This is a genomic window from Rhodococcus sp. NPDC003318 (assembly GCF_042879035.1).
Lineage (GTDB): Bacteria > Actinomycetota > Actinomycetes > Mycobacteriales > Mycobacteriaceae > Rhodococcus_G.
Window position 1 is genome coordinate 1 of the sequence record NZ_JBIAOU010000028.1, and the last position, 51,796, is coordinate 51,796.

At 70.3% G+C, this 51,796-nt stretch carries 42 protein-coding genes; 21 read left to right on the forward strand and 21 right to left on the reverse strand.

The genetic code is table 11. The annotated features are described in order from the left end of the window. The first annotated feature begins 245 nt into the window (after nt 1-245). Nucleotides 246-701, forward strand: a complete 456-nt coding sequence (locus ACFYVR_RS25200) for a MarR family winged helix-turn-helix transcriptional regulator (RefSeq protein ID WP_387478525.1) — start codon at nt 246-248, stop codon at nt 699-701. Further along, complete coding sequence (locus ACFYVR_RS25205) at nt 694-2,469, forward strand: AMP-dependent synthetase/ligase (RefSeq protein ID WP_387478528.1); 1,776 nt, start codon at nt 694-696, stop codon at nt 2,467-2,469. The genes ACFYVR_RS25200 and ACFYVR_RS25205 overlap by 8 nt, the downstream gene beginning before the upstream one ends. 3 nt (nt 2,470-2,472) lie before the next feature. Here the strand turns inward: ACFYVR_RS25205 and ACFYVR_RS25210 are convergent, their stop codons facing one another. The 3 genes from ACFYVR_RS25210 to ACFYVR_RS25220 all read right to left on the reverse strand — a co-directional run bounded on the left by ACFYVR_RS25210 (nt 2,473) and on the right by ACFYVR_RS25220 (nt 4,865). After that, complete coding sequence (locus ACFYVR_RS25210) at nt 2,473-3,060, reverse strand: hypothetical protein (RefSeq protein ID WP_387478530.1); 588 nt, start codon at nt 3,058-3,060, stop codon at nt 2,473-2,475. A gap of 85 nt (nt 3,061-3,145) precedes the next feature. After that, complete coding sequence (locus ACFYVR_RS25215; RefSeq protein WP_387478533.1) at nt 3,146-4,051, reverse strand: TIGR03619 family F420-dependent LLM class oxidoreductase; 906 nt, start codon at nt 4,049-4,051, stop codon at nt 3,146-3,148. A gap of 13 nt (nt 4,052-4,064) precedes the next feature. After that, nucleotides 4,065-4,865 carry an SDR family NAD(P)-dependent oxidoreductase gene (locus ACFYVR_RS25220; RefSeq protein ID WP_387478536.1) on the reverse strand — a complete coding sequence of 267 codons (801 nt, stop codon included), beginning with the start codon at nt 4,863-4,865 and terminating at the stop codon, nt 4,065-4,067. Between the two features lie 143 nt (nt 4,866-5,008). On the opposite strand from ACFYVR_RS25220, the gene ACFYVR_RS25225 reads away from it, so the two are divergent. Together ACFYVR_RS25225 and ACFYVR_RS25230 are read left to right on the forward strand one after the other, a co-directional pair. Next, nucleotides 5,009-6,565: a carboxylesterase/lipase family protein gene (locus ACFYVR_RS25225; RefSeq protein ID WP_387478539.1), complete on the forward strand. Its 1,557-nt coding sequence runs from the start codon at nt 5,009-5,011 to the stop codon at nt 6,563-6,565. Nucleotides 6,566-6,587: 22 nt separating this feature from the next. Continuing rightward, a complete protein-coding gene (locus ACFYVR_RS25230; RefSeq protein ID WP_387478542.1) occupies nt 6,588-7,022 on the forward strand; it encodes a hypothetical protein in 435 nt (144 codons plus the stop codon). A gap of 67 nt (nt 7,023-7,089) precedes the next feature. On the opposite strand, the gene ACFYVR_RS25235 is transcribed toward ACFYVR_RS25230, so the two are convergent. After that, entirely contained in the window at nt 7,090-7,530 is a 441-nt protein-coding gene (locus ACFYVR_RS25235) for a MarR family winged helix-turn-helix transcriptional regulator (protein WP_387478545.1), read from the reverse strand. A gap of 136 nt (nt 7,531-7,666) precedes the next feature. On the opposite strand from ACFYVR_RS25235, the gene ACFYVR_RS25240 reads away from it, so the two are divergent. Next, nucleotides 7,667-8,857, forward strand: a complete 1,191-nt coding sequence (locus tag ACFYVR_RS25240) for an MFS transporter (RefSeq protein WP_387478548.1) — start codon at nt 7,667-7,669, stop codon at nt 8,855-8,857. 2 nt (nt 8,858-8,859) lie between these two features. On the opposite strand, the gene ACFYVR_RS25245 is transcribed toward ACFYVR_RS25240, so the two are convergent. Further along, nucleotides 8,860-10,119: an MFS transporter gene (locus tag ACFYVR_RS25245; protein WP_387478551.1), complete on the reverse strand. Its 1,260-nt coding sequence runs from the start codon at nt 10,117-10,119 to the stop codon at nt 8,860-8,862. An 86-nt stretch (nt 10,120-10,205) separates the two neighbouring features. Continuing rightward, nucleotides 10,206-10,502: a DUF2470 domain-containing protein gene (locus ACFYVR_RS25250; RefSeq protein ID WP_387478554.1), complete on the reverse strand. Its 297-nt coding sequence runs from the start codon at nt 10,500-10,502 to the stop codon at nt 10,206-10,208. A 72-nt stretch (nt 10,503-10,574) separates the two neighbouring features. Here ACFYVR_RS25250 and ACFYVR_RS25255 point away from each other — a divergent pair, with 72 nt between their 5' ends. The 7 genes from ACFYVR_RS25255 to ACFYVR_RS25285 all read left to right on the forward strand — a co-directional run bounded on the left by ACFYVR_RS25255 (nt 10,575) and on the right by ACFYVR_RS25285 (nt 16,482). Then, nucleotides 10,575-10,955: a VOC family protein gene (locus ACFYVR_RS25255; protein ID WP_387478557.1), complete on the forward strand. Its 381-nt coding sequence runs from the start codon at nt 10,575-10,577 to the stop codon at nt 10,953-10,955. 70 nt (nt 10,956-11,025) lie between these two features. Further along, nucleotides 11,026-12,174 (forward strand): acyl-CoA dehydrogenase family protein, encoded by a 1,149-nt coding sequence (locus ACFYVR_RS25260; protein ID WP_387478560.1) that lies wholly within the window; start codon nt 11,026-11,028, stop codon nt 12,172-12,174. Next, the gene (locus ACFYVR_RS25265) at nt 12,174-12,671 is read left to right on the forward strand and encodes a MaoC/PaaZ C-terminal domain-containing protein (RefSeq protein ID WP_387478563.1); all 498 of its coding nucleotides are present in this window, start codon (nt 12,174-12,176) and stop codon (nt 12,669-12,671) included. The genes ACFYVR_RS25260 and ACFYVR_RS25265 overlap by 1 nt, the downstream gene beginning before the upstream one ends. A 181-nt stretch (nt 12,672-12,852) precedes the next feature. Next, nucleotides 12,853-13,917, forward strand: coding sequence for an aldo/keto reductase (locus tag ACFYVR_RS25270; protein WP_387478566.1), 1,065 nt, complete (start codon nt 12,853-12,855; stop codon nt 13,915-13,917). A gap of 74 nt (nt 13,918-13,991) precedes the next feature. Further along, a complete protein-coding gene (locus ACFYVR_RS25275) occupies nt 13,992-14,699 on the forward strand; it encodes an NAD(P)H-binding protein (protein ID WP_387478569.1) in 708 nt (235 codons plus the stop codon). Further along, the gene (locus tag ACFYVR_RS25280) at nt 14,696-15,757 is read left to right on the forward strand and encodes a hypothetical protein (RefSeq protein WP_387478572.1); all 1,062 of its coding nucleotides are present in this window, start codon (nt 14,696-14,698) and stop codon (nt 15,755-15,757) included. Before ACFYVR_RS25275 ends, ACFYVR_RS25280 begins: the two co-directional genes overlap by 4 nt. 2 nt (nt 15,758-15,759) lie before the next feature. Then, nucleotides 15,760-16,482 (forward strand): hypothetical protein, encoded by a 723-nt coding sequence (locus tag ACFYVR_RS25285; protein WP_387478575.1) that lies wholly within the window; start codon nt 15,760-15,762, stop codon nt 16,480-16,482. 35 nt (nt 16,483-16,517) lie between these two features. Here the strand turns inward: ACFYVR_RS25285 and ACFYVR_RS25290 are convergent, their stop codons facing one another. The 6 genes from ACFYVR_RS25290 to ACFYVR_RS25315 form a co-directional block, all read right to left on the reverse strand. Beyond that, nucleotides 16,518-17,465, reverse strand: coding sequence for a LysR family transcriptional regulator (locus ACFYVR_RS25290; protein WP_387478578.1), 948 nt, complete (start codon nt 17,463-17,465; stop codon nt 16,518-16,520). A 196-nt stretch (nt 17,466-17,661) separates the two neighbouring features. Continuing rightward, the gene (locus ACFYVR_RS25295) at nt 17,662-18,102 is read right to left on the reverse strand and encodes an OsmC family protein (protein ID WP_387478581.1); all 441 of its coding nucleotides are present in this window, start codon (nt 18,100-18,102) and stop codon (nt 17,662-17,664) included. After that, the gene (locus tag ACFYVR_RS25300) at nt 18,099-19,448 is read right to left on the reverse strand and encodes an LLM class flavin-dependent oxidoreductase (RefSeq protein WP_387478645.1); all 1,350 of its coding nucleotides are present in this window, start codon (nt 19,446-19,448) and stop codon (nt 18,099-18,101) included. The genes ACFYVR_RS25295 and ACFYVR_RS25300 overlap by 4 nt, the downstream gene beginning before the upstream one ends. A 21-nt stretch (nt 19,449-19,469) precedes the next feature. Beyond that, complete coding sequence (locus tag ACFYVR_RS25305) at nt 19,470-20,552, reverse strand: ABC transporter substrate-binding protein (RefSeq protein ID WP_387478584.1); 1,083 nt, start codon at nt 20,550-20,552, stop codon at nt 19,470-19,472. Nucleotides 20,553-20,569: 17 nt separating this feature from the next. Beyond that, the gene (locus ACFYVR_RS25310; RefSeq protein ID WP_387478587.1) at nt 20,570-21,307 is read right to left on the reverse strand and encodes an ABC transporter ATP-binding protein; all 738 of its coding nucleotides are present in this window, start codon (nt 21,305-21,307) and stop codon (nt 20,570-20,572) included. Beyond that, the gene (locus ACFYVR_RS25315; protein WP_387478590.1) at nt 21,307-22,155 is read right to left on the reverse strand and encodes an ABC transporter permease subunit; all 849 of its coding nucleotides are present in this window, start codon (nt 22,153-22,155) and stop codon (nt 21,307-21,309) included. Before ACFYVR_RS25315 ends, ACFYVR_RS25310 begins: the two co-directional genes overlap by 1 nt. Nucleotides 22,156-22,350: 195 nt before the next feature. Between ACFYVR_RS25315 and ACFYVR_RS25320 the strand changes: the two genes are divergently transcribed. After that, nucleotides 22,351-22,974, forward strand: a complete 624-nt coding sequence (locus ACFYVR_RS25320) for a GntR family transcriptional regulator (RefSeq protein WP_387478592.1) — start codon at nt 22,351-22,353, stop codon at nt 22,972-22,974. 43 nt (nt 22,975-23,017) lie between these two features. Here ACFYVR_RS25320 and ACFYVR_RS25325 read toward each other — a convergent pair whose 3' ends face one another. Further along, nucleotides 23,018-23,803, reverse strand: a complete 786-nt coding sequence (locus ACFYVR_RS25325) for an enoyl-CoA hydratase/isomerase family protein (protein WP_387478595.1) — start codon at nt 23,801-23,803, stop codon at nt 23,018-23,020. An 80-nt stretch (nt 23,804-23,883) separates the two neighbouring features. Here ACFYVR_RS25325 and ACFYVR_RS25330 point away from each other — a divergent pair, with 80 nt between their 5' ends. Next, nucleotides 23,884-25,293: a plasmid pRiA4b ORF-3 family protein gene (locus tag ACFYVR_RS25330; RefSeq protein ID WP_387478598.1), complete on the forward strand. Its 1,410-nt coding sequence runs from the start codon at nt 23,884-23,886 to the stop codon at nt 25,291-25,293. Nucleotides 25,294-25,325: 32 nt separating this feature from the next. On the opposite strand, the gene ACFYVR_RS25335 is transcribed toward ACFYVR_RS25330, so the two are convergent. Together ACFYVR_RS25335 and ACFYVR_RS25340 are read right to left on the reverse strand one after the other, a co-directional pair. Then, nucleotides 25,326-26,846 carry an acyl-CoA synthetase gene (locus ACFYVR_RS25335; RefSeq protein WP_387478601.1) on the reverse strand — a complete coding sequence of 507 codons (1,521 nt, stop codon included), beginning with the start codon at nt 26,844-26,846 and terminating at the stop codon, nt 25,326-25,328. 107 nt (nt 26,847-26,953) lie between these two features. After that, nucleotides 26,954-27,955, reverse strand: coding sequence for an MBL fold metallo-hydrolase (locus ACFYVR_RS25340; protein ID WP_387478604.1), 1,002 nt, complete (start codon nt 27,953-27,955; stop codon nt 26,954-26,956). A 362-nt stretch (nt 27,956-28,317) separates the two neighbouring features. Here ACFYVR_RS25340 and recC point away from each other — a divergent pair, with 362 nt between their 5' ends. The 4 genes from recC to ACFYVR_RS25360 all read left to right on the forward strand — a co-directional run bounded on the left by recC (nt 28,318) and on the right by ACFYVR_RS25360 (nt 38,235). After that, nucleotides 28,318-31,578: an exodeoxyribonuclease V subunit gamma gene (gene recC, locus ACFYVR_RS25345; RefSeq protein WP_387478607.1), complete on the forward strand. Its 3,261-nt coding sequence runs from the start codon at nt 28,318-28,320 to the stop codon at nt 31,576-31,578. Continuing rightward, a complete protein-coding gene (locus tag ACFYVR_RS25350; protein ID WP_387478610.1) occupies nt 31,578-34,973 on the forward strand; it encodes a UvrD-helicase domain-containing protein in 3,396 nt (1,131 codons plus the stop codon). Before recC ends, ACFYVR_RS25350 begins: the two co-directional genes overlap by 1 nt. Further along, on the forward strand, nt 34,970-36,808 hold the full coding sequence (recD, locus tag ACFYVR_RS25355) for an exodeoxyribonuclease V subunit alpha (protein WP_387478613.1): 1,839 nt from the start codon (nt 34,970-34,972) through the stop codon (nt 36,806-36,808). The genes ACFYVR_RS25350 and recD overlap by 4 nt, the downstream gene beginning before the upstream one ends. A gap of 170 nt (nt 36,809-36,978) precedes the next feature. Further along, a complete protein-coding gene (locus ACFYVR_RS25360) occupies nt 36,979-38,235 on the forward strand; it encodes an acyl-CoA dehydrogenase family protein (protein WP_387478616.1) in 1,257 nt (418 codons plus the stop codon). On the opposite strand, the gene ACFYVR_RS25365 is transcribed toward ACFYVR_RS25360, so the two are convergent. The 6 genes from ACFYVR_RS25365 to ACFYVR_RS25390 form a co-directional block, all read right to left on the reverse strand. After that, nucleotides 38,232-39,896 carry a dipeptide ABC transporter ATP-binding protein gene (locus ACFYVR_RS25365; protein ID WP_387478619.1) on the reverse strand — a complete coding sequence of 555 codons (1,665 nt, stop codon included), beginning with the start codon at nt 39,894-39,896 and terminating at the stop codon, nt 38,232-38,234. The two genes, ACFYVR_RS25360 and ACFYVR_RS25365, sit on opposite strands and share 4 nt — an antisense overlap. Further along, nucleotides 39,893-40,852, reverse strand: a complete 960-nt coding sequence (locus tag ACFYVR_RS25370; RefSeq protein WP_387478622.1) for an ABC transporter permease — start codon at nt 40,850-40,852, stop codon at nt 39,893-39,895. The genes ACFYVR_RS25365 and ACFYVR_RS25370 overlap by 4 nt, the downstream gene beginning before the upstream one ends. Beyond that, nucleotides 40,849-41,799: an ABC transporter permease gene (locus tag ACFYVR_RS25375; protein ID WP_387478625.1), complete on the reverse strand. Its 951-nt coding sequence runs from the start codon at nt 41,797-41,799 to the stop codon at nt 40,849-40,851. Before ACFYVR_RS25375 ends, ACFYVR_RS25370 begins: the two co-directional genes overlap by 4 nt. A gap of 74 nt (nt 41,800-41,873) precedes the next feature. Continuing rightward, a complete protein-coding gene (locus ACFYVR_RS25380) occupies nt 41,874-43,502 on the reverse strand; it encodes an ABC transporter substrate-binding protein (RefSeq protein ID WP_387478628.1) in 1,629 nt (542 codons plus the stop codon). Nucleotides 43,503-43,686: 184 nt separating this feature from the next. Next, nucleotides 43,687-44,814, reverse strand: a complete 1,128-nt coding sequence (locus ACFYVR_RS25385) for an acyl-CoA dehydrogenase family protein (RefSeq protein ID WP_387478631.1) — start codon at nt 44,812-44,814, stop codon at nt 43,687-43,689. Further along, nucleotides 44,811-45,923 (reverse strand): rhodanese-like domain-containing protein, encoded by a 1,113-nt coding sequence (locus ACFYVR_RS25390; protein WP_387478634.1) that lies wholly within the window; start codon nt 45,921-45,923, stop codon nt 44,811-44,813. Before ACFYVR_RS25390 ends, ACFYVR_RS25385 begins: the two co-directional genes overlap by 4 nt. A 424-nt stretch (nt 45,924-46,347) precedes the next feature. Here ACFYVR_RS25390 and ACFYVR_RS25395 point away from each other — a divergent pair, with 424 nt between their 5' ends. The 3 genes from ACFYVR_RS25395 to ACFYVR_RS25405 all read left to right on the forward strand — a co-directional run bounded on the left by ACFYVR_RS25395 (nt 46,348) and on the right by ACFYVR_RS25405 (nt 51,706). Beyond that, a complete protein-coding gene (locus tag ACFYVR_RS25395; RefSeq protein WP_387478637.1) occupies nt 46,348-47,721 on the forward strand; it encodes an NtaA/DmoA family FMN-dependent monooxygenase in 1,374 nt (457 codons plus the stop codon). Further along, nucleotides 47,718-49,001, forward strand: a complete 1,284-nt coding sequence (locus tag ACFYVR_RS25400; protein WP_387478640.1) for an acyl-CoA dehydrogenase family protein — start codon at nt 47,718-47,720, stop codon at nt 48,999-49,001. Before ACFYVR_RS25395 ends, ACFYVR_RS25400 begins: the two co-directional genes overlap by 4 nt. 182 nt (nt 49,002-49,183) lie before the next feature. Beyond that, nucleotides 49,184-51,706, forward strand: a complete 2,523-nt coding sequence (locus tag ACFYVR_RS25405) for a protein kinase (RefSeq protein WP_387478642.1) — start codon at nt 49,184-49,186, stop codon at nt 51,704-51,706. The last annotated feature ends 90 nt before the right edge of the window (nt 51,707-51,796 follow it).

Here is a 51,796-nt window from a genome sequence, read left to right on the forward strand (position 1 = left end):
AGCTCGACGGCTTGAGCCCGGTCACATACCGGGCCCAAGCCCTCGCCGCCTAGGCTTCCGATTACCCAGTCCAACTTCCGGGGACCAGTTCACGTACGCGTGACCCGCACGAAGGCCACCTTCAGCCGGAAGGGTGAGCGAGGTGGGCCAGGGGGATGCTGGGTCAGGGTCAGCGTTGGCCACGTCACCCGAAGGGGTTGGGTCCGGGGGTTTTCAGCGGGAACCGTCGGCGTTATAGTTGCATGATGCAACACAGTGCGGTCGAGCTGGTTCACGAGGAACTGGTGCACCTGGTTCGGCAACTGATGACCGGTGAGCGGACTGCTGCCGGCGCTCCGAGCTTTGCGCAGCATTCCGTCCTCTCGTTCATCGAACGCCACCAGGGCTGCCGAGCGACCGAGATCGCCGACGCATTCGGGGTCCACCGCTCCACGGTGTCGCGGCAGATCCGTGGCTGTGTCGAGAGTGGATGGGTGCGGGCGGAGCCCGGTCCGGTGCGCACCGGCCACCCGTTGACGCTCACCGATGCGGGGAGGCAGGCGCTCGCCGAGGCGGGTAGGCACCGCCTCGCCGAGGTGGCCCAGCGAGTGCAGGGCTGGACGGACGTCGACGTCGACCAGCTCGGGCAGCTCCTGCGCCGGTTCCGAACCGCCACTTCACATCCCGATTCCGACGACACCGGAGGCGTCCCGAATGCGTGAGTACGCGACATCGCCCACTTTCACCATCGCCGACGACGATGCCATGGTGCGAACGGTGTACCGGCATGCCCGGGAAGCGCCGGATCTGGTGCTCTTCTCCCGCCCGAGGGGTGACGAGTGGGTCGATGTCACTGCCGCCGAGTTCGCCGATCTGGTCACGGGAGTGGCGAAGGGGCTCATACAGGGTGGCGTTGGGCCCCGGGACCGTGTGATCCTTCTCTCCGCCACACGTTTCGAGTGGTCGCTCCTCGACTTCGCGATCTGGGCAGCGGGTGCAGTGTCCGTTCCGGTGTACGACAGTTCGTCCGCGGACCAGGTCCGGTGGATTGCCGAGGATTCCGGCGCCACGGTGGCGATCGTCGAAACACTCACCCATGCCGAATCTTTCGTGGGCACCGGCGTTCGGGTGCTGCAGATCGACGACGCGGCGATCGAGACGTTGCTCGCGGCAGGCGCGGACCTCGACGACAGTGCGGTCGAACAGCGTCTCGCGGCAGTTCGAGCGGACGACGTGGCGTCACTGGTGTACACGTCGGGCACGACGGGCCGCCCGAAGGGGTGCGTCCTGACTCATCGCAACTTCCTCTCGGAGGTGCGGGGCATCCTCACCGCGAGTATCGGCGACGTCGCGCGGCCCGGAAATCGGATGCTGACCTTCCTGCCGCTCGCCCACGTCCTCGCGCGTGCAGTCTCGCTGGCGATGTTCGAAGCCGGCGGAACGCAGGCGCACTGGTCCAACTTCGGCACGATTGTCGGGCAGTTCGAGCGGTTCCGTCCGAATGTCATTCTCGGTGTTCCCCGGGTGTTCGAGAAGGTGCGGGACGCGGCGGCGCAGCAGGCGTCGGCAAGTCCTGTGAGTAAGCGCATCTTCGCGTTCGCCGAGGCCACCGGTGTCGAGTACAGCGATGCACTCGACACCGGTGGTCCGTCGGTGTTGCTGCGCGTCAAGCATGCGGTGGCCGATCGGCTCGTCTACTCGAAGTTGCGGGCGGTGCTCGGCGGCGAGTGCTGGTGGGCGATCTCCGGCGGTGGTGCGTTGATGCCCCGACTGGGGCACTTCTTCCGAGGCGTCGGCGTCCCGATCTACGAGGGCTACGGACTGACCGAGTCCACTGCGGCGCAGTGCGTCAATGTGCCTGGCGCGCAGCGGATCGGCAGCGTCGGACGGCCGCTGGGCGGGAATGCGGTCCGGATCGCGGAGGACGGCGAGATCGAGTTGAGTGGCGGCGTGGTCTTCGGTGGCTACTGGAAGAACGACACTGCGACGGCCGACGTGTTCGACGGTCCCTGGTTCCGCACCGGTGACCTCGGTGAGCTCGACGAGGACGGCTACCTCACCATCACGGGCCGCAAGAAGGACCTCCTCATCACCGCCGGCGGCAAGAACGTGTCCCCGGGCCCACTCGAGGACAGGATGCGGTCACACGAGTTGGTCTCGCAGGCCGTTGTGGTCGGGGACGGTCGCCCGTTCATCGGTGCGTTGGTCACCATCGATCCGGACGTGTTCGCACGCTGGTGTAGCGAGAACGGCAAGGGTGACGACGCCACCATCGCCGACCTGCACGGCGACGCAGACCTTCGTGCCGCAGTTCAGGCGGTGGTCAACGACGCGAATTCCACGGTCTCCCATGCCGAGGCGATCAAACGGTTCGTCGTCCTCGATCGTGACCTGACCGAGGAGAGCGGTGAACTGACCGCCACCCTCAAGATCAAGCGGAACGTCGTGGCAGATCGGTTCGCGTCCGAGATCGAGTCCCTCTACGCCTGACCGTCACCAGAGCCGGTAGGCGCTGTCCGAAACCGTGAAGCCGTGACCCGTTCCGCTCTCGCAGGTCACTCCGCTGCCCTGGTCGACGGTGCAGGTGAAGCCCTGCACTCGCAGCGGTGAGCCGTAGGGGAGGGCCTTCGCCGGACCGTCGAAGCGGTGGAAGGCCGGGTCTCCGGCATTGAAGAACTCGCCTGCCTTTCCGGCGGTCACCCTGATCGCGTTCGCGGAAGCGGTGCCGGAACCGCCGGCCGTTGGCACTGCCGGCGCGTCGGACGGGAACTGACCGTGGCAGCCCGCGACCGGTGCGGGAGCGGTGACGACCGCGCACTCGAACTTCCCGCTCGGGCTGGTGAAGTAGTACGAACCGTTCTCGTTGCCCATGTACTCGGCGGCCTGGGCGGCAGGGGCCGCAGTCGTGGTGACCGCGGTCGTCGTGCGAGTGGTCGGGGACGGTTGCGCCGTAGTGGCCGGCGTCTGCGTGGCCGGGACCGGTGCGGGGCCGGCGTTGCCGTCGACCGAGGACGAACACGCTGTGGTCAGCGCGACGCCGCAGAGCACGGTCAACAGCACGTGGGGTCGAGTGGCACGCATTCGGGCCATCGTACGGCGTCGACCGTGCACCCCCCGTCGGCGGTGCACGCGTGATGCGCCGACGACTGCACGCTCGTCGACCGGCTCAGGCGACCGCGGCGCGGAAGGCGCGCACCAGGGCCGGCAACGCGGCCGCGGCGACGTCGGGATCGGCGTCGAGGGCCTGCAACGCGACCACGACGTCGGTGACTCCGAGTTCGACCTGTGCCAGGGCGTTCGCGACGGTCGCGTCGAGGTCGACCTCGCCGCCGGCCGTCCGCTCCACGGTCAGGCGTCCGCGCACCTGCAGGGCGGCCGGATCGCGCCCGGCATCGGCGAATGCCTTGTGCAACAATTCGATACCGTCCGCGAGGTCGTCGTTCGTGGCTCCCATGATGGGAATCCAGCCGTCACCCCAGGTCACGAGTCGGCGGACGACTGGTCGCGAGAGTGTCCCGGACACCCAGATCGGGATGCGCCCACCGGGTCGTGGCGAGCAGTACACGTCGTCGAACGCGATACCGGGCCTCTGCACGGCGGCCGGCGCGCTGTCCCACAGGGCCCGGCACACGGCGAGCGCGTCGTCGAGCAGTGCACCGCGTCGGTCGAAGTCGAGTCCGAGCGCCTCGTACTCCTTTGCCTGCCAGCCGGTTCCGACGCCGAGGTCGACTCGTCCGCCCGACAACAGGTCGAGGGTGGCGGCGGTCTTCGCAAGTGTCGCTCCGCCGCGCAGCGCCGCGATCACGATGCCGGTCCCGAGCCGGATCCGCTGCGTCCGGCCGGCGATCAGCGCGAGAACGGTCATCGGCTCGAGCCACACCGCGTCGGGGTCGGTCGGGAACGGTCCCCAGGTGTACGCGTCGGTGTCCGGGCCCATGACCACGTGATCGGTCACCAGCAGCCGGTCCACACCGGCCACGTCGGCGGCGACGCACACGTCGATCAGGTGTCCGAAACCGTCTGCCGCGAGGAGGTTTCCGAAGTTGGGAACGTTCAAGCTCAGAGTCGTCACGCGAGGGGTCCTCTCAGGGGTTGCGGGGTCGGTTCGTCCAGCCGCCGGTCGGGCGCGGTACCCAGCCGCCCGAGCCGTGGGTGCCGCCGTCGACGTGCACGGTGGATCCGGTGACGAAGCGGGACAGGTCGGAGGCGAGGAAGAGTGCGGCCCCAGCGACGTCGTCGGGGGTGCCGGGGCCGCCGAGCGGCGACCATCGGGGCCACATCCCACGGTCCTCCTCGGGGACCAGGTCGGCGTACGGCACCTGCGGCGTCTCGATCAGGTCGGGGGCGATCGCGTTGACCCGGACACCGGAGGGCCCGACCTCGGCGGACAGCGACCGGGTGAACTGCATCAGCGCGGCCTTGTAGGCGGAGTAGACGGTGTGGCCGGGGATGGCGCGGTGCGCTTCGACGGTGGTGATGTTGACGACCGTGCCGCCGCCGCGCGCGATCATCCCGGGCACGATCGCCTGCGTCAGCCGCAGGACGTGCCCCAGGTTCACCTCGTGCAGCGTCGACCACTGTGCGTCGACGTCGTCGGTGAACGGTTGCGGGGCGCGCACGAAGTGCCCCACGTTGTTGACCAGGATGTCGGCGCGATGCTCGATCAGGGCCGGGTGCACCGGTTCCGTACACACATCCGTCTCGATCGACTCGACGGCACCGCTGTCGAACGCGACGTCCGGAGTGGGCTCGACGTCGGCGACGAGCACGGTCGCGCCGTGCGCCGCGAACGCCCGCGCGACGGCCGCGCCGATACCGCGCGCACCGCCGGTGACGACGGCACGCCGTCCGGTCAGCAGTGGCCCTGGGGTGAACGCTGCAGTCATGTGGTCGATTGCACCGCACGCGGTCGGTGTGTGGCGGTCTCGATCCCGCCCATCGGGAGGCGGCCGCCACGACCCCGTGCCCGCATCCGGCGCCGCTTGGTACGTTGGCGACAGAGGTGACCGCGGGACGGAGGGACGCAGTCGTGCAGACCGACGAGAACGACACCGGCACGTCGACGGAGGCGCTGACCGTCCGGGTCGAGCAGGGGACGGTGCGGGGATACGCCGCGGGCTCGGTGTTCGCGTGGAAGGGTGTCCCGTACGCGTCGGCGGGGCAGGCGCGGCGTTTCCGCAGCGCGCTGCCCGCTCCCGGTTGGGACGGCGAACTCGATTGCCGGGAATTCGGGCCGATCGCGCCGCAGGCGAAGGCCATGCAGGTGCCGATGGACCCGAGGATGGTGCAGGACGAGGACTGCCTGTCGCTGAACGTGTGGGCGGCGCGTCCCGACGGCGAGCCGCGGCCGGTGATGGTGTGGATCCACGGCGGCGCCTACTGTGTCGGAGCGTCGTCGCAGACCGTCTACGACGGCAGGCGCCTCGCCGAGGCCGGTGACCTGATCGTCGTCACCGTCAATTACCGGCTCGGTGTGTTCGGATTCGTCGACCTGTCCTCCTTCGGGGAGGGGTTCGAGTCCAACATAGGCCTGCGCGACCAGATCGCCGCTCTCGAGTGGGTGCGCGACAACATCGCCGCGTTCGGTGGCGATCCCGGCAACGTGACGGTGTTCGGTGAGTCGTCGGGCGCCGGGTCCGTCACCACGTTGATGACGTCGCCGCGTGCGGAAGGGCTGTTCCACCGGGCGATCGCGCAGAGCGCGCCGGCGACCTCGGTGTACGGCACGGAGCGGGCCGCGGCCGTCGCCGCCCGGTTCCTCGAATTGGCAGGCGTCGGTCCGGGTGGGGCGGCGCAGCTCCTCGACCGGCCCTTCGAGGAGCTCACCCGCATCGGGGACAAGCTCCTCGACGAGGTGGTCACCACTGTCCCGGGCACCCTCGCGATGGCGCCGGTCGTCGATCGTGACCTGGTGCCCCGCTATCCGGTCGCGGCGTTCCAGAAGGGATTCGCGCACCGGATCCCGCTGATCATCGGCACCAACCGGGACGAGGCGTCGATCTTCCGGCTGACCCGCTCGCCGATCATGCCGGTCACGGCGGACACGGTGAACCAGATGTTCACCGCGATCGCGTCCGACCATCCGGATCTGCCGCCGACCAAGATCGCCGACATCATCTCGGCCTACCCGGACTTCGCGAAGTCGACCGGGGCGATGGCCGTCTCCCGCGACGCCGCGTTCCGGATGCCGTGCCTGTGGATCGCGGACGCCCATTCGCGGCACTCGCCCACCTGGGTCTACCGGTTCGACCACGCGACTCCGATGCTCCGGGCTGCACGCGTCGGAGCCGGGCACGCGACCGAATTGCCCTATGTGTTCGGCAATTTCGGCACCCTGAACGTTGATCCGAGTTTCTGGCTCGGTGGACGCAAGACGGCGCTCGAGGTCGCGGGCCGGGTGCAGCGGCGCTGGCTCGCGTTCGCCCGACACGGCGTACCCGCCGCACTGGACGCCTCCAAGCACTGGGCGCGGTACACCGAGGAGACCCGGTCGACACTGCTGATCGACAAGTCGGACACATTGGCGTCCGACCCGGACCGCGGTCTGCGGGCGGCGTGGGGCAACGAGGTGATGGGGTTCAGCTGAGCGGGCGGTAGCGTCATGTCCCATGAGCAAGCTGGACGAGGTCGGGGACCGCGAATCGTGGCGTTGTTGGCTGTGTGACGAGCCGGTGGACCCGGACATGTCCGTCAACGATCCGCGTGGCCCGAGCATCGACAGCATCAATACCGCGAAGAAGGGCAAGGGCGGGCCGGAGCGGCTCGCGCACCGGGCGTGCAACACCAAGAAGGGTGCCGTCAAACCGGTGGTGCCGTGGTCGGATTCGCTGTTCGTGATCGACCCCGCGCCGATCATCGGTGTCGTCGAGCAGCTGACGCGCAAGCCGGGACGGGTCGCCGTCGCGCGGTGCCCTTCGAAATCCGACGCCGAGGACGCGTCCGCGTGGTTGCTGGACCGGCTGTCCCGGCTGGCTCCGGACCTGAGTTTCGACACGAGGATCGAACCCGGCGGGGGCGGATTCCTGCTGGTGCTGACCAGATAGGCGCTGCGCCTGTGCGCGATCTGGTAGCCAGAGCGACCAGGATCACGCACAGGCGGCGCCGCGCGAGTCAGTGCAGGGCGTGCAAGGCGTTCACCAGCGGTGCGAGTTCGGGGGTGGCGCACGCCTTGTCGAGTGCCTGCGCGAGGGTGGCGTCGTGGGTCGGCCGGGCGCGGTCGAGCAGGGCTCGTCCGGCCTCGGTGACCTCGGTGTAGATGCCGCGGCGGTCGTCCTCGCACAGGTACCGGGCGAGCAGTCCACGACCTTCCAGCCGGTTGACGAGGCGCGTCGTCGCGCTGCTGCTCAGTGCGGCGGCGCGGGCGAGTTGCGCCATCCGCATGTGCCATCCGTCCTGGCGTCCGAGGGCGTCGAGGACGGTGTACTCGACGACGGACAGGTCGTGTTCGCGTTGCAGGGCGCGTTCGAGTTCGGTGTCGAGCAGTCCGTGCAGGGCGGCGAGCGTTCGCCAGCCCCTGGCGCGTACCTCGACGGCATCGTCCGCGATCGCCACGTCGACCTCCTTCACGTCCACCCCGAGCATAGCCGCTTGCGCGGATAGTCGGCGCATGCAACTATTTATGACGCGTCTGCAACTAATGCAGACGCGTGATATCTGCTCGAGCAATCGAATGTGGAGGACACCTCGGATGCCTCTCGGTCTACTCGCCCTCGCCGTCGGCGGCTTCGGCATCGGGCTCACCGAATTCGTGATCATGGGACTGCTGCCGGAGGTCGCCGCCGACTTCGGGGTCTCGGAGGCCGTGGCCGGACACCTGATCTCCGGCTACGCGCTGTCCGTCGCCGTGGGCGGTGTCGTGCTCACGGCCGCAGCGGGCCGTTTCGACCGCAAGCGGGTGCTCATGGGCCTGCTCCTGCTGTTCATCGCGGGCAACGCGCTCAGTGCGCTGGCATCCACCTACGACGTCATGCTGGCCGGCCGGATCGTCGCGGCCCTGTGCCACGGCGCGTTCTTCGGGATCGGTGCCGTCGTCGCCGCCGACCTGGTCGCACCCGGCAAGCGGGCCGCTGCGATCGCGATGATGTTCACCGGACTGACCTTCGCCAACGTCCTCGGCGTCCCGGTCGGCACCCTCATCGGTCAGCAGTTCGGCTGGCGGGCGACGTTCTGGGTGATCACCGCGATCGGCGTCGTCGCCCTGGCCGGGATCGCGGCGCTCGTGCCCGCATCCGCAGGCGGACGGTCCGGGGCAGGTCTGCGGGCCGAACTCCGCGCATTCCGGTCGCCGCAGGTGTGGTTCTCGATCGCGATCACCGTCCTCGGATTCGGTGGCATGTTCGGGGCGTTCACCTACATCGCCTACACGCTCACCGAGGTCGGCGGATTCGCGTCCACCACGGTGCCGTGGCTGCTCGTGCTGTTCGGTGCCGGCCTGGTGGTCGGCAACACCCTCGGGGGACGCGCCGCGGACCGCGCGTTGACCCCGACCCTGGTCACCCTCCTGATCGCGCTGACCGCCGTTCTGGTCGTCTTCGCGCTCACCGCGGACAGCAAGCCGGCCACGCTCGCGTCGCTGATCCTGATGGGCGCGTTCGGGTTCGCCACCGTCCCCGGCTTCCAGATGCGGATCATGAACCACGCGGCGTCGGCCCCGACCATGGCGTCCGGCGCGAACATCGCCGCGTTCAACGTCGGCAACGCGCTCGGCGCCTGGCTGGGCGGCCTCGCGATCACGGCCGGGCTCGGGTTCACCGCCCCGATCTGGATCGGTGCCGCGGTGACCGCGGCGGGACTGGTGGTGCTGTTGGTGGCCACCGCCGTCGAGCGCACCGCGCCGGGCCGAACCGGCGCCGACCGCGACGTCCCCGTCGCGGCCTGACGTCAGGCCGCGTCCGACGTCCAGGGGGGTTCCGCCTCGACGTCGAGGTCGCGCAGCGCGGGCAGCAGGAAGCAGACCGCCGCGATCACGCAGACCGGAACCGCGAGGACGAAGAACGTCGTGCTCAGCCCGACCGCGTCGATCAGCGGTCCGGCCAGCATGTAGCCGAGCGGACCGGCCGCGTACGCGGTGGACGTCATCACCCCGACGACCCGACCGCGCATGTGCTCGGGACTGCGGGTCTGCATGGCGTAGTTCGCGATCGGGCCCACCGGGCCGTACACCAGACCGATCGCGGCGGCGAGGAGGAGCATCGACCACAGCGGCGGCAGGAACGCCATCCCGATCATGCACGCGCCCAGCACGGTGACCGCGACCAGCATGACGGTCCGGCGCCGCACCCGGGCCGAGAGCGAACCGTACGCCAACGCACCGACGACACCGCCCGTGCTCATCGCCATCAGCACCCAGCCCAGCTGGGCGGGCTGGCCCAGGTCGGTGAAGTAGACCGGCAGCAGCACACTCTCGACCGGCATGTACAGCGCGACTATGGCCATGTCGACGAGCGCGAGGGTACGCAGCAACCTGTTGCGCCACACGAACTTCAGGCCGTCGAGGGTGCCCGACCAGATCGACGACGGACGCGTCCCGTGATCCGGCACGCCGGCGCCGTCGAGGCGCAGGAAGGCGACCGTCGCGATCGACCCGACGAAACACGCCGCCGTGACCCACAGTGTGTTCACCGGCCCGAGGGTCGCGATCAGCACACCGCCGACGCCTGGGCCGACGAGATACGCGACGTTGTAGTTCGCCTCGTAGAGGCTGTTCACCCGGTCCAGACGCCAGCCGGCGGCGCGGGTCGCTGCGGGCAGCATCGACTCCCGGGCCGACATGCCCGCCGGATCGAACGCCGCACCGAGCGCGGCCAGCGCGGCGATCAGCGGGACCGACAGCCCGATCGTGGCCGCGGACAACGGAATCAGGGCGACCGACAGCGCCGACAGCAGATCCGAGACCAGCGAGGTGGGACGGCGGCCGAACCGGTCGACGACGGTACCGGAGAACAGTGACGACAGCAGCAGGGGCAGCGTCGCCGCGCCGGCGACGACGGCCGCGTCGGTGGCACGCCCGGTCTGCTGCAGCACCAGCCACGGCAGGGCCACGATCGTGATGCCGTTGCCGGTCGAGGACAACAGCGTGGCGAGATTGACCAGCAGCAGCGGCGTGAGACGTCGGGTTTCGGTCGCCGTCGGGGCGGTCATGTCGGGGCTCTTTCAGGACGGGGGAGACATGACTCGACGCTAGCCGCCCGGATGGGGCGACGCGACCGATTTTCGCGAGCGGACCGTCAGTGATCGCCCGGTTCGACACCGAGTCGTTCGCACGCCGCGTGGTACAGCGCCACGACCTCGGTCCGGATCGACATTCGATCGCTGACGGTCCCGAGCCAGGGGACACGCACGACGCGCTCGGCGCCGTCGACGGTCGCCACCCACTCGCCCGACGCGGTGTCGAGGCCGGTCATGCGCGCGGCGGTGGCGTCGGGTTCGGCGAATGCACGCACGATCGCGAGGTTGTCGGCGGCGTGATCGCCGTTCATGTGGCCGGTGACCGCGGCGATGACGGCGGCGTCGAAGCTGCTCATGCGCGTCATCGTAGGTGGATCGGTGTGGGGGATCGGTGGCGGCCGTCGAGGGGTCGGCCTACCCTGCGGTCCATGACGCGTCCCACGATCGGCCGTCCCACGATCGAGGTCGACTACACGGTCCTGGACTGCCCGGACCCCGCCGCGCTGGCCGGGTTCTATCGCGACGTCCTCGGCTGGCGGATCACCCGGTCCGAGGGCGACTGGGCGGTGCTGCAGGGTCCGGGTGAGCTGCGGTTGGCGTTCCAGCTCGCGCCGGATTTCGTGCCGGTGCACTGGCCGTCGGAGGGGGTGAAGGTGCACCTCGACCTCGTGGTCGACGACATGGACGCCGCGCAGCGGTGGGTGCTGGACCTGGGCGCCCGGCTGGTCGAGGGCGGCGAGCGGCATCCGACGTTCCGGGTCTACCGGGATCCGGTCGGACACCTGTTCTGCCTCTGCGCCCGGAACTGAACGAACGCTAGCGAGGAGAGCGGCTAGCATGAGCCTCCGGTAGCGGTGTGCGCGAAAAGGCGGTCAGTCGATGAAGAAGTACGTCCCCACCTGGCACGACGACGAGGTTCGGGCGCTGTCCGAGCTCGCGGGCGGGTTCTTCGAGCGCGAGGTCGTCGCGCACAACGAGAAGTGGGACGCCCAGCACCGCATCGACCGTGAGGTGTGGCTCGAGGCGGGCAAGCTCGGTCTGCTGTGCTGCTCGATCCCCGAGGAGTACGGCGGGGGCGGCGGCACCTTCGCGCACGACCTCGCGGTGTTCGAGGCCCAGGGCTACGCCGGAGACCTGTCGCTCGGCATCTCCGTACACAGCGGCATCGTCCCGCACTACATCCTCGCGTACGGCACCGAGGAGCAGAAGAAGGCGTGGCTGCCCGGCATGGCCACCGGTGAGATCCTCGGCGCGATCGGGATGAGCGAGCCCGGCGCCGGATCCGACCTCAAGGCGATCAAGGCCACCGCGATCCGCGACGGCGACGAGTACGTTGTCAACGGGTCGAAGACGTTCATCACGAACGGCTCGTCCGCCGACGTCATCGTGATGGCCGTCAAGACCGACCCGAAGGCCGGCGCCAAGGGCGTCTCCATGCTGATCGTCGACCTGCGCGAGACGCCGGGATTCGCGGTCGGCCGGGTTCTCGACAAGGTCGGGCAGCACGGCGCCGACACCTCCGAGCTGTCGTTCACCGACGTCCGGGTGCCGGTGGCGAACCTCCTCGGCGACCGCGAAGGCCAGGGCTTCGGTCAGCTGATGACGCAGCTGGTGCAGGAGCGGCTGATCATCGCGGCGCAGGCCGTCGGCGCCACCAAGCGGGCCGTCGACGAGACCGTGGCCTACACCAAGGCACGGGAGGCGTTCGGGCACAGCCTGTTCGAGTTCCAGAACACCGCGTTCGAGCTCGCCGAGTGTCAGACCATCGCCCGCACCAGCGAGGTGTTCCTCGACCACTGCATCCAGTCGCACATCGCCGGCGAACTCGATGCCGCCGAGGCCGCGATGGCCAAGTACTGGCTGACGGACAAGCAGTGCGAGGTGATCGACCGCTGCGTGCAGCTGCACGGCGGCTACGGCTACATGCGCGAGTACCTGATCGCGCGGATGTACGAGGACGCCCGCGTGCAGCGGATCTACGGCGGCGCCAACGAGATCATGAAGGGCATCATCGCGAAGGCGCTGTGATGACCGAGCGCGAAGGCGCCGTGATGACGATGACGGAGAAGGGAGTGACCGCGGTGCAGTACGCGGAGGACCTGACGGTCGGTGACGTGATCGAACTGGGCAGCCACACGATCGAGGAGAGTGAACTGCTCGATTTCGCGACCGCGTGGGATCCGCAGGACTTCCACGTCGACGCGGCGATCGCCGAGAAGGGCTACTTCGGTGGACTGATCGCCAGCGGTGTGCATTCCATCGCGGTACTGCAACGGCTTTCGGTGCTGGGCGCGTACCGGAACCTGAGCGTCATCGGGGGCCGGTCCCTGCGCGACGTCCAGTTCCGGCGACCGGTCCGCCCCGGCGACACCGTGACCGGAACGATGCGGGTCGACGGCGTGGTCCTCGACGACCGCGGACGCGGGCTGGTGACCTCCACCGGCCACCTCCGGGACCCGGAGGGCAACGTGGTGCTCGAGATGGTCACCGAGGCGTACGTGCGCCGTCGTCCCGCGGCCGGGTGAGCGCGCCGCCTCGACACTCCATTTTTTCCGAACGAATGTCGAACCGGAACCTCGTTGTTCCGGTTCGGGGTTGCGCACGAGACTGACAGGGCGTTCGCAGTCCGTGGTGCGGCGCACCGCGGACGCCCGAATCGGGCTCCGTGGAAGGAACTTCGAGCAACCCGAAGGATCGGACGGAGCATTGAGTTACCGCACACTCGGCAGGACCGGAGTCAAGGTCAGCCCGCTGACGCTGGGCGCGATGAACTTCGGTTCCCGCGCCACCGGAGACCACGACGAGGCGATCAGGATCATCCACCGCGCGTTCGACGCGGGCATCAACGTCGTCGACACCGCCGACTCGTACTCACAGGGGGAGAGCGAGATCATCGTCGGCAAGGCCCTCAAGGGGCGCCGCGACGACATCGTCGTGGCCACCAAGTTCCACAGCCAGTGGGCCGACGGCGTCAACACGCGCGGCAGCTCGCGACGGTGGATCTTCCAGGAGGTCGAGAACTCGCTGCGCCGCCTCGACGTCGACCACATCGACCTGTACCAGCAGCACAAGCCGGACCCCGACGTCGACGTCGAGGAGACCGTCGGAGCGCTCGACGACCTCGTCCGGCAGGGCAAGATCCGGTACCACGGCACCACCACCAACGAGCCGCACCTGCTGGTCGAGGCGCAGTGGGCCGCGACCCGCACCGGACGCAGCCGCCCGGTCAGCGAGCAGCTGCCGTACTCGATCCTGGCGCGTGGCGCCGAGCGGGCCAGTCTGCCGGTCGCGGCGAAGTACAACCTCGGTGTCCTGACCTGGAGCCCCCTCGCGGGCGGGTGGCTGTCCGGCAGGCACGTCGAGGGGGTCGAGGCGCCCGTCTCCGCGCGTGCCGAGCGGCTCCCGGCGCGGCACGATCCGACGCTGCCGCTCAACCAGGTCAAGCGCGACATCGCGATTCGCCTCGGAAACCTCGCGCGGGACGCCGGAATCACCCTGCCCCAGTTGGCTGTCGCGTTCGTACTCAACCACCCGCAGGTCGACAGCGTGCTCGTCGGTCCGCGGACGATCGAGCACCTCGAGACTCTCCTCGACGCCCCGGAGATCGTCCTCGACGAGTCGGTGCTCGACGCGATCGACGAGATCGTCCCGCCCGGGGTGACCCTCAACCCGGCGGACGAGGGGTGGCGGCCGCCGTGGCTCGGAGCGGACAAGGCGGCGCGTCGCCGTCCGCGTCCGCACGCCGCGTCCGCCGTGCTCGTCGGCGTCTGAGCAGACCGGGCGGCACACCGCCGACAAGGCCGGCCCGACCAAGGCCCGGCCCGACAAGACCCAAGGAGTTCACCATGGTGAACATCGTCGAGTTCAGCCCTGTCCTCGCCGAAGCATCCAATTCGAGTGTCCATCACGTGGCCGGTATCTGGAACTCGCGTGAGCAGACCGAGCGGCTCGCCCGCGAACGCGGACACCACTACCTGCGTCCCGCGGACGGCGCCGTGACCGCATCCGACGCCGAGAGCGCCTGGCGCACAGCCGATGCGCTGATCCTTACGCCCACCGTCGCCGCCCCGACCGGGATGTGGCAGCCCGCCGACGGGGAGGAGGCGGGCCGGCTGATCGGGCACCGCATCCTGGACCCGATCGCCGCCGAACGTCCCGACCTGCGCATCGTCCTCGTGTCGCACTTCCTCGTGGGACACGGTGTCGCACACCGCAATGCGAAGCCGAGTACGTGGAGTCTGCGCGCACTCGAGGCGCACCTGCGTGCGGGGCCGAATCCGTGGACGATCCTGCGGCCGACCTGGCTGTCCACCGTCCACGATCCGTCGTACCGGACCCGGCTGTCGGCCGACCGTCACGCGGACGGCCTCGTCAGCACGGAGAGCGTCGCCGACGCGGTACTCACCGCGATCGAGAACCCGGACGTCTCCACCGGCCGCACCGCCGCGATCTTCAACCTGAGCATCCCCGAGACCGGGACGACCGACCTCGTGTCCGAGTTCGAGTCCATCGAACGCGATGTCGAGGCGCAACTCCTGGCGGTGGCGCGGTGAGTCTTCCTCCTTCCCAGCATCATTGGGAGTCGACCTTCTCCCACGACGACCTCGACAGGCCGATCCCGCCGCGGCGGCAGGTGCTCGTCCTGGCGGGGGTGACCCGCACGCCGGACGACGTCGCGGTCAAGAACCTCGAGGTCGCGCTCCAGGCGGCCGAGGAGCGTTTCGCGTACGGCCCGGACGGCCTGCTCACCACGGTCGGCTGGGGCCCGGCGTGGTTCGACGACTACACGCCCCATCGCGGGCTGATCAACCCCGCCGCGCGGATGTCGCGGTGGGAGGACCCGGTGATCGACACCCCGCACGCGGTCTTCCACCTGGCCAGTGACCACGACGACGTCCTCGACGAGGTCCTGGACCTGCTGTTCGGGGACGGCAACAGTGCGCAGCGCGAGCACCTCGAGGTGCAGGAGGTGCGGCGCGGCTTCGTCGGGGAAGGGCTTCCGACGCAGGCGCTCCCGGACCTGAACATCCCGGCCACGTCGCCGTTGCTGTTCGGGTTCCATTCGATCCACCGCGGCAACCAGGCCACGGAGGAGTCGATCACCATCGCCGACGGCCCGCTCGCCGGAGGTACGACGGGGCACGTCAGCCGTATCGAACTCGACGTCGAACGCTGGCACGCTCACAGCCGGGACGAGCAGGCGGCACTGCTGTACGCGCCGACCGTCACCGCCGAGGAGGCCGAGAAGTTCTCGGACGACGCACCGAGCGACTACCAGTCCTACGAGTCGACCGTCCGCGAACACGGCATCGTGGGCCATGCGCAGGCGGCGGCACGCGCCCGGGTGAACAACGTCCCGGTCATCAACCGCCGCGACTTCGCCACCGTCGACGGCGGCAAGCCCGGAACGCATTTCGTGGCCCTGCAGCGAGAACTGCGGGACTTCAACAACACTCGTGCGATCATGAACGCCGCCGACGGTCCGGGATACCACCGGTCGGTCGGAGCCCGGCGGCGCAACGGCATCAACGCCTTCTTCGACGTCACCCACCGCACCACCCTCGGCATTCCGTCACGCGCGCAACGCGCCTACCCGCATCTGAGGAGTTGAGTATGGTCGCTTCGACCGGTACCTCCCGAGCCGACGACTCGCGAGCGGCCGACCTCGACACCGACACCGTGGTCGCGCTCCGCGAGATACTGAACCACCCGGCGCTGCCCGTCGGGACGACCCTCGCCGACGGAGGCGGTCCGAGGGTCGCGGTCCTCCGCGAGGCCCTCGACCACCTCACGACCCTCCGCGTCACCGCAATCGCGGCGCGGTCCACCGCCGACGGTGATCGTCTGCTCGTGGCGCTGGCTGGCATCGACGCGGGGTTGGCCGACACGCTCCGCTGGCACGTCGCACTGGCTCCGGTGATCGCGGAGGCGTCACCCGGGCGGGCGCGGAACGGACTACTCGGCGACATCGGCAGGGGAGAGGTGATCACGTGGTCCGATGCGGTTCGGTCGTGGACCTGGGAGCAAGGACATGTTCCGGTTCCCGACCTGCCACTCGGCCGAGTCACGGGCGAGGTCGAGGTCGACGACCACCCGAGTCTGTACGACGCGGTGCTCGTGTGGGAACCGACCGCTCGCGCGCTTGTCGTCGTGCCCACCCACCGGGACCGGGTCACGTGGACGCCCGTCGGCCCCGCCGACGCGAACGGTCGGACCCGATGGGTGCTCGCCCTCGATCGGGTCACGTTCCACGCCGACGACCTGGTTCCGCTCGACGCCCGCGAGCAGCCGGGTTGGCGTGAGCCTCCCGCGGGTGCCTTCGCGGGGATCCGCTGATGTCCTTGACGGTTCCGGCCCTGGTGCCGGGACCGTCAGGACGCGGCGCCGAGCCCGCCGCGCGCGAAGTCGACCCCGGTCCCGGCGAGCCGCTCCTCGGCGAGCGCGCGCAGCGTCCGCACCACGAGCGACACGGCGGGATTGCGGAGGGCGCCTTCGCGATGCACGACGTCGATGGAGCGTCCGCCGAGATCGAGGTCGCGCACGATCATGTGGACGAGTGACGGGGGCACCGAGAGCAGCGGCACCACCGCAACGCCCACACCACTCGCGGCGAGATGGCACACATTGGGTGCTCCCGTCACACGGTGCTTGACCTGGGGGACGAATCCCGCCTGCTCGCCGAGACGGTCGAGCGTCGCCGACAATCCGGTGTCGGGCGGACCGGTGATCCACGATTCGTCGGCCAGCGCGGACAGGCCGTTCGTCCGGATCTGCAGGTGCAGCCGGCGGGGAGCGATCAGCACGATCGGATCGTCGCCGAGGTGCAGGCTGTGCAGACCGGCGAGTCCCTCGCTGGGACGGAAGTGCAGGCGGGACGCGAGGGCGATGTCGATGTCGCCCTGCCGCACCGACCGCAGCGACGTCGGGGTGTCGGCCTGCAGCACCCGGATCTGCAGTTCCGGGGCCTCCTGGCCGAGGCGTTGCAGCAGCGGCGCGGCGAAACTGCCGATGCTCGTCTCGAATCCGGAGATCGACACCCGGCCCGCCGACAGGTCGCGGGTGGCGGCGACGGCGGTGAGCGCCTCGTCCACGACCCGCAGGATCTTGCGGGCCTCCTCGAGCAGGACGTCACCGCTGTGCGTCAACCGCAGGGTGCGACCGTCACGGCGGAACAGGACCGCGTCGACCTCGTCCTCGAGCACCCGAAGCTGCGCGGAGACGGCCGAGGTGGTGATGCTGCGACGTTCGGCGACCGCGGTGATCGTGCCCAGTTCGGCCAGATCACGCAGCAACATCAGGCGCCGGAAGTTGAGCATCATGCGCTCCTGGCCGTGCGGGGTGCCGCCGTGGCCCTGGCGCCACGACGAGTCAGCAGGAGTTCCACGATGGCCATGTCGACGATTATGGTGCGGGGTCCGAACCGCGACCAGGGTTGGCGAGCAGCATGAATTTAATCGTGGGTGGGCCGGTCGGCCGGGTGACGCGGGCCGTCACCCGGCCGGTTCGCGGGGGAGCTCAGGCGGCTGCCACGGTGAGCTCGATGCCGCTGCCCCGCCGAATCGTGTTGTAGATCGGGCACGTCGCGACGAACCGCTCGCCGAGGAGGTCCGCGGCCGACTGGTCCACACCGCGCACGGTGATCGCGATGCGCGTGAAGTCGTATCGCGTCGGGTCCTCGACACCGCGCGCGTGCGAGGCGTCGACGGTGACACCGGTGACCGGCAGCCCGAGGTCCTGCGCAGTGGCCTCGAAGTTGGCCATCGCACAGGAGACGACGGCCGACAGCAGCAGCTCGCCCGCCTGGATCGACTCGCCCGGACCGAGCCGCGAGTCGGTGACGAGATGATTCGTGCGGGCGTCGATCACGAACCTCCCGGGCACACCCGCGATGGTGTGCCCGGAGACGGTGGCGACGGTGGTTTCCGCGATGAGGGGCGCCACGGTCGTTGTGCTCATGCGTTGCTGCTCGCGGACTTCGGGATCCGGTTCACCCACTCGCCCGCGGCGGACCGTTCGAGGCCGAGGTTCTCGCGCAGGGTCGTGCCCTCGTACTCGGTGCGGAACAGGCCGCGCTTCTGGAGTTCGGGGACCACCTGCCGCGTGAAGTCCTCGAATCCGCCCGGCTGGTAGGGGGCCTGCACCATGAACCCGTCGCAGGCGCCCTCGGTGAACCACTGTTCGAGCCCGTCGGCGACTTCGGTTGCGGTGCCGATGAATCCACCTTCGACGCGGCCGCCGTACTGCTTGCCGAGCTCGCGCAGCGTCAGGCCCTCGCGTTCGGTGATCTCCCGGACCTCGCGGTAGTGCCCCTCCACACCGGGAACCTCGACGTCGGGCAGACGCTCGTCGAGCGGGAACGTCGACAGGTCGACGTCCAGGTGATACGCGAGGGTGGACAGCCCGCCGAGCGGCGGGACGAGGTCGAACAGCAGGTCCGCGGTCTGCTCCGCGATCGCGGTGGTGACGCCGATGACCGGGGCGATCGACGGCAGGATCTTCACCTGGCGGGGGTCCCGGCCGTGCGCCGCGGCGCGTTCCTTGATCTCCCGGTAGAAGTCCTGCGCCGATTCGAGGGACGCGTGGCTGCAGAAGATCACGTCCGACCAGCGGGCGGCGAAGTCCTTGCCCTTCGCCGACGCGCCGGCCTGGATGACGACCGGGTAGCCCTGCGGGGGCCGGGGCACGTTGAGGGGGCCCTGGACGGTGAACCACTCGCCCTTGTGGTCGATCGCGTGCACCTTGGACGGTTCGGCGAACAGCGGGGCCTCGGTGTCGAGGACAAGCGCGTCGTCCTCCCAGCTGTCCCACAGCTTCGCGGCGACCTCGAGGAATTCGTCGGCGCGTTCGTACCGCTTCTCGCGGGGGAACTGCTCGTCCCGGTTGAAGTTCCGGGCCTCGGACTCCTGGAAGGACGTCACGACGTTCCACGCCGCGCGGCCCGCGGTGAGGTGGTCGAGGCTGGCGAAGGACCGGGCCACGGTGAAGGGCTGCGCATAGGTGGTGGACACGGTGGCGGCGAGCCCGAGGTGCTTGGTGACGGCGCCCATCGACGAGAGGACGTGCAGCGGGTCGATGCGCATCGACCCGAGCGCGCCGTTGCGCAGCTGGCTGTCCGTGCTCGAGCCGAACCGGTCGGGGACGGAGAGGATGTCGGCGAAGAACGCCAGGTCGAATCGGCCGTCCTCGAGGGTGCGGGCGATGTTCTGGTAGTAGTCCGCGGACAGCCAGTCCGGAACGGACGCGGGGTGGCGCCATCCTCCGGGGCGACCCGGTCCGGCGGTGATGAACGCGGCGAGATGCATCTGGGAAGACATGAACGTGACCTACTTCGCGAGTTCCTGGTCGATGGTGGACTTGATCGAGTCGAAGCGGGAATCCTCCAGCCACGTTGTGACGTCGACCTGGTCCGGGTAGATCCCGAGGCGGTGGAAGTTGTCCGCGAGATCCTGGGTGCCCGAGATCGCGTCCGCGCCGACCGAGGTGAACTGTCCGGCACCGGAGTACGAGAGTCGGCCCGACTTCACGAGGTCCAGGTACACCTGCGCTTCGAGTTCGCTTCCCGCGAAACCGCCGAGGCGGGTGAACTCGGCGACCGCGCCCTCCGGGTTCGCCTCGATCCACCGCTGCGCGTCCCGGACGTTGCGGACCAGCGTCGCGGCCGCCTCCGGGTGGTTGTTCGCGAACGACTCGCTCGCGACGAAGAACGCGTAGTCGTAGGTCTTCACGTCGGGCAGCGTCGCGGCGTTGTGCTTGCGCTTCGCGAGCTCGGCCGTCGGCTGCCAGGTGATCCAGGCGTCCACCTTGCCCTGCGCGAACGCGGCCTCGGCGTCGGCGGCGGTGAGGTTGACGTACTCGATGTCGTCGATGGTCAGTCCGGCCGATTCGAGGTACTTGACGAGGCTGTACGTGCCGGTGGTGCCGCGGTGGTCGGCGACCTTGCGGCCCTTCAGGTCCGCGGCCGAGCGGATGTCGGAGCCCTGCGGAACGAGCACCTCCACCTCGTCGCTGGGCAGCGGGTACGCCACCAGCGGCACGATCGGGACGCCGCCGCCGATGGCGTAGATCACCGCGGTCGCGGTGGCGAAGGAGAAGTCGACGCTGCCGGACTTGATCGCCTCCATCACCGGCAGCGATGCGGCGAAGCCGGACGGCCACTGCACCGGGACCCCGCCCAGGTCGGCGCTCAGGTCGAACCCGGCGAGGCTGTTGCGCAGCACGGCGCCCGGTTCGGTGTTGCCGTCGCCGATCAGCGCGTAGCGCACCTCGGTGAGCGGGCCGCTGTCGGCGGCCGCGACGTCGTCGGTGCCGCAGCCGGCGAGCGAGAGCGCCGTCAGGCCGAGCAGCCCGGCGCCGGTGGCCTTGAGGAAGCCCCGCCGGCTGAGGGTGGGGGTGGACAGGGGTGACATGGGGGCCTTTCGGGTTGTCAGGAGTGCAGGGCGCGGTCGGCTTCGAGGAGTCCGTCCAGGAACTCCTCCTTCCATTCGGCAAGCCGGCTGTCGCCGCGGTGGCGGGGGCGGGGTTGGTCGATCCGCAGTTCACGGGTGATGCCACGCTCGGTGAGCAGCAGTACCCGGTCGGACAGGACGAGAGCTTCCTCGACGTCGTGGGTGACCAGCAGAACCGTGCGCGGATGCTCGGCGAGGACGCGTTCGAGCAGTTGCTGCATCGTCACGCGGGTGATCGCGTCGAGCGCGCCGAACGGTTCGTCGAGCAGCAGCACGTCCGGCTGGTGCAGCAGTGCCCGCGCGAGGGCGACGCGCTGCCGCTGGCCTCCGGAGAGTTCGGAGGGCCAGTCGTTCTCGCGTCCGGCGAGCCCGACCTCGCGAAGCAGCTCCGCGGCCTCGTCGCGTCGGCCGCGGGTGCCGAGCGCCGCGTTGTCGAGGACGCTGCGCCAGGGGAGGAGGCGGTCCTCCTGGAACATCATGCGGGACACGACCGTTCGGTCGACGGTCGGCTCGACCCGGCCCTCGGTGGGCGTCTCCAGCCCCGCGAGGATGCGGAGCAGTGTCGACTTGCCGACGCCGCTCGGGCCGAGGAACGTGACGAACTCGCCCGGTGCGATGGACAGGTCGATGCGGTCGAGGACCTGCTTGTCGCGGTAGCGGTGCCCCACTCCGAGTAGGTCGAGACCGACGAGCGCGCTGCCGTCGTTGTCGCTCATCAGCGATCTCCCTTCTGGTAGTTCGGGTTCCACCGCAGGACCCGCGCCTCGACGAGTCGGGTGAGCTGGTCCGCGAGCAGGCCGGCGAGGGCGTACAGGATGATCGCGAGGACGATCCGGTCGTTGCGGAGCATCTCGCGCCCGTTCTGGGCGAGGTAGCCGATGCCCTCGCTGGTGGCGATGGTCTCGGCGACGACGAGCGTCAGCCAGGCGACGCCGAGGGCGTATCGGATGCCGGTCAGGATCATCGGCATCGCCCCCGGGACGATGATCTGACGGATCAGCTCGCCCCGGCCGAGCCCGTAGGACTGCCCGAGTTGCACGAGCTTCGGGTCGACGGTGTGGATGCCGGCGACGGTGTTCAGGTAGACGGGGAAGATCACGCCGAGAGTGACGAGCGTGACCTTCGGCAGCTCGCCGATGCCGAACGCGGCGATGAGTAGTGGCACCAGCGCGAGGTGCGGCAGAGCCCGCATCATCTGCAGGGTCCGGTCGACGAGCCCCTCCGCGATCCTCGACAACCCCACTGCGAAACCGAGGACGAGCCCGATCGCGGCGCCGATGGTGAACCCGACCGCGATGCGGCGCACGCTGACCATCAGGTGGGTCTGCAGCTCGCCGCTGCTCCACAGGGTGGTGGCGGTGCCCAGGACCTTGCTCGGCGGCGGCAGGACAGCCGCCGAGATCACCCCGGTCGACGACGCCCACTGCCACCCGAGGACCACCAGCACCGGCACCACCCAGGGCAGCAGGGCTGTCGGACGGGGCAGTCGGAGGGTGCGTCGCCGACGCTCGGGCTCGGCGGTGGGGGCGGCCGTGGTCGGGGCGGTGAGGGTGGCGTCAGGCATGGTCGGCCGCCGTCCGGACGGGTGGTGTGGTGTTCATCGTTCTCCTCGCGTGCTGCGGTGCGAATGCCATGAAAATGCAGATGAACGCTCATGACGACATTTGTATACACATGGATTCAAACTCTTCCGCAACCGAATTTCCCCTGGTAGACGTTGTCCTCGACCGACATCTATCGACATGACGAGGGGACCGGGGTGTCAGACGACAGATCGCCGTACACGCAGCTACGCGAACGGATCACGGGCGGACGCTGTGCGCCCGGATCGCTGCTGGTGCCCGCCGCGGTGGGGGTGGAACTGGGGGTGTCGCGCACCCCGATCCGGGAGGCGCTGCAGCGGCTCGAGTTCGACGGGCTCGTCACCAAGGTGACGCGTGGCTACGTGGTGCGGGTGCGCACCGAGGACGAGGTGCTCGCGATCTGCGACGCGCGGATCGCGCTGGAATCCGCGGTCGCGTTCTCCGCCGCGACCCGCCGCTCCGCCATCGACCTGGCCCGGCTGATCGGGCTGTTCGACCGTGCCGTCACCGCGACCGACCCGGTGATCGCGCTGCAACTGCACAGCGAATGGCACACCGCACTGCGCATCGCCGCACACAACCCGACCATCATCGAGCTCATGGATCGGCTCGACGCCCAACTCGCCGTCTACGACGCGGAGGAGTCCAAGGGGCAGTCGAACCTCGCTCAGATCGAAACCGAGCATCGGGAGATTCACACCGCCGTGGTCGACGGGGACGGCGAGCGTGCGCGGACGCTGATGATCGCGCATCAGGAACGCACCCGCGACATCCGGATCGCGGCGATGGCGGCGCGGTGAAGCCTGCACGCGCGCGGCGACCGACGCGGTGTGCTCGGGTTTCCTAACCGCCCGCCGGCAGCGTCGTGAAGTCCGGCTCCCGCCCCTCGGCGAAGGCGACGAGCGCCTCGATGTTCGCGGGGCCGCCCATCAGTTCGGCGAAGCAGGCGTTCTCGCGTTCCCGTGCGGCGGCGATCTCGGCGCGCAGCGGCGCCGTCATCGTCTGCTTGACGGCGACGAGGCTCGAGACGGGTTTGGCGGCAAGGGTTTCCGCGTGACTACGGGCGACGTCCATCAGGTCGTCGGGCGCGCACACCTGGAACACCAGGCCCATGTCCCTGGCCTGCTCGGCGCGGATCCACTCCGAGCTCATCAGTACCCATGCCGCATTCTGGCGGCCGATCAGCGCGGGCAGCAGGTAGCTCGACGCCGCCTCCGGCGCTACACCGAGACCCGTGAAGGGGCACTTGAGTTTCGCCTCGGTGGACATGAACGCGAGGTCCGCGAACCCGATGATGGTGGCGCCGATACCCAAGCCCAACCCGTTCACGGCCACGATCAGCGGTTTCGGGAGGTCGGCGAGCGCGTCGATCAACCCCGGGAAGCCGTGCTTTCCCGGCTGGAAGTCCGGATCGCTTGTCCGGGCGTGCATCTCGCGCAGGTCGGTGCCGGCGCTGAAGGCCCGGCCGTTGCCGGTCAGGAGCACCACCGCGACCGACGGATCCTCGGCCGCGTCACGCAGCGCCTCCGTGGTCGCGTCGTACAGCGCCTCGTTGAACGCGTTGAGCGCGTCGGGACGGTCCAGGGTCAGTGTCCGGACGCGAGCACGGTCGTCGATCAGGATGCTCATGACGAGCACCCTAGAACGTGTTGCAGAAATTGGGAAGGCTCGGAGAGACGCTGCGCGCGCCCCTGTCCTAGGCTGGCGCAATGGCAGCCTCCGAACCCCGTAGACGCCTACGCGCCGTACCCACCGATCCGGAGGCCCTCCGGTCGTTCGTGGAGGAGACGCGCGGGGTCACGGAGCCACCCCGCCCCGCCGCCTACCACCTGCGGATCGACCTGAACGGGGTGGTTCCCGCCGTGTGGCGGCGGCTCGTGGTGCCGTCGACGCTGCGGCTCGACGAGCTGCACCCCGTGCTGCAGTCGGCGATGGGGTGGACGGACTCGCACCTGCACCAGTGGCGGCGCCCCGACGCCGAGGGAGCCGGAGAACGGTACGCGACGCGGGAGTGCATCGACGACGGCTTCGGGGAGGACGCGCGTTGCGAGGAGAAGGTCCGGCTCGACGACGTGCTCACCACCGAAGGCGACGTGCTGGTGTACGACTACGACTTCGGCGACGGCTGGGAACACACCGTCGTGCTCGAGACGGTCGAGCGCGACGCATCGCCGGACGCGGCGCTGTGCACCGACGGCGCACGGGCCTGTCCGCCGGAGGACTGCGGCGGCGTCTCCGGGTACGCGCGCCTGCTGGAGGCGCTCTCCGACCCCGCGCATCCGGAACACCTCGACCTGTTGGCGTGGGTCGGCGGCGGCTTCGATCCGGAGGCCTGCGACATCGGCACCGTGAACGTGCTCCTCGCCGGCCGCGAGGCGGCGCGCCTGCATCCACCGGTGCCGGACTCACAGGTCGCTCCACTGCTCGCGCGGATCCCCTATCAGGTCGCGCCGCAAGTGCATGCGCTGCTCGCGCGGGCCGACCTGCAGGGCACCTTCCCGGACGGGCTCCCCGAGATGAAGACCCACGCGCTGGCACATCTGCGGTGGTTGCTGCGTCGCGTCGGTGACGACGGCATCACCCTCACCTCGTCGGGATACCTTCCACCCGTACATGTCACGGCCGCTCGCGAGGAACTCGAGTGGGGTGACTGGTGGTGGCGGCCGAGCACCCGCGAGAGCGACAGCCAGGCGTTCGGGTGGCTGCGGGAGTCGGGCCGCGCGTTCGGGCTCACCCGCAAGTACCGCGGCCGGCTCCTGTTGACCAAGCGGGGTTCCGCGCTCCTGCACCGGGACCAGGACCTGTGGGAATACGTGCTCGCCACGCTGCCGCTCGGCCGGGAGCAGATCGAACGCGACGCCGGGCGTCTGCTGCTGCTCGCCACCGCGGCAGGCGCCACCGCGGCCGAGCGTCAGGGCGCGATGGTCCAAGGGCTGACCGCACTGGGCTGGTGCAACGAGGACGGCAGCGCGATCGGCAGCGGTGACGCGTTGTGGGTGGCGGAGGCGACAGACAAGTTCCTGAAGGCGTGTGGCGCGCGTCTACTCACCACCCGGCGCGATGTCAGCGAGTCACCGGAATGGGCGCAGGGATTCGCACGGCTGGCGCTGTCGATGTAGACGTGCCGGGCGCCCGCGACCGGCGTCCCCTGTCAGGCGGTCCGGAGTTCCCGCTTGAGCAGTTTGCCGCTCTGGTTGCGGGGAAGGGCCTCGGCGAAGCGGATCTGCTTCGGCACCTTGAACGGCGCGATCCGCTCCTTGACGTGGCCGATGAGTTCCTCGGCCGACACCTGCTCTCCTTCGCGCAGCACCACGACCGCGGTGATCGCCTCGATCCATTTGTCGTCCGGGGTGCCGATCACCGCGACCTCCGCGACCGCCGGATGGGTGTAGATCGCGTCCTCGACCTCACGGGACGCGACGAGGATGCCGCCGGTGTTGATGACGTCCTTGATCCGGTCGACGACGGTGATGAACCCCGCCTCGTCGCGGATGACGAGGTCGCCGGAGTGGAACCAGCCGTCGCGGAACGCCTCCGTCGTCGCGTCCGGGTTGTCCCAGTAGCCCCGGCACAGCTGCGGCGAGCGGTAGAGGACCTCGCCCGACTCGCCGTCCGGGACGTCGTTGCCGTCCGCGTCGACGACGCGGGTCTCGACGAAGAACACGGCGCGACCGCACGACGACGGGCGGTCCGCGTGCTCCTCGGGCCGCAGCACGGTGGCCAGCGGGCCGATCTCGGACTGGCCGAAGCAGTTGTAGAACCCGAGGTCCGGGTAACGCTCGCGCAGCCGGTTCCGCACCGTCACCGGCATGATCGATGCGCCGTACTGCGCCTTGCGCAGGGACGACAGGTCGCGGCTCTCGAGGTCCGGGTGGTTCGCCAGCGGCACCCACACCGTCGGCGCGAGGAACAGCGACCCGATCCGGTCCTCCTCGATGCGGCGCAGGATCTCCGGGATGTCCGGTGCCGCCATCAGGTTCACGGTCGCACCGATCGAGAGGTACGGCAGCATGAACACGTGCATGCCCGCCGAGTGGTACAGCGGCATCGCGACGAGCGGGTTGTCGTCGGCCTTCAGGTCCAGTGCGATCACGGAGGAGACGTACTCGTAGACGAGCGCCTCGTGGGTCATCATGGCGCCCTTGGGCTTCGACGTGGTGCCCGAGGTGTACAGCAGCTGGGCGAGGTCGGTCGCGGCGGCGCGCGGCGTCAGGTCGGGCACGTCGCCGGCGCCCGCGACGTCGAGGAGCGATCCGTCGGTGTCGCGCAGCGACAGCACGTGCTCGACGGCGGGGAGATCGCCGCGCACCGAGTCGAGCGTCCCCGCGAGGGCGGGGTCGACCAGCACGGCCCGCGCACCCGACTGCGACACCAGGTACGTCAGCTCCTCGCCCTTGAGTGCGTAGTTCACCGGGACGTGCACCAGCCCGGCGCGGGCGCAGGCGAGGAACCCGATGACGTAGGCGTCGGAGTTGGTTCCGTACGCCGCGACCCGGTCGCCGGCGTCCAGCCCGAGCGACGCGAAGTGCGCGGCCGCGCGGGTCACGGCGTCGTCGAGTTCGCGGTAGGTGCGGACGCGGCCGTCGAACGACAGCGCGGCGCGGTCCGGGAACTTCGCGGCGGAGCGACGCAGGACACCGTCGATGGTCTGGGTGCGGGGGTCGAGACTCATGTGCGTCAGATTATGGGACGTCCAACTATTACGGAAGAGGCGCTCCGCACCTGTGCGCGCGTGTGGCAGCCGGAGCGACCACACGCGCGCACGGGTGGCGCGGCCGCCTACACCCGGGCGAAGCGCGCCGGATCTGAGCCGGGCACCTGGATCACCTGGCCACGTGTCACGAGATGCCTCAGGTGCGCGGCGGCCTCCGAGACGGCCATCCCGCGCATCAGCGGAGCGAACGCGTCCCAGCCGCGGTACCACTTCATCCGCTCGGCGACCTGCCAGACGGTGATCTCGTCGTCGCCGAACGCCTCGTACAGGTGGTCGAGGCGCTCCTCGTGGTGCTCGACCAGCTCCTTCGCGCGTCCCGGCAGGTCGGTGATCGGCAGCCCGTGCGCGCCGAGGCCGCGGGTGACGCCCATCGACTGCACCCGGGTCAGCGAGTCCAGGAATTCGGCGAGCGAGTCCCGCTCCTCGAGCGGGAAGATGAAGTTGCCGACGTGCGGCGTGGTCTTCTGCAACACGTGGTCGCCCGTGAACATCACGTCCGCGTCCTCGAGATGGAAGCAGGCGTGTCCGGGCGTGTGACCGGGGGTGAACACCACCCGCAGCGTGCGTCCGCCGGTCAGCGCGATGACCTGGCCTCCGCTCAGCGTCCGGTCCGGGGCCGATTCCGGACGCGCCGGCGGCTTCAGGACGGACGCGGCCCGGTACGCGTCGCAGTCGCTCTCGGAGGCGCCCGCGCGCCGGATGTTCTCGATCTGCTCGTCGAGCCACTCCGGGGTGTGCCCGGAGGTCATCAGCCGGAACATCTCGTGGTCGTCCTCGTGCATCGCGATCCACGCACCCGACGCCTCCCGCACCCGACCGCAAAGACCGGTGTGGTCCGGATGGAAGTGGGTGAGGACCACGCCCTCGACGTCGGAGATCGAGTGACCCATCGACTCGAGCCCGTCGGTCAGGCCCTCCCAGCCCTCGTCACCGTCCCAGCCGGAGTCCACCAGAACGACGCCGTTCGGCGATTCCATCGCGTAGACGAGCGTGCTGCCCAGCGGATTGTGGGACATCGGAACCGTGATCTGGAAGATGCCATCGCCGATGGCCACCGCGTCGGACATGTCACTACCTCTACTTCGTGAATAGGTCAAATCTTTCGTTCATCACTACCCCACCCAGTGGCCTGGAGCACACCCCGGGACCACTCGCCGGGACGTTCTGTGACAAATTCAACTGGGCGGACAGGGGTGCGCGCGGGGGCGATGACGCATGGGTTCGGTCGGTCCGCCGGTTCGTGGACCCTCCGCGAAAATCCGTGTGCACAGGGGTGTTGTCGTGTGCACAGGGGTGCTGCGCGCGCAGAACCGGTGTGCGGGCGGGAGAACCTGTGTGCACGCGCCGGACGCCGCGGCCGGGGGAGCGGGATCGTGTCGGCGCGCTGTGGTAAGCCTGACTCGACCGGCCGACCGACGATGGGGGAACCGTGCTGACGTTGCATCGCGCGGAGCGTTCGGACACGCTCGCGGACGGACTCGCGCAGACCCTCGTCACGCCGCTCGCCGACCCCTTCGCCCGCGAGGTCGTCGCCGTTCCGGCGAAGGGTGTGGAACGCTGGCTGACGCAACGGCTTTCGGGTGTGCTGGGCGCGGCGGGCCGCGCGGACGGCGTCGCCGCGAACATCGACTTCCCTTCCCCGACACGGCTGGTCGCCGACGCACTCGCCGCGGCGACCGGCACCACCCCCGACGACGATCCGTGGCGGCCGGAACGCGTGCTGTGGACGCTGCTCGACGTCGTCGACGGCTGCGTCGACGAGCCGTGGTGTGCGGTACTCGCCCGCCATCTCGGACGGGACGACCCGGACGGCCACCGGATCGGCCGCCGCTACGGCACCGCCGCGCACCTGGCCGAACTGTTCCGCAGCTACGGCGACCAGCGGCCCGGGATGCTCGTGGACTGGGCCGCCGGCCGCGACACCGACGGCCTGGGCGCGGCACTGCCCGCCGACCTGGCGTGGCAGCCGGAACTGTGGCGACGGCTGCGGCAGCGCCAGGGCGCCCCGAGCCCCGCCGAACGCCTCGTGCCGGCCTGCGCGCTGCTGCGCGAGCGCCCCGACGTCGTCGACCTGCCCGAACGCGTCTCCGTCTTCGGGCCGACGCGCCTGACCACCGCGCAGCTGGGGGTGCTCGAGGCGCTCGCCGTCGGCCGCGACGTCCACGTGTGGGTCCCGCACCCCAGCGCCGCGATGTTCGACGCCCTCACCGACCGTGAGCCGCCGGCCACCCGCGCCGCCGACGACACCGGTCCGGCGGTGACGCACCCGCTGCTCGCCGGTCTCGGACGCGACGTGCGCGAACTGCAGTTCCGGCTGCGGATCGACGGCGTGGTGCACGCGCACCATCCGGCGCCGCCGCGGCCCGACACCCTGCTCGGACGCCTGCAGGACGATCTCGCCGCCGACCGCGCGCCGAGTCCCGCGCGGGCGGACGGCACCGTGCAGATCCACGCATGCCACGGCGCCGCCCGGCAGGTGGAGGTACTGCGGGAGTCGTTGCTGCACCTGTTCACCGACCTGCCCGACCTCGAGCCCCGCGACGTGCTGATCATGTGTCCCGACGTCGAGACGTACGCGCCGCTGATCCGGGCGGTGTTCGGGCAGGACGGAGTCGGGCACCCCGGGCACGGGTTGCGGGTGCGGCTCGCGGATCGCGCTCTGCACCAGACGAATCCGGTGCTCGCGGTGACGGCGTCACTGCTCGAGCTGGCCGACGGACGGGTCACGGCCAGCCAGCTGCTCGACCTCGCGGCCGCCGAGCCGGTGCGCCGCCGGTTCCGGATCTCCGACGACGACCTCGAGCGGCTGCGCGAGTGGACCACGGCGGCGGGCGCGCGGTGGGGCCTCGGGCCGCGGGAACGCTCGGCGTACGGGCTGCCCGACTTCCCGCAGAACACGGTCCGGTCGGCGCTCGACCGCATCCTGCTCGGCGCGGCCGCCGATGACAGCGACGGCGACTGGCTGGGGTTGGCGCTGCCGCTGGGTGGCGTCGACAGCAACGACATCGACCTCGCGGGCACGCTCGCCGAGTTCGTCGACCGGCTCGACGTGTCGCTGCGCGGGCTGGCCGGGCCGCAGTCGGCGCCCGCGTGGGAGGCGGCGCTCATACGGGCGCTGGACCTGCTGGTGGACGTGCGGGAGAGCGACGCCTGGCAGCTCGGGCAGGCGCACCGGGAACTCGCCGCGGCCGTCGAGTTCGGCGACGCGGAGCTGCGACTGGCGGACGTGCGGGCGATGCTGGCGTCGCGGCTGGCGGGCCGGCCGACGAGTGCGAACTTCCGCACCGGGGAACTGACGGTGTGCACGATGGTGCCGATGCGGTCGGTGCCGCATCGCGTCGTGGTGCTGCTCGGCCTGGACGACGAGGCGTTCCCGCGCAGCCCGGGTGTGGACGGTGACAACGTCCTGGCCCGGAATCCGGTTCCGGGGGAACGTGATCCACGCAGTGAGGACCGGCAGCTGCTGCTCGACGCGATCGGGGCGGCGGGGGAGCGGCTGCTGCTGTTCTACACCGGACGCGACCCGGTCAGCGGCGCGCCGCGACCACCCGCGATCCCGCTCAGCGAGGTACGCGACATCCTGGAAGCCATGGCCGGTGGCCTCGACGGCGTGGTGACGGCGCATCCGCTGCAGCCGTTCGACGCCCGCAACTTCCGCCGCGAGCGACCCTTCAGCTTCGACCCCGCCGCCCTCGCCGGGGCGCGGGCGGCGCAGCGGACGCCCACCCCGGACCCCGGGTTCCTGCCCGCACCGCTCGGACCGCCGCAGCTCGGCGACGTCGACCTCGCCGACCTGATCGCGTTCGTCGTGCACCCGACGCAGGCGTTTCTCAAGCAGCGTCTCGGGGTGCGGATCGCGGACCTCGACGAGGAGATCGCCGACGCCCTCGACCTCGAACTGGACTCGCTCACGCGCTGGTCGATCGGGGAGCGGATGCTCGCCGCGATCCTCGCCGACGGCCGCGACTTCGACGACGCCGTCACCGATTTCCGGGCCGCGGAGTGGCGTCGCGGGACCCTGCCGCCCGCCGCGCTGGGCGGCGTCGCCCTCGCGGACCTCGAGGAGACGGTCCGGGTGCTCGCGTCCGCCGGCCGGCTGCCCGGGCTGCCCGACACCCTGGACGTCGACCTGGACCTCGGCGGTGGACGCCGGCTCACCGGCAGCGTCGACGGCGTCCACGGGGATGTCCTCGCCCGGACCAGCTGCTCGAAGCTGGGTCCGAAGCATCGGCTCACCGCGTGGGTGCGGCTGCTGGCGTTGGCCGCCGCGCACCCGGACCGGCCGTGGCGGGCGGTGACCATCGGGAAGGGTCCGTTCCGGCGACCCACCGCATGGGCGTCGACGATCGCCGCGCCCGAGGGCGCACTCGCGACGCTGACGGCTCTGATCGCGTTGCGGGACCGGGGACTGCGCGCACCGCTGCCGATCGCGACCGGAGCGTCCGCCGCCTACGCGCAGCGGCGGGCGAACGGCGACTCGGTCGAGATGGCGGTCGAGGCGGCGCAGAAGGAATGGGACTCCCCGTTCGGCGACTGCAAGGACAAGCACGTCGCCTACCTGTACGGGGAGGGCGCCGCGTTCGCCGTCCTCACCGCCGAACCGGACTCCGCCGAGGGGACCCGCTTCGGGGCCGATGCGCTCGCCCTGTGGGGTCCGCTGCTCGCCGCCGAGACCGTGGGGGCCGCGTGATGTCCGCGATCGTCGCATCCGACCGGGCGGCGTTCGACCTGTACGGCGAACTCCCCACCGGCACAACGGTCCTCGAAGCCAGCGCGGGCACCGGCAAGACGTACGCGATCGTCGGTCTCGCCGTCCGCTTCGTCGCCGAACGCGGCATCGACCCGCAGCGGTTGCTGCTGGTCACCTTCAGTCGTGCCGCGACCAAGGAACTGCGCGAACGTACCCGCGAGCGGTTCGCCGCCGTCGCCGCCGGCCTCGCCGACCCCGAGGCGAGCGACGACGAGCTGGTGCGGTTCCTCGCCGACACCGACCCCGACACCGTCGCGCTCCGCCGCCGTCGCCTGCTGCAGGCCTTGTCGAACTTCGACGCCACCACCATCGCCACCACGCACAGCTTCTGCCAGCGGATGCTCGACAGCATCGGTATCGCCGGCGAACGCGACCCCGACACCGAACTGGTCGAGGAGGCCACCGGGCTGATCGCCGAGGCGATCTCCGACGAGTACCTCAGCCGCTTCGGGCGGACCCCCGAGCCGAGCCTGTCGCCCGAGCAGGCCCGCAAGGCCGCCCGCGCCGCGATCTTCGACTCCCAGGCGCGCCTCGCGCCCGAGGACGCGGACGGCACCGCCGCCGGTGACGCCGTCGCGTTCGCGTCCGCGGTCCGCGAGCAGGTACGGCGCCGCAAACGGGCCGCCGGCATCCGCGACTTCGACGACCTGCCCGCGCTGCTGCACGCGGTCCTCACCGACCCCGAACGCGGCGACGCGGCCCGGAGTCGAGTGCGGGAACGGTACTCGGTGGTGCTCGTCGACGAGTTCCAGGACACCGACCCGCTGCAGTGGGGCATCCTGCGGGCCGCGTTCCACGAGCACGCGACGCTGATCCTGGTCGGCGACCCGAAGCAGGCGATCTACGCGTTCCGCGGCGCGGAGGTCTACGCGTACCTCGACGCCGTCACCGAGGCGCGGACCCTGGAGCTGACCACGAACTGGCGCAGCGACAAACCGCTCCTCGACGCGCTCGCGCACGTGCAGGGCGGCGCGGCGCTCGGTCATCGCGACATCGTCGTGCACGCCGTCGCGGCGGCGCAGCAGGAGCCCCGCGTCGGCGGGGTCGCGCCGATCCGGCTGCGGTACCTGCCCCGCGCCGGTGCGGGACCCATCGGGCGCAACGGATTTCCGTTCATCGCGCCACTGCGGTCGCGGGTCGCCGACGACCTCGCCGCCGACATCGTCCGTCTCGTCGGAGACGGCGCCACGACGATCGGCGGAGCCGCGGCACGCCCGGTGGCACCCGGGGACATCGCGGTCCTGGTGCGCACCAACGCGCAGATCACCCTCGTCCACGACGCCCTCGACCGCGCCGGGGTCCCCGCCGTGACCGTCGGTGGCCTGAGCGTGTTCGTCACCCCCGCCGCCCGCGACTGGCTGTGGGTGCTGCAGGCGCTCGAGCAGCCGCACCGCTCCGACCGGGTGCGGCTGGCGGCCCTGACGTCGCTGCTGGGACGCACCGCCACCGAACTGGACGCGGGCGGCGACGAGCTGGTCGCCGAGATCGGCGGCGGACTGCGCGATCTCGGGCGGGTGTTCGCCACCGCCGGGTTCGCGGCGATGGTCGAACGGCTCGCCGCGTGGGGCACCCTCGAGGCCCGGCTCCTCGGACGGGTCGGCGGCGAACGTCTGCTGACGGACCTGCGGCACGTTGCGCAGCTGCTCGGGGAGGTGGCCGTCGGACAGGGCCTGGGTCCGACCGCGCTGACGCGGTGGCTGACCGATCGGATGCGGGAACCGAACGTCGGGACGGTGGACCGCAGCCGCCGCCTCGACTCCGACGCCGCCGCCGTGCAGATCGCGACCGTGCACGCCACCAAGGGGCTCGAGTACCCGATCGTGTACGTGCCCTACGCGTGGGACGCCGCGAAGAACCCGAAGCCGGACAAGCTGCTGCTGCACGACGACGACCACACCCGCGTCCTCGACGTCGGCGGCCCCGACGGACCCGGCTACGCCGCCCGCAAGAAGCGGCACGACGAGGAGGAGGCGGGTGAGGAGCTGCGGTTGCTGTACGTGGCGCTGACCCGCGCCAAGTGCGCGCTGGTGCTGTGGTGGGCGCCGTCCAGCGCGACCTCCTCGTCGCCGCTGCACCGGATGCTGCTGGCCCGCAGGCCGGGCGAGCCGGACGTGCCCGCGTCGCTTCCGGTTCCGGCGGATCCCGAAGTCGCGCAGCGGTTCACGCAGTGGGCGGACGGCGTCCCGGGCGTCGTCGTCGAGGCGGTCGGGCCGGGGCGGATCACGGTCGGGACGTGGTCGCCGCCCACCGAGAAGTCCGAGGAACTGGTCGCCGCGCGTTTCGACCGCGTCCTCGACGCCGACTGGCGGCGCACCTCCTACACCGCGCTCACCGCCGCGGCGCACGCCCTCCCGCCGCTCGCCGGCGAAACCGAGGAGCCGGTCCTCGACGACGAGCCGGAGGAACCCCCGCTGACCGTCGTCGGCGCCGACCTCACGGGGACGCACCTGCCGTCGCCGATGAACGGGCTGCCCGCCGGTGCGGCGTTCGGCACCCTCGTGCACGCGGTGCTCGAGTACGTCGACACCGCCGCCGCGGATCTCACGGCCGAGGTGCAACGGCACTGTCGGGAGGAGGTGGCCGCGGGGTTCTCCGGCGTCGACGCGGATGCGTTGGCGGAGTCGCTGATGCCCGTTCTCGCGACGCCGCTGGCGGGCGGCACGCACACCCTCGCGTCGATCGCACCGTCGGATCGGCTGCCGGAACTCGACTTCGAGCTGCCCCTCGCCGGCGGCGACGCCGCCGCGGACCGGATCACCCTCGACGGTGTCGTGACGCTGCTGCGCCGGCACCTGCCCTCTGACGACGTCCTCGCGCCGTACGCGGACCAGCTCGCCGACATCGGGCCCGCACCGCTGCGCGGCTACCTCACCGGCAGCATCGACGCGGTGCTCCGGCTGCCCGGTCCGAGTTTCGTGGTCGTCGACTACAAGACCAACCGGATCGCGCCCGGCGACCTGACCACCGCCCAGTTCACCCGCGAGTCGATGGCGGCGGAGATGATGCGCTCGCACTATCCGCTGCAGGCACTGCTGTATGCCGTTGCGCTGCACCGCTACCTGCGCTGGCGGCTGCCCGGCTACGACCCCGGCAGCCACCTCGGCGGCGTGCAGTACCTGTTCGTGCGCGGCATGGCCGGCCCCGACACCCCCGCAGGGTGCGGCGTCTTCGACTGGTACCCACCGGCTGCGCTCGTCACCGACCTGTCCGACCTCCTCGCCGGCCGCACGCCCGACGACGATCTGCCCCCTCCCGCTCGGGGTGAAGGTGGCCTTCGTGCGGATCAGCGGGATGACGGCCACCGTCGGCCGGAGGCGGAGGGGGTGCGGTCATGACCGAGGCACGGGTGGCGCAGCGGGGGAAGGGGACGCTGCGCGCGTTCAACGAGGCCGGGGTGCTCGGCGCGGCGGACGTGCACGTCGCGCTGCGGCTCGCGCAGCTGGCCGGGGAGCGGTCCGAGGACGCCGTGTTCGCGGCGGCGCTCGCGGTACGGGCCGTCCGGTCCGGCTCGGTGTGCTTGGAGCTCAACGAGATTCGAGGAATCGGCGTCGACGCCGGGGTCGCGGAGGACGGTACCGAGATCGACCTCGACGCGCTGCCGTGGCCGGAGCCCGAGGCGCTGCTCGGTGCGCTGCGGGCGAGCCCGCTGGTGGTCGGCGGTGGGCAGGGCCCGCTGGTGCCGCTGCGGCTCGTCGACACCGACGGGGGTCCGCTGCTCTACCTGGAGAAGTACCACCGGCAGGAGCAGACGGTCCGCCGGATCCTCGACGCACGCGCCGGCGACCACCCCGACGTCGACGAGGCCGCGCTGCGGGCGGGCCTGGACGAGTTGTTCCCCGGACCGCCCACGGACCGGCAACGCGTCGCGGTCGCGGTCGCCGCCACCCACCGGACCGCGGTGATCGCCGGCGGCCCCGGCACCGGCAAGACGCACACCGTCGCCCGCGTCCTGGCGATGCTGCTGCGCCTGCACGGCGACGGCCTGCGCATCGGACTGGCCGCGCCGACCGGGAAGGCGGCCGCGCGTCTGCAGGAGTCCGTGCGTGCGGAGGGTACGCAGCTCGGTCTGCCCGAGGCCGTGACGGCGTCGACCCTGCACCGGCTCCTCGGGTGGGGCCACAACGGGCCGAAATACCATGCACGCAACCACCTCCCCTTCGACGTGGTGGTCGTGGACGAGACGTCGATGGTGTCGCTCACCATGATGTGCCGGCTGCTCGAAGCGCTGCGCCCCCAGGCGCGTCTGATCCTGGTCGGAGACCCCAACCAGCTGGCGTCCGTCGACGCCGGTGCGGTCCTCGCGGACCTCGTCGACCGGCGCGTTCCCACCGCGGGCAGCCCGGTCCTCGACACCGTCGTCGCCGCGGACCTCGCCGGCGACGGCTGGGCGGACGCACACGGCACCGACGAGCGCGGCCGGTTGCGCGGCGGCATCGTCCGGCTCACCCGCGGCTGGCGGTTCGACGAGGAGATCGGCGCGCTGGCCGACGCGGTCCGCGACGGCGACGAGGGCCGCGTCCTGGAGATCCTGCACGCCGGCGGCGACCGGATCGACTTCCTCGCACCCGACGACCTCGACGCACTGCGGCGGCAGGTGGTCGACGTCGCCGCGGAGGTCACCGCGGCAGCAGAGGCGGGCGACCACGCGGCGGCGTTGCAGCTGGCGGACAACCATCGGCTGCTGTGCGCGCACCGCGACGGCCCGTACGGCGTCGCGTGGTGGGAGCGGGCGTCGCTCGAGTGGATCGGCGCCGCGACCGGGCACCGTCTCGACCCCGACGCCTGGTATCCGGGACGCCCGCTGCTGGTGACCGCCAACGACTACGACGCGCGAATCTACAACGGCGACACCGGAGTCGTGGTGCGTCGAGGCGACGGCGAGCTGGTGGCGGCATTCGCCTGTGGCGCCGAGCCGCTGCTGCTGCACCCGAGCCGGCTGTCGTCGGTGCAGTCCGTGTACGCGATGACCATCCACCGCAGCCAGGGCAGCCAGTACGGCACCGTCTCGGTGATCCTGCCCGAGGAACGGTCGTCGCTGCTGACCCGTGAGCTGCTCTACACCGCGGTCACCCGCGCCAAGGACAGGGTTCGGATCATCGGCACCGAGGTCGCCGTCCGTGCCGCCGTGCGGCGCCGGGTGCTGCGGGCCAGTGGGCTGCGGTCGGGCTGACGGCGGGACACGCACAGAGGGGATCGGCTCGAGCAGAGCGCATATCTGGATCGCCTGTCCGCCCGGGCAATACGATCGACGGCACCGCACGCCCGCGGCGCAGGGACACCCGATACCGGCCGACACCCGCCGCGGCGCCGGGTTGAACCCACCGCACGGGAGGACGGACGATGACCGCCGAGGCACACGTGGACGAGTACCGATTCGTGGACGGGGAGGCGTCCGGGCCCAGTCGGGTCCACGTCGGCGAACCGCCCACCGTCGCGGGCATCACCGAGGCGGTGCTGCCCGTCCTCGAACGGCTGCGCGGCAGCGCACTCGAGCGGGAGAACAGCCGGGACTTCGCCTTCGACGACGTCGCCGAACTCGCCCGCCGCGGAATACTTCTCGTCGGCATCCCCGTCGAGGACGGTGGCGCCGGCGGCAGCCTGCGCGACGTCCTGGACCTGGTCGTGACCATCGCCCGCCACGATTCCAGCGTCGCCCAGGCGCTGCGCGGCAGCTTCGGCACCGCGTTCGGGGTGGCCAACGATCCCGCGCTCGCCGAACGCGACCGCACCCTGCAGAGGATCCACGCCGGTCACCTCTTCGCGGGCACGGTCAACGAGCGCACCGGCGGTGCCGGCGGCTCGGTGAACGCGACACTGCGCCGTGCCGGTGACGGCTACGTGGTGAACGGCGAGAAGTACTACTCCACGGGCGGGCTGTACGCGTCGTGGTTCTCCACGACGGCCAAGGACGAGGAGGGCCGGACGGCCCGGTTCCAGGTGCCGCTGGACCGGGACGGGATCGAGCGTCTCGACGACTTCGACGCGGTCGGCCAGCGCCTCACCGCGAGCGGCACCACCCGCTTCGTCGACGTGCACCTCGACGAGGACGAGGTCGACTTCGCCGGCACCGGACGCCCGTCCCTGAACCCGTGGGGAGGCCTCGGGCACCTGTACCTGTGTGCCGTCCAGGCGGGCATCGCCCACAACGTCCTCGACGACGCCGTCGTCTTCGCCCGCGAACGGGCCCGGCCGATCAAGCACAGCACCGCCGACCGCAGCATCGACGACCCCTACGTGCAGCACACCGTCGGCCGGATCGCGTCGAAGGCCCACGCGGTGCGGTCGGCGGTGCTGATCGCCGCGGAGGAACTCGAGAAGGTCCGCGACGTCCCGGAGGACCGGCGCCGCGCCGCGGGTGCGGCCGCGTCGATCACCATCGCCCAGACGCAGGCCCTGGCCGCCGAGCAGACGCTCGAGGCGGCGAGGCTGCTCTTCGACGTGGGCGGCGGCTCGGCCACCGACCGCGCTCTGGGCTTCGACCGGCACTGGCGCAACGCGCGGACCGTCGCCAACCACAACCCCCGGGACTGGAAGCTGGCCAAGGCCGGGGCGTTCCTCCTCACCGGCGAGGAACCCCCGACCAGCGGCCTCTTCTAGTGCGGCAGCGCCGCGCCGCCCGGGACCGAGTCGACGAGCCGACGGGTGTACTCGTCCGCAGGATTGTCGAGAATCAGTGCCGTCGGCCCCGATTCGACGACGGTCCCGTGCCGCATCACCGTCACCGTGTCCGCGATCAGCCGGACGACCCCGAGGTCGTGGGTGATGAACAGGTAGGTCAGCGAGTACGCGGCCTGCAGGTCCACGAGCAGCTGCAGGATCTCCGCCTGGACCGACACGTCGAGCGCGGACACCGCCTCGTCGAGGATGACGATCTCCGGGTTCAGGGACAGGGCCCGGGCGATCGCCACACGCTGCGCCTGACCACCGGACAGTTCACCGGCCCGGCGGGTGGAGTACTTCCGGTCCAGGTGTACGCCGTCGAGGAGTTCCCCGGCGATCGCGTGCCGCTGCCTGCGGTCGATGTCCTTGCGGTGCACGCGCAGCGGTTCGGTGATCAGGTCGGCGACCGACATCCGTGGATTCAGCGAGGAGTACGGGTTCTGGTACACGAACTGCAGCCGACTGCTCAGCTCCCGTCGGTCCCAGCTGCCGCTCTGCCCGAGGAGGGTGACCTCGCCGTCGTCGGGTGTGCGCAGTCCCGCCACGATCCGGGCGATCGTCGACTTCCCGGCACCGGACTCGCCGACGAGCGAGTGGGTGGTGCCGGTCGCGACGCGGAAGGAGACGTCGTCGGCCGCGACCACCGGTTCCGCACTGCTGTGCGCGGCGTGGAACGTCTTCGACACCCCCTTCACCTCGATCGCGTACTCGGCGGAGCTGCGTTCTGCGGCGGAGTGCGGGGTCAGCGAGCCGACCCGGACGGGTCGCGGTGTCAGGGTTCCGACGTGCAGTCCGGGTGCCGCGTCGAGGAGCCGGCGCGTGTACGGGTCGCGGGCGTGGCGCAGCAGCGAGTCGCGGCCGCCCTCCTCGACCACGACACCGCCCCGCATCACCACGACCCGGTCGGCGCGCTCGAGAGCGACACCGAGATCGTGTGTGACCAGCAGGATTCCGATGCCCAGCTCGGTGCGGAGCCGGTCCAGGTGGTCGAGGATCTGCTTCTGGACGGTCACGTCCAGGGCGCTGGTCGGCTCGTCGGCGATGAGGAGTTCCGGCTCACCCGACAGGGCGATCGCGATGAGCACCCGCTGCTTCATGCCGCCGGACAGCTCGTGCGGGTACTTGGCGTAGATGCGGCCCGGATCGGCGAGTCCGGCCAGTTCCAGGAACGTCAACGCCTGCGACTTCAGGTTGTGCCGCTGCGCGGACGTGGTGAACGGCAGCAGCCGGCTCCTTCCGAGACGGCCCCGCAGCGCGTCCTCGAGCTGCTTGCCGATCGGCTTGACCGGGTTCAGGGAGACACCGGGGTCCTGCGGGACGAACCCGACGTAGCTGCCCCGGTAGCGGGCGAACCGGTTCTGGCTCCACCCGGCGACGTCGTTGCCGCCGAGCAGGATTCGGCCCGAGACGCGACTGCTGCGGGGCAGCAGACCGATCGACGACCGGATGAGGGTGGACTTGCCGGAACCGGATTCGCCGACGATGGCGACCAGTTCACCGGCGTGGACGTCGAGGCTCACGCCGGAGACCGCCTTGGTGGGGCTCGCGCCCCGACCGGCGTACCAGATCTCGACGTCGTCGAAGGACAACAGGGTCATCGGACGCCTCCCTCGTGCTGCAGTTCACGGCTGATGCGGTTGCTGGACAGGACCACCGCCAGGATGACGAAACCGGGGAGCAGTGCGATCCACGGTGCCACCGCGAGAAGGTCGCGGCCCTCGGAGACCAGCAGTCCCCATTCCGGTTCCGGTGGGGGAGCGCCGAACCCGAGGAACCCGAGCGCCGCGATCGCGAGGATCGAGGCACCGAACTGCAGCGGGATCAGCGAGACGACCGAGCTGAGGGAATTCGGCAGCACGTGCCGGGTGAGGATGGTGAGGCGGGGCGTGCCGATGCTGGACGCGGCCTCGACGTAGTCCGCCTGCACGACGCGCAGCACTTCGGCGCGCATCACCCGCGCGAAGTTCGCGACAGCGGACACGCCGACGGCAATGGCCACGTTGAGGGTGCCGTAGCCGAGTGCGGAGACCACGACCATGGTGAGCAGCAGACCGGGCACGGACAGCAGGACGTCGACCACCCGCATGACGACCAGGTCGACCGCGCCGCCGACGAATCCGGCGATCGCACCGAGGACGGTGCCGATGACGAAGGCGATCGCGACGGCCAGCAGGGTCGCGCTGAGGGTGATCACCGCGCCGTGCACGGTGCGCGAGTAGATGTCGCGGCCCAACCGGTCGGTGCCGAAGGGGTGCTCGGCGCTGGGTCCGACCAGGATCGCGGTGGAGTCGGGTAGGTACGGGTCCTTCCAGGTGAACAGTCCGGGTGCGACGCACCAGGCGATCGCCAGGGCGACGACCAGCACCGCCAGCGTGAGACCCGGACGGGCCAGGACGGGGGCGAGCGCGCCGAGGCGCCGCCGCGGCGGCGCGTCCGGCACACCCACCGGCGGGGGAAGGGGTGGCGGCGTCGTGGCGCGTTCCGGGACGGCGGCGTCGAACGGTTCGGCTACGAGGGTGTCGGCGCCCAGTGCGCGGTTGCTGTCGATCGTCATGCGGGCACCCCTTCGCGGGCGGCTTTGAGTCGTGGGTCGATGAGGGGATATGCGATGTCGACGACGAAGTTGACCGTGACGAACGCGAGGGCGACGAACATGACCACGCCCTGGACGACCGGCACGTCCTGCGCGCGGACCGCCTGCTCGGTGAGGCGCCCGATTCCGTTGCGGGAGAAGATCGTCTCGGTGATGACCGCTCCGGCGAGCAGTTCGCCGACGATGATGCCGCCCTGGGTGAGGGCGGGCAGGCTGGCGTTGCGCAGCACGTCACCGTTGATGACCGTCGCCTTGCGCAGGCCCTTGCTGAACGACGTCAGCACGTACGGCGAGCCGTATTCGGTGCTGAAGTTGCGCAGCAGCAGCTGGGCGATGGGCCCGGCGACGGGGATCGCCAGCGCGAAGGCGGGCAGCACCAGCCCGTGCAGGCCGTCGTGGCTGATCGGTGGGAACCAGCCGAGTTGGAAGGAGAAGATCCGGATGATGATCAGGCCGAGCAGAAAGCTCGGGAACGACACCAGCAGCGGCGGCAGGCCGGCGATGACGTTCCGCAGCCAGGGGGACTCGATGTAGGTGGCGATCCACGCAATGGCGAGCGCGAGCAGTGCCGCGAGGATCAGCGCGGCCACGGCCAGCACGATGGTCTTCGGCAGGGCCTCGGCGATCGCGGTCGTCACCGGCTTGCCGTTCTGGACCGACGATCCGAAGTCGAGATGCAGTGCGGCCCAGAGCCGGTTGAGGTACTGGACGAAGACGGGCCGGTCGAATCCGTACTGCTGTTCGATCTGCGCGTAGGCCTCGGGGGAGATGTCGTTGCGCTCCTCGGGATTGAAGAGCAGTTCGACCGGGCTGGCGGGCAGCGTGTACAGCAGGATGAAGGAGGCGGTGAACGCGCCCCACACCACCACCAGGCCTCGTCCCAGTTTCAGGAGGACGTAGCGTGTCATGGAAATCCTTTGCGAGTGTGTGTCCTGCCCACCCGACCCGGGCCGGTCCGACCGAACCGGCCCGAGTGGGACGATCAGCCCTGGTCGACCCAGGTGCGGAGGAAGTACAGCCGGCTGGTGGCGTCGAGGTCGAGGCCGTACACGCCCTTGGAGGCGGCGACCTGCGACGGCTCGAACACCGGGTCGTACAGGACGTACTCGTCGAGCACGAGGTCCTGCGCCTGCTCGGACAGCGTGGCCCGCCGCGTCGGGTCCAGGGTGGACTCGAGCGCTTCGAGGCTGTCGGCGATCTTCTGCCGGTCGGGGAAGTCCGCGGGGATGCGGGCGGAGTTGCCCCGGTCCGGGTTGAAGTTGACGTTGAGGATCGCCGGATCGTTGCGGCTGCGGTTGGTGTTGATCAGGTGGTACTCCCTGTTGATCTGGTCGGTCGGGATGTTGCTCGCGTCGAACTGGAAGTCGAGGTCGACACCGATCTCCTTGAGCGACGCCTGGATCGACTCGTACGCGTAGCGGCTGTTCGGGACCAGGTAGTGCCCGGTCGCCTTGAGCGTCAACTTCTTGCCGTCCTTCTCCCGGACGCCGTCGGCCCCGACCTTCCAGCCGGCCTCGTCGAGCAGTCGCTTCGACTCCTCGAGGTCGAACTTCAGCCCCTCGTCGGTGTAGTCGACCGACCCCTGGACGTGGGCGGCGAGCACGGACTTGGCCTGGCCCTCGGAGGGGGCGAGGATGGTCTGCTTGAACCCGGCGCGGTCGGTGGCGTGCACGATCGCGCGGCGGACGTTGATGTCGTTGGTGGGTTCGAGGCTGGTGTTGATGTTCCAGCCGAGGTTGAGCCCGGCGATCGTCCGTGAGGTGATGTCGTAGCCCTGCGCCTCGAGGACCGTCTCGTCGGTGGGGAGAATGTCGAACGACGCCTGCACCTCACCCGACTGCAACGCGCCGGTGCGCACGCTCGCCTCCGGGATGGTGACGAACTCGACCTTGTCGAGATACGCCGGCCCGTCGTGGTGCAGACCGGGGGCCGACCAGTTGTAGTCGGCACGTTTGGTGAGCACGGTGCGCTCCTTGGGCACGTACTCGCTGACGACGAACGGGCCGGTGCCGACGATGTTCGCCGGGTCGAGACGCTGTTCGGCGTTCGACGAGAGGGTCTTCTGGCCGATGATGCCGGGCTGGTTGTTGCCCGAGTACGAGATGAACTGGAGGAAGCTCGCGGACGGCGCCTTGAAGATGATCTTGACGACGTTGTCGCTGACGACCTCGCTGCCCTGGTACGACTTCAGGTGGGTGGCACCGTTGGGTTTGATGCCGAGCGCCGGATCGCCGAAGACGTACTGGTCGAAGTTCTTCTTGACGATGTCGGCGTCGAAGGGGGTGCCGTCGCTGAAGGTGACGCCCTCACGCAGGGTGAACGTGAACTCGGTGTTGGTGTCGTTGACCTCCCAGGAGGTGGCCAGCCACGGTCCGATCTCGCCGGTCTCCGGATCCTGCCAGGTCAGTTTGTCGAAGACGCTGTTGCCGTAGTTGCTGGCCGCGAACGAGGTGTTCAGGTGCGGGTCCAGCGATTCGGGAGAGCTGAGGAGCGCGATCCGCAGGGTGCCACCGGCCTGCGGATCGCCACCTCCGCCGGACTCGGCGGCGTCGACGGTGCTGCTGCATCCGGTCAGGGCGAGCGCGCCGGTCAGTGCGAGAGCGCCGAACACGCCTCGGAATCGTCGTCGGCGCTCGCGCACCGACCGTGGGGCGTGAACTGTTGTTTCCATGGACACGAATCTAGGGTGAAACTGGTTTTCAGGTCACGACATTGGCGCTGGCTGAATCTAAAGGCGATCACGCGCAATGCCAATAGGTGCGTAAATCCCGTGATGTGCTGCCCTCCAGCATGTCTCAGGGTGCCGCGGACGCGATGTCCGCGAGCTGGGCTGCTCGGGAGTGTTCGTTCTGGCTCTGAACCTGAAGGAAGAGAGCCGAACGAGCGTGCAGCGCGGCGGTGTCGGTGGCGAGGATCCCGGACCCGGCCCGCGACACGACGAGGGCCCTGGCGATGTCCTGGAGCGAGCGGAGCACCTCGACCTTCAACGCGAGCCGGTCCTCGAAGTGCTGCGGGCCCTTCGGATCCGACTCGGCCCGATCGGTCAGGGCGTACGCCAGCGCCCGGTAGCGGGCGAACGGCGGTTCCCAGGCCCGCGCGACCGCCGCGGCCGCGTCCTCGCCCGAGGCGTGCAGTTCGTCGAGAATCGCCCGCGCCACCCCGAACACCTGCGGTCGGACGTCGCTGACGATGTTCCGATCGCGGTGATTCCATTCCGATCGCGGGGTGCGCTTGACGATGTCCGCCTCGGCGACGAAGACGCCCTCGAAAGTGACTCGCCACGTGCGGCTTCCGGCGGCGGCGACGAGGGCGAGCGGCTCGGCGCGCAGCCGTTCGTCGTCGACGTCGATCAGGGCGAGCAGCTGGGTCTCGGTGGTCGGGTCGATGGCGGCGACGGACAGCAGGGCGTTGATTCCCCAGCCACTCACCCAGGACACCGTGCCGGTGATCGTCCATCCGCCCTCGACCGGATCGGCGCGGACGTATCGCGTGGGGTAGTGCCGGGCGTCGCTGATCGCGGTCCCGCTGAGGATCTCCCCGCGCAGCACCCGCTCACCCCGTGCGCCGATCGACGCGCCGCTCTTCGCCAGGGTGGTGTAGTGGACGATCAACCCCGTGTGCTGCGCCCAGGCGAGCCAGGTGTTGAAGTCGCCGTAGGCCAGGTGCTCGTGGACGCGTCGTTCGGCGGCCGTGTCCAACTCGGCGCCACCGAACCCGGCCGGGGCCAGGTGGTTGAGCAGTCCGAGGCGGCGCAGTTCCTCGACGGTACCGGCGGTGACACCCTCGCGGTCGGTCTGCAGGGCGCGGGGCGCGAGAGTGCCGTGGGCGTAGTCCCGGACCCGCGCGACCAGCGGATGCTCGTCGGCGGCGTCGACCCGGTCGGCGCTGGTGGTGTCGACCGCCGCCTCCAGGGTGACGGTCATCGCGCCGTTCCCGCCTCGAAATCGTGCAGCAGCAGAGCGATCTCGAAGCCGCGGCGCTGCAGCCAGTGGGAGACGACGGCGGCGCGGGCGCCGGTGAGGTCGTCGATCAGGACCACGCGCGCCCCACGCACGGCGATGGTGCGGTGGGAGACGCCGAGCAGCTGTCCACCCTCGGAGGTGATCGAGCCGGGCAGGTGACCCTGCGCGAACTCCTCCGGGGTGCGCACGTCGAGGAGGTAGGTGGTGCGGTCGGCGTCGGACGCCCACGCCTGCGCGGTGTCCACGTCGATGCGGGGGAACTCGTCGTCGGCGGCGATGGCGTCGACCCGCTCCGCCGCGCGCTGTCGTCCCGCCTCGTCGACCGGTCCGTACACGGCGGTCGCGCCGGTCTCCAGGTCGAGGTTCTCCTCCTTCCACGCCTTGGTGCCGTCGTGCAGGTAGGAGACCCGGTTCGGGACACCGGCGTCGATCAGTGTCTGGGCGCCGATGATGGCGCGGGGCAGTCCGGCGCAGGAGACCACGACGTGGGTGTCGGGGGAGGGCACGACGTCCGCGAACCGCAGCAGCAACTCGGCGCCGGGCACGCCGACCGCGCCGGGAACGTGGCCGGCGGTGAACTCGGGCAGGGTGCGGGTGTCGATGACGACGACGTCGGCGCCCTCGTCCTTGAGGGCCTTGAGTTCGGCGGCGGACACCGACGGGGTGTCGCGTTCGTCGCGGATGCCCAGGGAGAAGTCCTTTCCGGGGACGTCGAAGGTGGGCAGGTCGTCGGTGCCGCCGCGGGTCCACTCCGGGATGCCGCCGGCGAGGGTGTGGACCTCGCTGCGTCCGGCCTCGGCGAGCCGTCCGGCGAGGCGCTGAGCGACGCCGTCGCCGCCGTCGACGAGCACGGTCCGCACCGCCGCGCGGGGCACGAACCGGTCGATCTCGGCTTCGAGGCGGTCGGCGGGGAGGTTGGTGGCGAACAGTGGCGACGCGTAGCCGACGACGTCGCTGGGGCGGATGTCGAGGACGGCCAGTTCCGCGCCGTCGGCGAGCCACACCCGGAGGGTGTCGGCGTCGATGGTCTTCTCTGCGGTGGCGGCCTGGTCGATCGATGAAGTGCTCACGGGAGTGTTGTCCACCTTCGCTGGGTAGCGGTCGGATTGGTTCGCGGCGCGACGGCCGGTGGCGACAGGGTAGCCCCGGGTGGCGGACATCGCGGGCCCGCGATTGTCACGCCCGAACCGGCGCGTTGCCCTGACCAGCACCGATGCCCGGCGTCCGGGAATGAAATCAGGCTGGTTCCAGTGTCGTCGCCGACGATTTCGTGGTGTACCGAGAAGTTCACTGTCCCAGCAGGGTTCGGCATTTCAACCACCACGATTCCATTCGTTGACGCGACCGGCCTCGATTCGGTGAGATGGGGACACGATTCGCCGCCACCGGACCGCAGCGGCCGGCGTCCACCCGAAGGTGCTGTGGCCGAGCCCTGTTCGTCCCGCACTCCTCCCGCTTCCCTCGAACCCCGCTTCCCTCGAACGGAGTATCTGCATGAGCACCGGAACCGACACGCCAGCACGGCAACCACAGCGCAGGCTGACGCTCGCCGCGTCCATCGTCGGGGCCGGCGCGTCCGGGAAGGCCTGGAACTGGCCCGGCACGAAGTGGAACCGCTTCGCGGACTGGGAGCACTACCGGAGGTCCGCCGAGATCGCACGGTCGGGCGTCCTGGACGCGGTGTTCGTCTCGGATCATCCGGCGCTGCAGCGCAATGCGAGCAACGGGCCGAGTCACCTGTTCGACCCGATCGTGCTGTTCTCGGCGATTGCGGGCGCGGTCCCGGACATCGGTTTCGTGCTGACGGCGTCGACGAGCTACAACTCGCCGTACAACCTGGCGCGCCGGCTCGCGAGCCTCGACTCGATCTCGGGTGGCCGGGTGATCTTCAACGCCGTCGCCAACTTCAACCCCGACATCGCCGCGAACTTCTCCGCGGACGGGCTGTTGGACCGGGAGGACCGCTACCGCAAGGCCGACGAGTTCCTCCAGGTGGTCAAGGAGCTGTGGCTGTCCTGGGACACCCCGGAGGGACCCGAGCCCACGGGCCCGCTGTGGGACGACACCACGGCCCGCACGATCGATCACCACGGTGAATTCTTCGACGTGCGTGGCCCGCTGAACGTTCCGGTCGGTCCGCAGGGGCATCCGGTGATCTCGCAGGCCGGCGCCTCCGAGCAGGGCATCGACTTCGCCGGCAAGCACGCCGAGATCGTGTACGCGGCGTTGCTCGGGAAGCAGGCCGCGCTCGACTACGCGGCCACCCTCGACGCCGCCGCCCGCAAGCACGGTCGGCCGGCAGACAGCATCCGGCTGTTCCCCGGCGTCAACGTCTACCTCGGCGACACGCGAGAGGAGGCGCTGCGTCGGCACGAGATCTTCACCGGGGCCGGCAGCGAGGACGACCTGATCGCTCGCTTCCTCGAACAGCAGCGCGCGGTGAACCCGGCGTTCCCGAGGTCCGTGAACGTCGACCGCCCGTTGCGGGCGGAGTGGTTCGAATCCCAGGAGGATCAGACCCGGCCGGTCGGTTTCAGCAAGGCGGTGCAGGATCTGGTGCGCACCGAGGGGCCCACCACCCGGCAGATTGTCCGGCTGGTCGGCGGAGCCGGGGGCCACCGACTGGTCATCGGCACGCCCAAGGAGGTGGCCGACGCGCTGATCGACTGGTGGGCGGCCGGGGCCGTGTCCGGCTACAACGCCCACTTCCCGCTGCTGCACGACGACCTGGAGCGGTTCGTGCAGCAGGTGGTCCCGATCCTGCAGGCCGAGGGCGTGTTCCCGACCGAGTACGACTCGCCGACCATCCGGGGCCGCTTCGGCCTTCCCGACCCGCGCACCGCGCTGTCCACCCAGGAGAACCGATGACCACCGATTTCGCCGCCGCCGTGACCGTCGGCGCCGGCCCCACCGACGAGGAACTTCTCGCCAAGTACCGTCCGGTGTTCGCGCGGATCGCCGAGGGCGCGCTGGAGCGGGAGACGAGCGGCCGACTCGCCCTCGAGGAGGCGGGCTGGCTCCGCGGGGTGGGGTTCCCCGCAGTGCGGGTGCCGCGGGAGTTCGGCGGCGACGGCGCCAGCCTGCGTCAGCTCTATCTGCTCGTCGTCGAGCTCGCGGCCGCGGAATCGAATCTGCCGCACGCCCTTCGGGTGCACTCGCGGTTCGTGGAGGACCGCTGGCGCGAGCGGCACACGCCGCGCGGGCAGCAGTGGCTGCGGCGCATCGGGGACGGCGTCGTGTTCGGCACCGCCGTCAGCGAGCGTGAGGGAGCGTTCCGGCGGCCGTCGACGACGCTGCGGGAGGTGGACGGCCGACTGGTGGTGAACGGCACCAAGTACTACAGCACCGGCGCCCTCTACGGCGACTACCTCACCGTCGCGGTCCTCGACGAGGCGGGGGAGCGGCACACCGCCGTCGTGAAGGCGGACTCCCCGGGTGTCGAGCGGATCGACGACTGGGCCGGATTCGGGCAGCGCGGCAGCGCCAGCGGCACCACCGTCTTCACCGACGCCGAGGTGGAGGGCCCCGGGTTCCTGTTCCCGCCGCCGGGCGGCGCGGCCGGGCACCTCGCGCACTTCCAGCTGACGCACCTCGCGACAATCGCCGGCATCGTGCGCCGGGCGACGGACGAGATCGCCGACTTCGTCCGCCGCAGGCACCGCACCTACCCGCAGGCGAAAGCGCCTGTCGCCGCGCAGGATCCGCTGATCCAGCAGGTGGTCGGACGCGCCGACGCCGCCGCCTACGCGATCCGCGCCACCGTCCTCGACGCCGCCGCGTCCCTCGACGCCGCCGCCGACGCCCGGTTCGCGCTGACCATCACGCCGGAGGCGGAACGCACCCCCGAGGCGGAGGAGGAGGCCGTGGCACTCGAATTGAAGGCGGAGCTGGACGCGTACCGCGCGCAGTCCGTCGTGCTCGACCTCGGGTTGAAGACGACGACGGAGATCTTCGAGGTCGGCGGCGCGTCCGCGCTGGACCGCAGGTACCAGTTCGACCGGCACTGGCGGAACGTGCGGACCCTGGCCTCCCACAACCCGCTGATCTACCGGGAACAGCAGCTCGGCGACTACGTCCTCAACGGCACCCCGCCGGCGTTCGTCTCGCCCGAGGGTGCGTCGGTGATCGGCACACCACCGGCGAGCTGACAGCGGACTGTCGGACGAGCTCGACGACGCAGGGGAGGTCGGGTGCGTGGGCGAGCCGGGAGTCGGCGGTGAGGAGTGGTGCGCCCAGGAGGGTGGCGAGCGCTGGTTCGAGGGTCCATCATCGATTAGGTGAGGTGTATCCGATTCGCGGTACCGCGTGCGCGGATGGATCGGTGCGATCGATGACCTCCTTCGACCCCTTCGCCACGCAGTTCGACGCGGCCGGTTCGGTCGCGGCCGAGTTGGGCGTGTCCGGATTCGAGGACGCCACCGAGATCGGCCGGGGAGGGTTCGGCGTCGTCTACCGCTGCTCGCAGCCCTCGCTCGACCGCATCGTGGCGGTCAAGGTCCTCACCGCCGACCTCGACGAGGAGAATCGGGCGCGGTTCTTCCGGGAGCAGCGCGCGGCGGGTCGGCTGACCGGTCACCCCAATGTCGTCAACGTCCTCGAAACCGGCGTCACGGACAATGACCGACCGTTCCTCGTCATGCCGTACTGCGCCCGGGATTCTCTGGACAGCATGATCCGGCATCGCGGACCGCTCGCACTGGGCGACGCGCTGCGGCTCGGCGTGAAGATCGCCGGAGCCCTCGAGTCCGCGCACCGCCTCGGGATCCTCCACCGCGACATCAAGCCCGCGAACATTCTGATCACCGACTACGGTGAGCCGGCGCTGACCGACTTCGGCATCGCGCACTTCGCCGGTGGATTCGAAACCGCCACGGGCAGGGTGACGGGGTCACCGGCGTTCATCGCGCCGGAGATCGTGGCCGGCGACGCCCCGAGTCCGGCCGCGGACGTCTACGGTCTCGGTGCCACGCTGTTCGCCGCGATCACCGGCCATGCGGCCTTCGAACGTCGAAGCGGCGAAACCGTGGTGGCGCAGTTCCTGCGGATCACGTCCGAACCCACCCCGGACCCGCGGGAGTTCGGCGTCCCCGGCGACGTCGGCGGCATCCTCGAAGCAGCCATGTCCGGCGACGCGGCTGTTCGCCCCACCGCGGCGGAACTGGGACGACAGCTCCGTGAGTCGCAACACCGTCACGGTTTCCCCGTCGACGAGATGTCGCTGTACTCGGAGATCACGGAGGAGAACTCCGGTATCTCGACGGCACCCGGGGACCGGGACACCGGTCTCCCTCCGGTGACGGATCGATCCGGTGGGCTTCCGATCGAACTGACCAGTCTCGTCGACCGACGCGAGGAACTCGTCAAGGCGAAGCACCTGCTGTCGACCGCACGGCTGGTGACCTTGACCGGCATCGGTGGCGTGGGCAAGACCCGACTCGCACTGCGGATCGCCACCAAGGCGCAACGCAGCTTCTCCGGCGGGGTGCGGCTGGTGGAGTTGGCGGACCTGCGTGACGAAACGCTGTTGACGGGCGTGGTGGCCCGCTCCCTCGGAATCCAGGACCGCTTGACCAAACCCGTCCGGGAGTTGCTGGCCGACTTCCTCGCTCAGCGCGACATGCTGCTGGTCCTCGACAACTGCGAACAGATAGTCGGTGCGGTGGCGGAGCTCACCGAGTACCTGCTGCGCGTCTGCCCGGACCTGAAGATCCTTGCCACGAGCCGCGAGGCGATCGGAATCAGCGGGGAGGCGGTCATGCTCGTGCCTCCGCTTCCCGTCCCGGACCCCGACAGCCTGCCGCGAGGCGCGCCGAGCAACGATGCGATCCGACTGTTCGTCGACCGCGGTGAGGGCAACGTCCCCGGGTTCGAGTGCACGGACGACAACAAGGTCGTCATCGCCCAGATCTGCCGGCAACTCGACGGACACCCGCTGTCGATCGAACTGGCGGCGACGCGGTTGCGCGCGATGTCACCGGAGCAGATCCTGGAGCGACTCTCCGAGCGGTACGCGCTGCTGACCCGGGGAAGCCGGGACGCGCCGTCGAGGCAGCAGACGCTGCGGATGTGCATCGACTGGAGCTACGACCTGTGCACCCCCGTGGAGCGGTCGGTGTGGGCTCAGCTGTCGGTGTTCTCCGGTGGATTCGAACTCCAGGCTGCGGAGCAGGTGTGCAACGGCGACCTCACCTCGACCGAATTCCTCGACGCCGTGATGTGCCTGGTCGACAAGTCGATCCTGATCCGGGAAGAGTCGCACGCGACCGTACGGTTCCGGATGCTCGAAACCATCCGGGACTACGGACAGCACAAGGCGCAGGAAGCCGGCCAACGGGACTACACCGAACTGCGCCGCCGCCACCGTGATTGGTGCGAAGGTCTGGCGCTCGCCGCGGACACCGAATGGATCGGTCCCCGGCAGATCGAGTTGATCGCCACCCTGGCCCGGGAACAGTCGAACGTGCGGGACGCCCTGGAGTTCTGTGCCTCCGAGAACCCGGAGACCGGAACTCGTATCGTCACGTCCATGCTGTCGTTCTGGATCTGCCAGGGCGCCATCACCGAAGCCCGGCAGTGGCTGAACCGTTTCCGTGGATACCGATTCGGCCCACCGACCATCGAACGAATCCAGGCGATTCACGCGGGAACCCTCCTGACCGCAATCCAGGGTGATCTCGAGGCGTCGGCGGCGCTGGTGGAGGAGGGGCGGGCCCTCGCGGACCAGACGACCGACCCCCTGATGCATGCATTCATCGACCACGCCGACGGGTATCTCGCCCTGTTCAACGAGGACCTTCCGCGGTCGCTGTCACTACACGAGAAGGTCGTCGAGTTCTTCGACGCGCACCAGTAGGACTTTGTTAGGTTTGTCACGTTCGCATGTGGGGACTCGAGATTCGGCGTGATTCTCGAGACGATCATCGGGTGGATGCTGCAGCCCTGG

Excerpts from the sequence above, each read along its gene's own strand:
- ACFYVR_RS25335 (WP_387478601.1), bottom strand. The coding sequence starts at position 26,846 with ATGAGTCTCGACCCCCGCACCCAGACCATCGACGGTGTCCTGCGTCGC.
- ACFYVR_RS25325 (WP_387478595.1), bottom strand. The coding sequence starts at position 23,803 with ATGAGCATCCTGATCGACGACCGTGCTCGCGTCCGGACACTGACCCTG.
- ACFYVR_RS25290 (WP_387478578.1), bottom strand. The coding sequence starts at position 17,465 with ATGATGCTCAACTTCCGGCGCCTGATGTTGCTGCGTGATCTGGCCGAA.
- ACFYVR_RS25360 (WP_387478616.1), top strand. The coding sequence starts at position 36,979 with ATGACCGCCGAGGCACACGTGGACGAGTACCGATTCGTGGACGGGGAG.
- ACFYVR_RS25265 (WP_387478563.1), top strand. The coding sequence starts at position 12,174 with ATGACCGAGCGCGAAGGCGCCGTGATGACGATGACGGAGAAGGGAGTG.
- ACFYVR_RS25340 (WP_387478604.1), bottom strand. The coding sequence starts at position 27,955 with ATGTCCGACGCGGTGGCCATCGGCGATGGCATCTTCCAGATCACGGTT.
- ACFYVR_RS25310 (WP_387478587.1), bottom strand. The coding sequence starts at position 21,307 with ATGAGCGACAACGACGGCAGCGCGCTCGTCGGTCTCGACCTACTCGGA.
- ACFYVR_RS25200 (WP_387478525.1), top strand. The coding sequence starts at position 246 with ATGCAACACAGTGCGGTCGAGCTGGTTCACGAGGAACTGGTGCACCTG.
- ACFYVR_RS25220 (WP_387478536.1), bottom strand. The coding sequence starts at position 4,865 with ATGACTGCAGCGTTCACCCCAGGGCCACTGCTGACCGGACGGCGTGCC.
- ACFYVR_RS25245 (WP_387478551.1), bottom strand. The coding sequence starts at position 10,119 with ATGACCGCCCCGACGGCGACCGAAACCCGACGTCTCACGCCGCTGCTG.
- ACFYVR_RS25315 (WP_387478590.1), bottom strand. The coding sequence starts at position 22,155 with ATGCCTGACGCCACCCTCACCGCCCCGACCACGGCCGCCCCCACCGCC.
- ACFYVR_RS25405 (WP_387478642.1), top strand. The coding sequence starts at position 49,184 with ATGACCTCCTTCGACCCCTTCGCCACGCAGTTCGACGCGGCCGGTTCG.
- ACFYVR_RS25230 (WP_387478542.1), top strand. The coding sequence starts at position 6,588 with ATGAGCAAGCTGGACGAGGTCGGGGACCGCGAATCGTGGCGTTGTTGG.
- ACFYVR_RS25255 (WP_387478557.1), top strand. The coding sequence starts at position 10,575 with ATGACGCGTCCCACGATCGGCCGTCCCACGATCGAGGTCGACTACACG.
- ACFYVR_RS25250 (WP_387478554.1), bottom strand. The coding sequence starts at position 10,502 with ATGAGCAGCTTCGACGCCGCCGTCATCGCCGCGGTCACCGGCCACATG.
- ACFYVR_RS25260 (WP_387478560.1), top strand. The coding sequence starts at position 11,026 with ATGAAGAAGTACGTCCCCACCTGGCACGACGACGAGGTTCGGGCGCTG.
- ACFYVR_RS25370 (WP_387478622.1), bottom strand. The coding sequence starts at position 40,852 with ATGACGATCGACAGCAACCGCGCACTGGGCGCCGACACCCTCGTAGCC.
- ACFYVR_RS25210 (WP_387478530.1), bottom strand. The coding sequence starts at position 3,060 with ATGCGTGCCACTCGACCCCACGTGCTGTTGACCGTGCTCTGCGGCGTC.
- ACFYVR_RS25240 (WP_387478548.1), top strand. The coding sequence starts at position 7,667 with ATGCCTCTCGGTCTACTCGCCCTCGCCGTCGGCGGCTTCGGCATCGGG.
- ACFYVR_RS25330 (WP_387478598.1), top strand. The coding sequence starts at position 23,884 with ATGGCAGCCTCCGAACCCCGTAGACGCCTACGCGCCGTACCCACCGAT.
- ACFYVR_RS25205 (WP_387478528.1), top strand. The coding sequence starts at position 694 with ATGCGTGAGTACGCGACATCGCCCACTTTCACCATCGCCGACGACGAT.
- ACFYVR_RS25350 (WP_387478610.1), top strand. The coding sequence starts at position 31,578 with ATGTCCGCGATCGTCGCATCCGACCGGGCGGCGTTCGACCTGTACGGC.
- ACFYVR_RS25400 (WP_387478640.1), top strand. The coding sequence starts at position 47,718 with ATGACCACCGATTTCGCCGCCGCCGTGACCGTCGGCGCCGGCCCCACC.
- ACFYVR_RS25275 (WP_387478569.1), top strand. The coding sequence starts at position 13,992 with ATGGTGAACATCGTCGAGTTCAGCCCTGTCCTCGCCGAAGCATCCAAT.
- ACFYVR_RS25375 (WP_387478625.1), bottom strand. The coding sequence starts at position 41,799 with ATGACACGCTACGTCCTCCTGAAACTGGGACGAGGCCTGGTGGTGGTG.
- ACFYVR_RS25300 (WP_387478645.1), bottom strand. The coding sequence starts at position 19,448 with ATGCATCTCGCCGCGTTCATCACCGCCGGACCGGGTCGCCCCGGAGGA.
- ACFYVR_RS25295 (WP_387478581.1), bottom strand. The coding sequence starts at position 18,102 with ATGAGCACAACGACCGTGGCGCCCCTCATCGCGGAAACCACCGTCGCC.
- ACFYVR_RS25395 (WP_387478637.1), top strand. The coding sequence starts at position 46,348 with ATGAGCACCGGAACCGACACGCCAGCACGGCAACCACAGCGCAGGCTG.
- ACFYVR_RS25365 (WP_387478619.1), bottom strand. The coding sequence starts at position 39,896 with ATGACCCTGTTGTCCTTCGACGACGTCGAGATCTGGTACGCCGGTCGG.
- ACFYVR_RS25385 (WP_387478631.1), bottom strand. The coding sequence starts at position 44,814 with ATGACCGTCACCCTGGAGGCGGCGGTCGACACCACCAGCGCCGACCGG.
- ACFYVR_RS25305 (WP_387478584.1), bottom strand. The coding sequence starts at position 20,552 with ATGTCACCCCTGTCCACCCCCACCCTCAGCCGGCGGGGCTTCCTCAAG.
- ACFYVR_RS25285 (WP_387478575.1), top strand. The coding sequence starts at position 15,760 with ATGGTCGCTTCGACCGGTACCTCCCGAGCCGACGACTCGCGAGCGGCC.
- recD (WP_387478613.1), top strand. The coding sequence starts at position 34,970 with ATGACCGAGGCACGGGTGGCGCAGCGGGGGAAGGGGACGCTGCGCGCG.